Source organism: Candidatus Polarisedimenticolia bacterium (genome assembly GCA_036001465.1).
GTDB lineage: Bacteria > Acidobacteriota > Polarisedimenticolia > Gp22-AA2 > Gp22-AA2 > Gp22-AA3.
The window spans coordinates 1-57,671 of the sequence record DASYUH010000046.1; the positions used below are offsets into that span (position 1 = coordinate 1).

A 57,671-nucleotide genomic window follows, 5' to 3' on the forward strand; every position below is an offset into this window, starting at 1 on the left:
CACCTCCTCAAGGACCGGTTCACGCTGGGGGGTGACGCGGCCGCGGTTGCAGGCCCGGTCGGGCGAACGGCGAAGGCCGCCACCGACGCCCAGTTGCACGCCCAGATCCTGTCGTGGTCCCGCTCACGAGGCGTCTTCCTCCCGTGACGGCGCACGAGCTCCTGCTGGGCCACTCCGTTCCCACGCCGGCCTCCGCGGCGCCGTTCGTGAAAGTCGCGTCGAAATATTCCCGTCCCCAGAGCGGGTAGGGGAGCTTGACGCCATCCCGGGTCCCTGCCGGTACAGAGCCTTGAGTTTCGGTGTTGGTCGGGGCCCTGCCGTGGATAAAACGCAGCGCAGCCTCCACAACCTCGTCCCGATGATCGCGGATCCCTGCGATCGTCGGCGCGCTTTACTACGACAACGGCCAGTCGGACGACAGGCGCGCGCTCTTCTACTATGGAAACGGCGACCGGGGCGTCTCGCTCCGCCCGCAACAGCAGCTCGCGGACGACGCCGCACCTATCGTCCTGGGTCTGCGGTCGCGCTCTGCGGGCTCTTCCGGTTGGCGGCGCTCGGACACGCGCCCTCCGGCAGGGGGATGGTGCGTTCTAGATGTGCCTGCAGGCACGCGTCCACCACCTTGGCAGCGGCCACCCGTGGCCAGCATGTTGGGGCGTCCCGCCAGGTGATCGGGCGCGCGAGCAGCCTGCCAGCCTGGGGGCTGCGATCGGCGACCCCGCGGCCCCCCCGCACCCCTACGATGGCTGGCTAATTGATGTTAAAATTCCCCATACAGCCTGAGGTGGTGATTGGTGTCTGATCGCGAGGCCGCTCGGCGGCAAGTGGACGGCGTCGTCCGTCACTTCCGAATCTGGATCGCACGCAGTTGAATTAACGGAGGTCTTCAAATGAGACGCATCCTCGCTGCCACCGGGCTCTTGATTCTGATGGTGCCGCCAGCTCTCGCGAACGTATGCACCTGCACCGGCACCTGCACCATCGCTTCTGGGACGAACTGGTCAGGCGCCGCTTCCTGCACTGACGCCAGCGGCCCTGATCAGACCACGGATGCTATTGTCGTCGCTTCTGGTGGCTCTCTGAGCTGGGACCAGACGGGCACCAGGACCTACGACTATCTTTGGATCCAGCCCGGCGGCACGGCGACGGTCACTGTTTCCCCGGTTGTCATGCAGTTCGACGGACCGCCTTTGAATATTTTTGTGCGCGAAGCCTTCTTTGTCGTGGGGAACGTCGGCGATGCCCGCGGCACTTTCGTCTCCAACGGCAAAGACCTGACAATCTCCTGGATTGGCACGGGCGCCGGGATTGCGATGCTCCTGGGCCCCTCGATGTTCGGCGGAGAGGACGACACGGGAACGAATTACACCAGCGTAACGCTGCGTGGTGTCGAGCGTGCTTCTACCGCAGTCCTTGACTATACCCGTGGCGCGACGGCCCCGACGCCGGACACCGACATGGTCGACTGCGCCGATGGAGTAGTGGCCCCGACCGGCGGCGCTGTCGGTGACACCATCGTCTTTACAACTGGCAAATCGCAGGATTTCTGGTATGAGGTGACGTGCTATCCAGATCAATGCACCGGCGCCGGCGCTCCATTTGCTTGCTGTACCGGCGCCGGTGCGACGACAGAATGCTCGGCAACCGCCTGTGGCGGCGGTCCTTGCGATTACCAGATCACGCGCAACTCGACTGGTTCGACTCCTGGCGGCGTCGCCTCCTCCGCCAGCTGGTCGTCTCTGACCATGATCCCGGGCAACGGCGGCCCCTTTCGCCACGCGACCCCGGTTGATAGCGACGCCGATGGCGCCGCCAATGGCGATGGCACTCTTCCGGCAATCGGCGACCAATTCGTCGTATTCAAGCCGATTCTGATACAGGGAGGCACGAATCCAATCACCAATGGCATTCTGTTTCACTTTCACGGGGCCGGAGTCGATCTCCGCTACATCGAAATCAACAAAGGCTCTGGTCAGGATGCTGAAAACTGTGCTGGCGGCTCCGGCTCAACCGTCCTTTGGGATACCTGTGCCAGGATAGACTCGAGAGAAGGTGCAATGGAGTTCGTCAATGTCCACAACTTCGCCTCCCGGCAGGGGATGTGGGAGGTGAGTCAAACGGACTGCAACACCGACGCCCGCCCCAACGTTCCGCGTACGTACAGGCACTTCTACATCCACGATGTCGACGCGCAGGTTGGAACCACCTGTCCAGGTGAAGACGAGAACCTAATGGGCTCCGGCATCAACTACTTCATGGACGACCCTGCCGGAACGCAGGATGGGATCACCATGGATGGTTTCCACCTGGCCCGCTGGGGCGCTGGGGCGGCGTTGGGAATCGTTCCCTCCGGTGCCGTCCTGCGCAATATTCTGTGGCGGAATGTGATCATCCACCAGGCTCCTGGCATCGCGGGCTATGGTGCAGTCCATGTTGGCCTGGGCTTCGGGAAGGGAGGCGTCGTTGTAGAAGGCGCTGCCCTATGGGATATCGGCGCGGACGGTCGTGAGGGGCGTGCCATCGATTCCAATTTCACCAGTTCTTCCTCGTGGGCGGTTCGCAATGGTTTCATGGTCAACATCGACAGCAATCTCACAGGCGGTTCGACGCCAGGCGGTGCTGTTGTCTCTGGCGACAGGACTCAGGATACTGGCGGCGCCCTGGTCAGCGACAGTTATATCTCCAGAATCGTCGGTGGGGCGATGTATGGTGGGCGGAGTCTGTTCAATTTCATCAAGGACGTGAACATGGAGGATGACGCTACCGCGCCATGCGATTCTTCTGACCAGCGTGGGGCGCTCCATGCGCCGGTCGAGGCGACAGGAAATGTCGTCACCCGGTCTCATCCACTTTCTTGTACTGCAAACGCCGTCCAGATAAAGTTTCTTAGTGCGTCCGCGTTCACAACTCAGACACGCCGGATTGACAGCAATCTGCTCTATAACATGGACACTGACGGCGTCACGCGCTTGTCCTGCCTCCTGCTTCAAGCTGAGGACGTTCCCGTGAACCGAGATGTGGATTTCTATAACAATGTCTGCGATCTGAATGACTATGACGGCGGTCCGGACACTTTTGGGCTCCTGGCGATAGGCACAGTGAGCAGTCGAACAAGGGCCTATTGCAACATATTTCGAGGAGTCTCACAGACGAGTTCGACTGGCTTCACTGGACTGACGGTCAGGGACCAAGGCTGCAACCGCTTCGATCGGACGAAACGCAATCGCTGGGGCCGCGCCCTCGGCTCACTTCGCGTTGGCATACAATCGTTCAGATGGTTCCATCCGGCGGTCATCCCGCTAATGGACGCCGACGCTTTCACGAACTATGACTGGCGTGCGTGGAGTGGCGGTTAGTGAGACCTGTTTCCGGGACCGCCATACCTTCAGCGAGAGGGTGCTCCAGACGCTCTCGAGGCGGCACTGCGGTCACATTTGCCCCATGAGCGGTGCTTCCTGGCGAAGGGGCTAGGCGTGCGTTCCCGGCGCCTCGTGCCCGGTCCGCTCGACGTACTCGACGTAGGATCCCGGATACAGGTGCGGCTGCGGCCCCATCCCGCTCTCTCCGCCGAGCTCGAGCACGCGGGTCCCCAGGCCGCGCAGGAAGGTGCGGTCGTGCGACACGAAGATCATCGTCCCCGCGAAGGATTCGAGGGAGTCGACCAGCATCTCCTTGGTCGCGAGGTCCAGGTGATTGGTGGGCTCGTCGAGGACGAGGAAATTCGGGGGGTCGAAGAGCAGGCGAGCCATCGCCAGGCGTGACCGCTCGCCGCCGGAGAGGGCCCTGATCTTCTTGTCGACGTCGTCTCCCGAGAACTGAAATGCTCCCGCCAGAGAGCGGAGCATCCCGGCCCCCTCGAGCGGGAAATCGGCCTGCAGCTGCTCGAAGACCGTGAGATCCGTGTTGAGGACGTCGAGCGACTGCTGGGCGAAGTAGCCCATCTTGAGGGCGGCGCCGAGCCGGACGTTGCCCGCATCGGGGGACAGCACGCCCGCAATGATCTTCAGCAGGGTCGTCTTGCCGGCGCCGTTCCGGCCCATGACCGCCCACCGCTCGCCGCGCCGGATCGTCAGGTTCATCCCCTCGTAGAGGACACGCCGGCCGAAGGCCTTGTGGAGGTTCTCGATCACCAGAACCTGGTCGCCCGAACGGGGCGGGTCGCGAAAATCGAAGCTCACGACCGTGCGCTGCTTGGGGAGGGTGACCTTCTCGATCTTGTCGAGGGCCTTGATGCGGCTCTGCACCTGCGCGGCCTTGGCGGCGTGCGTCCTGAACCGGTCGATGAATCGCTGCTCCTTGGCGAGCATCGCCTGCTGGCGCGTGTAGGCCGCCTCGCGGTTCGCCTCGCGCAGCCGGCGCTCGCGATCGTAGAAGTCATAGTTGCCGGAGTAGACCGTGATCTCGCCGCCGTCGATCTCCGCGATCTTCGAGACGACGCGGTTCAGGAAGTCGCGGTCGTGCGAGGTCATGAGCAGGGCGCCCGGGTAGCCCTTCAGATACGACTCGAGCCAGATGATCGACTCGATGTCGAGGTGATTGGTCGGCTCGTCCATCAGGAGCACGCCGGGCCGGCCGAGCAGCACGCGCGCCATCGCCACACGCATCTTCCAGCCGCCCGACAGCGCGCCGACGTCGCCGTCGATCCGCTCGTCGTCGAACCCGAGCCCGTGCAGGACCTCCCGCGCCTGGCTCTCGAGCGCGTAGCCCCCCAGGTGCGTGTACTCCTCCTGCACCTCGCCGTAGCGAGCCAGGATCGTGTCCAGTTCGCCGGCCCGGGCCGGGTCGGCCAGGGCGTGCTGGAGCGACTCCAGCTCGTGATGCAGGTCGCCGACACGGCCGCTGCCGGCGATGGCCTCGTCCAGCACCGAGCGCCCCGCCATCTCCTCCACATCCTGGCGGAAGTAGCCGATGGTCAGCCGCTTCGGGACCGCCACCTCGCCGTCGTCCGGCGACTCTTCCCCCACGATCATCCGGAAGACGGTGGTCTTCCCCGCACCGTTCGGGCCGACGAGCCCGACCTTCTCCCCGGCGTTGATCTGGAAGGAGGCCTCGACGAAGAGGATCTGCTTCCCGTACTGCTTGCCGACGTCGGCGAAGGAGATCATGTCGATTGCGCGCCGATGCGGACCCTGAAAGTGTGCGCCACAGGGCCATTCTCTTCACTCCCGGCGCGGATGTAAACCTGTCCGGACCGGTCCCCGCGTCCTCGGCCGGCCTGGTGTGCTGTCCGCATGCCGCGCCCGCCGCGCCCTCGATACCGCGCCGTCTCGTCGTGGAGGGAACTTCGGGCGGCGCTCCGTGTCCAATCACCGTAGATTGAACGAGGGGAATCCGCGAACTCGTCGGAGGTGTCGTGATGAAACAGACTGTCGGTCCATTCCCATTGTGCCTCGTCCTTGCCTTCCTCTTCGCGGCCCCCCCGATGGCGCGCGCCGAACAGCCCGCCCCCACCGGCGGCGAGCTGCGCGTCGTGACGCCGGGCGGGCCGGTCGAGCAGTGCCCCCTGAAGCACACGGACGTCGTCGCGGAGATCACCGGCAGCGTGGCGCAGGTCGAGGTGGTCCAGACCTTCCAGAATCCCTACGACAGGAAGATCGAGGCGGTGTATGTCTTCCCGCTGCCCGACCGCGCCGCGGTCCACGACATGGAGATCCTCGTCGGAGACCGGACGATCAAGAGCCTGATCAAGAAGCGGAAGGAGGCCCGCGCCGCGTACGAGGCGGCCCGCCAGGCCGGTCACATCGCCGCCCTGCTGGATCAGGAGCGACCGAATATCTTCACCCAGTCGGTGGCGAACATCCTTCCCGGCGGCGAGGTGGTGGTGACGATCCGCTATTTCGAGACCGTCCCCTACGCCTCGGGCGACTACGAATTCTCCTTCCCGATGGTCGTCGGCCCGCGCTTCATTCCGGGCGCTCCCGTGAAGGCCGGGGAGCACGGCCGCTTGCCCGATACGACGGAGGTGCCGGACGCGTCGCGCATCACGCCTCCCGGGCTCCGTCCCGAGACGCGCACCGGGCACGACATCTCCCTCGAAGTGCGGCTGGACGCCGGCGCCACGGTGCGCGGGCTCATGTCCCCCTCGCACCGGATCCGCGTCGAGAGCGATGGCCGCGGCGGCGACATCATCCGGCTCAAAGAGGAGGACTCGATCCCGAACCGGGACTTCGTCCTGCGCTACCGCGTCGATGGCGACGCCGCGAACCTGATCGTCCTGTCCCACCGCGGGGAGGGGGACGGCTATTTCCTGATGATCATCCAGCCCCAAGCGAAGCCGCCCGCCACCGACATCGCCCCGAAGGAGATGATCTTCGTGGTCGACTGCTCCGGCTCGATGAGCGGCGACCCGATCGACAAGGTCAAGGAGGCGATGCGCTATGCCCTGCAGGGGCTGGATCCTCGCGACACGTTCCAGATCGTGCGCTTTTCGAACGGGGCGGAGACCTTCGAGCCCTCCCCCGTCCTGGCGACCCCCGGCAACATCGGGCGCGCTCTGCGGTACGTCACCCACCTGTCGGGTCAGGGCGGCACGATCATGCTGGAGGGGGTGAGGACCGCCCTGGCGTACCCGGAGGATCCGCATCGCCTGCGCATCATCTCCTTCATGACCGACGGGTACATCGGCAACGAGGAGGCGATCCTGGCGTACACGTCAATGCACCTGGGCGGCGCGCGGCTCTTCTCCTTCGGAGTCGGCACCAGCGTCAACCGGTATCTGCTCGACAAGATGGCGGATTTCGGACGGGGAGCGGTCGAGTATGTCCTGCCGGGGGACGATTCCGGCAAGGCGATCCGGCGCTTCTACGACCGGATCCGCAGCCCGTACCTCACCGACGTCCAGATCGACTGGGGGGGGCTCGGCGTGACCGACATGTATCCGCGCGAGATCCCGGACCTGTTCCTCGGCCAGCCCGTCACCGTGTATGGCCGCTACGGTCTGGCGGGGAAGGCGGACGTGACCCTGCACGCCCGGCTGGGGGGCAGACCGTTCGAGAAACGCTTCACCGTCTCGCTCCCCGCCCGGCAGGACGAGGGGGAGGCGATCGGCACGCTCTGGGCGCGCGCCCGCATCGAGGATCTCTCCGACCGGCTCATCGTCGGCCCGCAGCCGGCGCTCGTCGAGGAGATCACCCGCGTCGCCCTGGCCCACCGACTGGTCTCGAAGTACACCTCGTTCGTCGCCGTCGAGGACCGGGTCGACACCGGTCCCGGAAAACCGGCGCTGGTCGAGGTGCCGGTCTGCACGCCGGCGGGTGTCAGCTACGACATGACCTACGGCGCCCCGGCGGGAGTCGAGATGATGGAGCGCGTCCGGGTCGCCGCGCAATCGCAAGCCACGACGACCCAGTTCTCCTCCGCATTCATCGATTCGCTGCCGATCCTGGGCCGGGACTATCAGGAGGTCTTGATTCTGGGCCCCGGTGTCGACGGGGACGGGAAACCAACCATCCACGGCTCCCGCGATGTCGACGTGGTCACTCTGGTGGACGGAGTCTCGGCCGGCGACCCGCTCACAGGCGAGCGCGGCCAGGAGTTGAACCTGAACTCGATCCAGGAGATCGAAGTGAAGACCGCCGGCGCGACAGCCGCGTACGGGCGAGCACTTGGCGGGTCGGTCGCGGTCGATGCCGCCGCGCCGATCCCGGGTGTCATCACCACCATCGCGGCACGGAGCTCCGCATACCGGGCCGCGGAGGTCATCGAGCTCTTGGTCACCATCGAAAACCGAACTGGGAAGGCGGTCCAGGTGCCGGCCGCGCTCTCGGTCGCCGACGGGACGGCGCGCTTCCGGGTTCTCGACCCGCAGGGGAGCGCCGCCGCCGATCCGATTCAAAATCGGGGGCCGGCGCGCATGATGACCCTGCAGCCTGGCGCCAGCGCCACCCTCAACGTCCTGCTGAACGGCGCTCGCGGCTACCGGCTCGCGCGGCCCGGCGAGTACCGAGTGACGCTGCTCGGTGCCGGCCTCGGGCTCGGCGACTCGAACACTCTGATTATGAGAATCAGGCCATGAGCGGCCCGGCGAACGGGGCTCGGCGACCGGGTGGCTCGAGCGAGGTCGCTTACAGGTCGGCGAAGACCGGCGCGTGATCCGAGGGGATCCGATCGTCCTTCTTCTTCCGGTAATCGCGATCGATCTCGACGGCTTGCAGGCGCTCGGCGATGTCCCGGGTCGCCAGGAGAAGGTCGAGCCGAAGCCCCTGGTTGCGCGGGAAAGCCCCGGCGCGGTAGTCCCACCACGAGAATGAGCGCGCCTCGGGATGGAGCCGGCGGAACAGGTCGAGCAGGCCCCCCTCGACGATCGCCGCGAAGCGGGCGCGCTCCTCGGCGGTGTGGAAGATCGTGCCCCGCAGCAGGTCCTCGTTCCAGCTGTCGATCGGGGCCGGGCAGATGTTGAAGTCGCCGCACAGGACCGCGGGACGGTCCTGCCGGTGCAGCCCGCGCAGGTGCGTCGCGAGCGCCTCGAACCACGCGAGCTTGCGCGGGTAGTCCGGATGACCGACGTCCTTGCCGTTGGGGCAGTAGATGGTCGTGAACGACAGCCCCTCCGCATCGGCGGTGATCAGCCGCGCGCCGGACTCGTCCTGCCCGGGCAGTCCTTTCTGCGTGACCGTGACCTGGCGGCGGCTCAGGATCGCCACGCCGTTCCACGCCTTCTGGGCGTGAACGACCGCCCGATACCCCTCGGCCTCGAGGAGGGCGTGGGGAAACTGGTCCTCCGTGAGCTTGAGCTCCTGGAGCCCCACCAGGTCGGGACGGCGCTCGCGCAGCCAGAGCAGCAGGAACTCGAGCCGCGCCCGGAGGCCGTTGACGTTCCACGTCGCGATTCGCACGCCTTCTCCCCGAGCCGGCATGCTATCAGAGAGCACCTCGCGGAAGGGTTGGGTGCGGGCAGCGAGCGGGAATGTCAGCCTGAGGTTCCTGGTGCCGTCGGGTCGACCGCCGCCGGTTGTCCCGGCGCGGCGTCGGGGCGCTCGCGATAGACGATCCAGAGGGCCGACGGCAGGATGGTCAGGCTCGCCAGCATCGACAGCACAAACGCGCTCGCGGAGACGATGCCGAACTGCCGCATGGGGGGCAGTCCCGAGAGGCCCAGCGCCAGGAAGCCGCCCGCGTTGATGAGGGTCGCGAACAGGATGGCGCGGCCCGCCACGAACAGGGCGTGACGCAGCGCCTCCTCGGTCGTGGCTCCGCGGCCTAGCTCCTGAAAATGATAGAAGAAGTGGATCTGGTCGTTCTCCGATGCTCCGAGGACGGTCGAGGCGATCAGGATCGTCGCCACGTTCAGCGGGATGCCGACCAGGCGCATCACGAGGAACATCACCAGGATCGCGAACAGGGACGGGATCATCGCCAGGAGCCGCGCGGCCCCGCTGCGGAACACCACCAGGAAGGCGACGAAGATGATCACGACCGTCAGCGCGAAGCTCTCGGTCAGCGTCGGGACGAGGTACTCGCCGATCTTCGCCTGCAAAAGCCCTGTGCCGACCACGCGCAGCCGGCATTCGCGCAGCGCCTGGTGCCGCGCCAACGCCGTGTCCCAGGCGCCGCGCACGAACGATTTCAGATCGTCCACGCCCGCGAAGTCCGTCGCGCGGTAGACCATCGCCAGCCGGGCCTGCGCCAGCGTCCCCACGTCCACGTAGGAGCGCGCCCCCGGCTCCTGCAGGAGCAGCCGGTCGAGCTCCCCGGCGAGACTGGACCAGGCGGCCGGATCGTCGGGGAGGCGATCCCCTTCTCCGCCCACGTACCTCTGGAAGCGCAGGATCGTGGTCGGGCCGGTCACGGAGCCGATGCGTCGGTCGGCTTCCAGGGCGCGCGCGAACCCCTCGACACCGCGGAGCACCTCCGGACGCAGCAGCGCCCCCTCGGGGCCGGTGATCCACGCCTGGACGGGGGACAGGCCGGAGATCGACTGCTCGAAGCGGCGCATGTCCTTGTAGAGCGGCAGGTCCTTGCGGATGTAGTCGAGGGCGTCGGTCTCGATGCGCAGGGGCTCCATCACACCCGGGATTCCCGCCAGGGCGCCGGCGCCGGCGGCCATCAGCAGGCCGGCCGCCACGACCGTCACCCAGCGCACGCGGTAGGACAAGCGCGGCAGTCCCTCGACGAGGCCCACGAGCAGACGTCCGGCTCCGGTCCTGCGGCGCAGGACCGGCACGGAGAGGGCCGCCTGCAGGGCCGGGAACAGGGTGAACACCACACCCCAGGTCAGGAGCAGCCCCGCCGCGACCCACAGCCCCATCTCCCGGATCGGGCGTATCCCGGAGACCGCGAGCGCCGCGAAGCCGATCGCGGCCGCGACGATCGAGGCGGTCGTGGCCACGAACTTGTTCGCCAGGGCGAACACGCGGTGCGCCTCGATGTCGGTCCCTTCGGGGCATTCGGCGAAGCGCGATTGCAGGTAGACGAGGGCCGCCGTGCAGGTGACGAGGATCGTGAGCGGCACCAGGGACGACACGATCGTGAAGGTGAACCCCAGCACCCTGCCGGCCGCGACGGTGAGCGCCACGCTTGCCGCCAGGGTCAGGAGGAACGCGGCAAGCGTCCGCAGGGAGCGGAACAGGACCAGCGTGATCGTGACGACGAACAGCCCGAAGAGCGGGAAGGACCGGCGGCTGGCGCGCACCGTTTCGATCTCGAGGTAGGCGTCGACGTACGGGCCGCCCACCCTGGGGATCCGGGCTCCGGCTTCCGGTCCGTTCTCGAAGGGGTTGAGCGCGGCGTCGAGGGCGGCGAGGATCGCATCGCGCCCCCCCGCGTCCCCCACCTGAAGATCGAGCGCCAGCCCCAGAAAGCCGCTCCCCACGAGCCCCTGCTTGCGGAACAGGTCGGTCCCGGTGGCGAAGCGGCGGAAATCCTCCTCCCAGCCGGGCGAGGCTCGGGCGCCCGGGTGCGTCCGGTCATAGAGGGCCAGGGCCGAGAAGGTCTGGACTCGCGGCACCATCCCCATGCTGCGCTCGATCGCCTCGAAGCGGGCCAGCGCCCCGGGGTCGAACGGATCGGCCGACTCGACCAGGAGCACGACCTGCTCCCCCTCGGGGAAGAGCCGCTGGAACTCCTGGTTGTCCCGGAAATCGGCGTCCCCCTGGACGACGAGGCGGGCGATGGAGTTGTCGGTCTCGATCCGGAAAGCCAGCGCGATGGCCAGCGGGACCACGAGCGCGTACACGACCAGGATGAACCGACGCCGCGCGATGATGCGCCGGAACAGGGCCTGGAGCGCCGGAGAGACCGTGCCGTCCATGGGTCGCACAGCCTACCGCACCGCCGCCTGCCTGTCACCCGCGGCGCGCCAGGCTGCCCGGGGCCATTTGACTCCGTCCGGGGGAAGGAAATGGGAACCCTTCACGAAAGTCGCGCGTATGCTTTACTAATCATGCTCTATCACACACGGGGGCTCGGTGGCGCCCAGGAAGGGTGAGTTCATGCTGCTCAGAAGTGGCACACCCTCGCCCACCCGTGTGCTTGCGAACGGCGGCGGGTCGGCGCACTGCAAAGCGACCGTGACGCTGTCCGTTATCGCCCCGGAGCGGCTGGACCCGTTCAACGGGTTCTTCCGAAACCATGGGCCTCGACCGGTGCCCCCGGACGGCCTGCTGGATCTCCCCGTTGCCCGGCGCTGGTTCTCCCTGCTTTCCTGGGGGGACGAGGAGGGGCTCTACACCTACCAGATGCCCCTCGAGGGGCGCACGGGCACGCGGGCCCGGGTCCTGGGGCGCTCGCGGATCATGCTCTCCTGCTACGACTACCTGGGCCTCGCGGGCCATCCGGCGGTCGAGGAGGCCGCCATCGCCGCGGTCCGGACCTACGGGACGGGGACGGGGGGCGTACGCATGCTCACCGGTACGACCGTCCTGCACCGCGACCTCGAGAGCGAAATCGCCGCGTTCAAGGATGTGGGGGCGGCCCTTGCATTCGGGTCGGGGTACCTCGCGAACCTCGCGGTCGTGGCCGCTCTCTTCGGTCCGCGGGACCGCGTGTTGCTCGACGCCCGCGCACACAGGAGCCTGCACGACGCGTGCGTCCTGGCCCGCGTGCCGGTGACGACCTTCCCCCACAACGACGTCGCTGCCCTTGAGCGCGAGCTGCGGCGTGAGCCAGCCCGACACCGCACCCTGATCGTGGTGGATGGCCTCTACTCCATGGACGGCGACCTGTGCCCGCTGCCCGAGCTGGTGGAGCTGAAGCGCCGGTACGGCGCCTTTCTCCTGGTGGATGAGGCGCACGCGATGGGGGTGCTCGGCGCCACGGGGCGAGGTGTCCACGAGCACTTCGGCATCGCGGCCAGCGCGGTCGACATCTGGACCGGCTCGCTTTCGAAAGCCGTGCCGTCGAATGGCGGGTTCGTCGCCGGCCGACGCGACCTGATCGTGTACCTGCAGCATGCCGCGGCGCCGTTCTGGTTCTCGGCGGCGCTCGGTCCCGCGGCCGCGGGGGCCGCGCTCGAGGCGCTGCGCGTGGCGCGGCGGGAACCGGAACGGCTCGAGGCCCAGCGGCGCAACGCCGAAGCGTTGCGCCTCGGGCTCCGCGCGCGCGGCTATGACACGGGGAATTCCGCGAGCGCCATCGTGCCGGTGCTGGTCGGCGAGGAGGTCGCGGCCTGGCGGCTCGCGCGGCGGCTGTTCGACGAAGGGGTCCTCGTCTCCGCCGTGGTTCATCCGGCCGTGCCGCGGGGTGCCGCTCGACTGCGGCTGTGCGCCACCGCGGCCCAATCGGCCGCGGATCTCGACGAAGCGCTCGAGGCATTCGACCGGGCCGGCCGCCCGGCCGACCCCAGGTGAGCGTGGCCACGGCACGTCCGCGGCGCTCCACCGCCGGCGAGACGGGACGCTACGTCGTCCATGCGTACACCGATATCGGCGACGTGGATCCGCGCGAATGGGATTCCCTGCTGGCGCCGGACGACGTTCAGGCGACGCAGCGCTTCATCGGCGCCTGCCAAAATTCGCGGGTGGCGGACGCGGCCTATCGGCACATCACGGTGCACGACGACGAGCGGTTGCACGCGATCGCGAGCTGCTGTCGTATGGAAGTGGCGCTCGATCTGCTCTCCACCGGCGTCGTGCGCGGCGCAATCCAGGGGATGCGGCGGTGGCGTCGCGACTTCCTCCGCGTCCCGGTGGCGTTCTGCGGGTTGCCGGTGTCGTTTGGGCAGTCGTGCCTGCGGCTCCGCCCCGGGGCCGACGCGCCGGCGATCACGCGCTTGGTCGCGCGGGAGCTGGAGAGCTGGGCGCAGGGTACCGGCACGGCCGTGCTGTGCTTCAAGGAATTCTCGCCGCGGGAACAACCGGTCGTGGAGCCGCTGACGGAGCACGGTTACTTCCGGGCGCCCAGCATCCCGTCCTGCAGCCTCGCCATCGCGTGGCGCACCTTCGAGGAGTACGTCGGCGCGATGCGGGCGGGGTACCGACGGCAGATCCTGACGAGCCTTCGGGCGCGCGAGCAGCTGGGGCTCACGGTGCGCCTGGTCCCGGCCTGGGGAGAGCAGGCCGCGCGCATCTTTCCCCTGTACGAACAGGTCATGGACCGGGCGCCGTTCCAGCTCGAGCGGCTGAACCTGGCGTTCTTCCAGCACCTCGCGGCCGATCTCGGCGACCAGACCACGGCCATTCTCGTCGAGCGCGACGGCGCGCTCCTCGCTGCCGCAGTCCTGCTCCATGCCCCGGGCGCTCTCACCTTCCTGCTCGCGGGTATCGACTACGCCCACCACCCCCAGTCCCAGGCCTACCTCACGCTGATCGCCGAAATCGTCGCCGAGGCGATTCGTCACGGGGCAACGCGGCTCGAGCTGGGACAGACGAGCTATGACCTGAAGCAGCGCCTGGGCGCCGAGGTGAGCGCGCGCTGGCTCTACATCAAGTGCCTGAATCCGGCCGCGCACCTCACCCTCCGGATCGCGTCCAGGGCGTTGTTCCCGACGGTCTCGCCTCCGCCGCGGCGGGTCTTCAGAACCGCTGGCGGCCGATGACTTGAATCGTCGCGGTTCGTGTGGACCGCGCTATTCAAGAAACAGCTCGCGCAGGTGGGGGTTCAGGAATCGTTCCCCCGGGTCGAGCTCCTCCCGAATGTGCAGGAAGTCGTCCCAGTGGGGATACACGCGGCGCAGATAGGCGGGTCCCGCATTGTGCTTCTTGCCCCAGTGCGGCCGACCGGCGTGATTCTGAAAGATCGCCTCGGCGCCGTCGAAATACTCCCGGTAGCTGTTGGGATGAAAGACATTGATGGAGAGTGTGGCGGAATCACGTTTGAAAAAGGGGGACAGGAAAAAATCATCCTCCCGCACGTACCGGTATTCGATGGGGAAGCTCACCGGCAGCCTCCGGCGGATGATGAACTCGCGCAGCTCGCGCACGCAGTCGGGGCCGCGGTCGGCAGGCACCGCGTACTCCATCTCGTGGAAGCGCACCAGGCGCGGAGAGGGGAAGATGCGATGGGGCGGGCCCAGATACTCCGCCTCGTCCAGGGTGCGGGCGCACAAGGCGTTGATGGCCGGTGTCCAGGCCGGGCGCAGGCGCGAGCCCTGGCAGGTCAGCCAGAAAGCCAGGTTCTCCAGGAGCAGGTTGGTGAGGAAGGGGCGGAACCGGTTCGGAGGATTCTCCTCCGCCGGGACCCGATCGAGGGTCTTGGTGAGGGCCAGGTCCGAATAGGGAAACCAGAAGAACTCGAAGTGGCGATGTCGGGCGGCGGAGGCGGCGACGCGGGCCAGGCACTCGTCGAGCGGAACCCGACGTCGCACCTCGGACAGTCGGTACACCGGACAGACCTTCAGGCGGACCTGGGACAGGATGCCGAGGCTTCCCAGCGAAACGGCCGCGGCCCGGAAGAGCCGCTCACCATGCCGGCGGCTCAAGGTCACGCTGTCGCCCGCCCCTGTGACCAGGGTCAGCTCGAGAACCTGGCTGGAGATGCAGCCCAGCCGCGCCCCGGTGCCGTGCGTCCCGGTGGCCAGGACCCCGCCCAGGGACTGGGTATCGATGTCCCCCTGGTTTTCGATGGCAAGGCCCTGGCGGGCGAGCAGCGGTCCCAGCTCGCGCAGCCGGGTCCCCGCCCAGACCGTCGCCTCCTTCGGCTCGCGGTCCAGTGACACCAGGCCGTTGAGCCGGTCGAGCCGGATGGTCTGGTGGTCGGTCGCGCAAAGCGCGGTGAACGAATGGCCGGCTCCCAGCACCCGAATGGGCATGGTCGAGCGGCGGACGCAGGCCACGAGCTCTTCCTGGCTGCCCGGGCGGTCGATCCGCGCCGGCCGCCAGCGCACATCGCCGGCCCAGTTACGCAGACGGGCAGCCATCCGGGCCCGAACATCGCGGGTCTGACCGCATGGTGTCGGCCGACTTCAGGGGGCGACGCCCTGGCGGCGACGTCTGGATCGCGCGGTCGGCCATCGGGACAACGTTTCTACTGCGTTGTGATCGCGTCGCAGCCGAAGACGCCGATATTTCCAGTCGTCCTCCCCTTCAGGCACGCCCTCGTGTCGGCCGGATCGATGCCGGTGCCGGCCAGCTCATAATGGAGAACGAGATCCGGCCGGTGATCCTTGTTGACATCCTGCAGGTGGCCGGTGACGTGCTGTTCGGCGCAATTGCGCTCGCCGGGAGCGTCGGCGTCGCCGAAGCAGACCGTCGACACGTCGACCGAGGCCGCGTCGAAGGTGTCCGTCGTCAGGACGGCCACGGTCACCTGGTTGCGATTCATGTTCACGATGTTGAGCGAATCCTTGGGCTCGATGTCGATCGCGATCGGCAGAAAGACGTCGATCGTCGTTTCCGCCTGATTGTTGGTGATGGGCGAGTCGGTCGAGGCGGACGTGACGATCGCCCGTTCGGTGAGCAACCCCGCCGACGTCAGGGTCGCGGTCATCGTCAGATTGGCCGTGCCGTTGAACGGGACGGTCCCCAGCTCGCACTTCGCCTCCGTGCTGGCGGTCGTGCAGGCTTGCGTGCCGATCTCGTACGGCGCCGCGACCGTCCAGCTGGAGCCATCGACCTGGGCCGATCCGGCGCTCGGAATGAACGTCTGGATCGCCAGCGCCTTTCGAGGAATTCCCGGGCCCACGTTGCCGACCGGGCTCGTGCACGTCATGGGCTGGCCGACGAGCACGACCTCGCCGCCCGATCCGGTGCAGGAGGTGCTGATGAAGAGATCCGCGCTATCCTCGTTCGTCGTCGGGACATCGGCGACGTTCAAGCGAAGGTCATAATCGTCCCCACCTGCCACCCCCTGGGGACCTAGAAATCCAGAGGCAAAGGTGTGCTTCCCCGTCGGCATCTCGTCGTTGCGGCCTTCCTCGAAAAGGTTGACCACGTAGCAGTACACGTAGACGAGCGGGTCCAGGTAATGAGAGCCGAAATAGTCGTCGAGGCAGTCCTGCTCCTGGCCCTTCGAGAGGAACCGGTAGTCGTGATCGTCCCGGAGATAGAAATCGAGCGTGGCTCCTGTGAAGGTCATCTCGCCATCGCCAAAGCTGCCGTCATCGTCGTAGTGGGCCATGTCGCCGTCGGCGAAATCCGACATGCGAAGCCAGGCGTCGGGCGCCCGGTTGACGTTCATCCACATGAAGGACAGCTCGCCGTCGCTTCCAGGAAGGGTGTCATTCTCATCGTGCAAATCCATCAGGTTCAGGGTAAGGGCCCGGTGCCGCAGGATGGAGGGAGGCTCCGAGACCCAGCCTGCATAGATCCGCCGCGCGTACACGGCCTCGGGCGGCGTGCCGCTGCCTTCCAGGTTGATGGTCACGCGCATCATCGTTCCTGAATCGAACCGCGGATCGCCCACGCAGGCCTTCTCGGCCGGCATCGGCTGCAGATCCGGCGCGATCGAGACGGTGTTTCGCGGGCCAACCTCGACCCGGGTGCTGAAGGCGCTGTGCGGCGGCCGTGGCGGCAGGCAGACATCGAAAGTGAACAGAGTGTCGATCGGCGTGGTCTTGTACGATTCGTCTTCCGGCGGCACCGGGTATCCACACGTGTCTCCGAAGGGACCGGTCGTGATCCCCAGGCCGCAATTCAGCTGCTGCACGCCGTATCCGCCCCGTCCGTGGATGTAGACATCGGTCAGAGTGACAGGCACCGGCGTGCTGCCCGTACCGTCCAGCGGCGCCGCCACGTCCCGCATGATGGCCACGGCGCGGGGAGGGTGGATTTCCGTGTGATACAGATCGCCTTCCTCGTGTCCGCAGTCGTAGACCCAGTGTCCCTCGACCCAGGCGCGGTCGCCGTCGGAGGGCCAGATCCATTTTGGAAAGGTCGGGTTCGCGCCATCCCCCTTCTTGTTCCCCGGCTTGATGCCGGTTTCCCACTCGATGGAAAGCGAATCCGGATCATGGTCGGGGTCGTCTGGATCGTCCGACGACCTCGGGCTCAACAGATAATCCTGCTCGGGATCCAGGCGAATCACGAAATCCAGATCGTGAGAATCGTGATTGGAAAAGCTGTCCGGCGCGGCCACATGCGTGTCGCGCACCACGCCCGTCGCGGATCGGAATCGGTGGTTGTTCCCAGGCTCGAAACGCGCCTCGGGATCGACCCAGACCCATCCTTCGTCCAGGAAGATGTCGACGATGTTGTTGAGGTTGGCGCCGCCGAAGATGATGTCGACCGCGCTGGCATGTTGGGTGCAGGCCTCCGACGCACCCGGATTCAGCTCGGCAGGGGAGGGGGCGCCAAACGCCGCAAGAACCGCGATCGCGCTGCTGGCCATCGCGGCAGATGCGAACCTGAGAAGACGACCGTGCCGCTGCTGAGGACGCATCGGGATCCCTCCTGTCGAGTGTCGATTGGTGAAGTCACGCTCGCGCCCATACGATGGCAACCGTGGCTGAACATGCCAGCCCGTCTCAACTGCCTGTCACGAAGGTCGGTTGGGGGGCAGTATAGTACACAGCCTGAGGTCAGGATCCCGGGACTCTCACCATTCCAAAGCGGGGGAGGCGCCACGTGCCGTGACGAGGTATGGCATCCTTGGATCATGCACACGGTTCGCTCCCGACGCCGCTGGCTGCTCGCGGCCGCGGCGGCCGCGCTGGCGCTGGGCCTCGGAGCGCTCGCGGTCCGGCCCTTTTTGGAGCGAGCCGCTCGCACGCGGATCGAGGCGGAGGCCGCGCGGCGAGGCCTCGTCGCCCGGATCGACGCCGTGCGGATCGGCCTCTGGCCCCCGATCCGGCTGACCGGGGTCGCTCTCGAGAAGGCAGGCAGGTGGCGCCTCGGCGCCGACTCGGTCGAGGCCTGGTGGCCCGGTCGGACGCGGCTCATCGTGACACACGCGATTCTCGACGGGCCGGCCGGGCTGACGGTTGCGGCGGAATCGACGACGTGGGACATCGTCGGCTTCGCCCGCGACGACTTGCGCGTCACGCTGGGGCAGCCCCAGGCCGGGCTGGTCCTGACCCGGACCGCCGACCCCGAAGAGAGCACGTGGGCGCTCGAGGCGCGGGACCTGCCGATGGGCCGCCTCCTCGACGTGCGGCGGCTCAACCGGCCGCTGCTCGACGGAGGGACGATTCGCGGCTCGATGACTCTCAGGACATCGGGCGGGGTCGCCCGCTTCGATCTGAAAATGGCCGCGCGCTCCGCACGCCTTCCGGCGCTCGCGGGGGACGGATCGGAGCGCCAGGCGCTCGGCGAGCCGACGGAGCTGGACATGCAGGTGGCCGGCTCCTGGAGACGGGCGGATGGCGCCCTGGAGATCCCCCGCTGGAGCGCCACGATCGACGGGGCCGCGCTCTCCGGCACGCTCGTCGTTCGCGAACTCGACACCGACCCGAGCGTGGACCTGTCGCTCGACGTGGAGCGCGTGGACTTCGCGCGCCTGTTGCGCACCTCGGGTCTCGAGGCCCCGGGGAAACTCGGCCCGCCGTCGGCGGCCGGGCACGGCGACGACCTGGGCTCCGCCTCGCTCGCCGCCCGCGCGCAGGGGCGGATCTCCGATCCGGCTTCCTTCGTGGTGACACAGCGGCTCGACTTCACGCCGCCGCGGCGCCTCCCGTCCGCCATCGAGAGGCTTCGCGGAGGCTTCGTCCACGAGGTAGGCCTGGGCTCGGGCGCCAGCCGGGCGATCGACGTTTCGCCGGCGTCCCCCGACTTCATCCCGCTCTCCGAGGTGCCGCCGCTCTTTCTGCGCACGCTCCTTCTGGGAGAGGATGCAGGCTTCTACGGCCATCCCGGCATCGATCTCAGGGAGGTGCCCGCGGCGCTCCTGACCGACTGGGTCAGGGGGGGCGCCGCGCGCGGCGCGTCGACGATCACGCAGCAGCTCGCCAAGAATCTGTTCCTGTCCAACGAGAAGCGCCTCGGACGGAAGCTCCAGGAGCTGTCCCTCACGCTCCTTCTCGAGTCGGCCCTCGGCAAGAACCGGATCCTGGAGATCTACCTGAACGTCATCGAGTGGGGCCCGGGTCTCTTCGGACTCCGGCCCGCAGCCCGCACCTACTTCGGCCGGGAGCCTCAAGAGTTGACGCCGGCCCAGATGGCGTTCCTGGTTTCGCTGATCCCCGCGCCCGTGAAGTACCAGAGCTCCTTTGCGCACGGCACGCCCGGGCCCGGCCTGCGGCAGCTCGTGGACGCCCTGCTCGCGAAGCTGCGTTCCGTGGAGGCCCTGACCGAGGAGGAATACCGCCAGGCCCTGGACGAGGAGATCGTGGTCCAGGGTCGGACTCCCGCGGCCGCTGACGACAGCGGCGGTCTACCAGGCGTGCCGGATTAGGTCGCGCCGACCACCGTCGCCAGGATCTCCACGCCGCCCCGGTCAGCGCACCCGCCGGAACGGGAGGAACAGTCGAATTTCCTTGTCCTTCGGCTTCGGCGGCCCGGTGGCGCCGCCGAGCTCCTTGAGGGAGTAAGGAACGTTGACGAAGGCCGCGTTCGTGGAGGGATTGCCGGCCGCGTCGACCGCCCGGTACGTCACCATGTAGACCCGGCCATCCCCCGTCTCCGATCGCTCCGCACGAACCTTGAAGTCGAAGTCCGGGGTTCCCGGTGAAGCCTCCTGGATGTCCATGAGGGTGCTGCCGTCGACAGAGCCGGGGGCGTCGTCCGGCTCGTCGCTGAGAACGGAGATCAGGGTGGCGCCGGCGGAGCCGCAGGCGTCGGACACCCCCACCGTGGCGTGGATCGGGACCATCCGGTGAGTGGGCGGCCAGAGGGTGGACGGCGACAGCGTGAGGGTGAGATGCGGGGGAGTTGTGTCGGCCACCTTGATGAGCGCTTCGGCGGTCCCGGTCGCGCCCGAGAAATCGGTCGCCCGGAGCGTGAGGAGGTGGTCCCCCAGGGAGAGCGTCCCGGAGAGGGACTCTCCGCTCCCCAGGAGGACCTGGGCCGGCCCTCCGTAATGCTCGAACCACTCGAAGCGTTGGATATCGTCCCGGGTCCCTGGAGTGGAATCGGGATCGGACGAGGCCGAACCGCTCAGGTTCACCACCGCCCCGGCCGGTGAGGTGCATTCCACCTGCGCCGGCGCCGTGATCCGCGCCTCCGGCGGCCGGTTGTCCGGAGCGCCCGCGTAGAGAAAGACCCGACCCGTCCCCCGGCCGTCGCTTGGGGCGCCCACAAGGAGATCTCCGGTCCGGTCACCGTTCACGTCCCCCGCCGAACCGACCGCGTTGCCGAGCAAATCGAAAGGGGCGTCCCCCTCGGCGAACCATGAAGGATCGACCTCGAGCCCTGCGGCCGAGCCCCGGAAGACATAAGCCCGACCCACCGACTCCTCGTTGAAGGCCCGGTCGTAGTCGGGCTCGCCGATGATCACGTCGCCGTAGCCATCACCGTTCAAGTCCCCGGCCCCCGCCACCGCGGTTCCCAGGTGGGCAAGCAGATGGTCGCCGGTCCGGGTCCAGGCGGGCGAGCCGCCAGGCCCTGAGGGGGATCCGAGGTAGACCCGGGCGATCCCCTGCTCGCCTCCGAAGCCGTTGAAGCCCCCCATGAGAATGTCATCGTAGCCGTCGCCGTTCACGTCGCCGGCGCCGGAGACGCTGGCGCCGAGAAACGCGAACCGGTTGACCAGGCCCGATTCCCACGCCGGAGCGGCGGCGAGCCCCAAGGATGACCCGAGGTAGACCAGAACCTTGCCGGCGTTGGGCCGGTCGATCGGCTCGGGGTAATCGTATCCGGGCTCACCGATGATCACGTCGCCGTAGCCATCACCGTTCACGTCCCCCGCCGCAGCCACCGCATAGCCGAACGCGGCCCCGGGCTGGTCCCCCTCGGAGGTCCATGCCGGGGACGCCCCGGGCCCCGAGGCGGAGCCGAGATACAACTCGGCTCTCCCGGGAACACCGCCGCCCACCCAACCCTGTGGCGCCCCGACGAGGAGATCCGAGAAACCGTCGCTGTTCACATCGCCGGCCCCGGCGACCGCGACCCCGAATCCCGTCGACACCTCCGTCACCGGCGAGATCCAGTCCGGAGCCAGGGAGAGGCCGACGGTCGAGCCGAAATAGACAAGGGCCCGGCCGACTCCCGAAACCACCACGTCCCCGAACCCGTCGCCATTCAGATCGCCGGCTCCTGCCACCGCCACGGCGAAGCCGTAGCCCGGCTCGCTCCCCTCCACCATCCACGACGGGACGTCTCCGATCCCCTCCGCGGAGCCGGTAAAGAGGTACGCTCGGCCGAAGCGGAAGTCCCCGTTGTCGTGCCTGGGCGCTGCCACGATCACGTCGCCGTACCCGTCTCCGTTGACGTCTCCCGCCGCGGCCACGCTCCCGCCGAAGCCATCACCCGCGGTCTCCCCCGCAAGGGATCCGGCGGGAGCGATCAGCATCGAGTCGACCTGGATCGGGTAGACGGCGCCGGTGTCGTCGATCCGAAGCTGGATCACGCCGTCCCCCGGGACGAACTCCGTCGGGATGTCCCTCCCCATGGCGTCGGTGCTCCGCAGCCGGGAGGACTCCAGCACCGCCCGGCCGAAGACATCGTGGAACAGGACCGAGGTGCCGTCCTCGCCCGCTGCGGCGCTCAGTCCGCCGGCGAGGGTCATCTCGAGCGTCACCGGACCGCGCCGGGTCCCGGCTTCCGGAGCGCGCTCGAGCCGGAGTCCCTGCTCGATGCCCGCATTACCGGCCCGGTACCACTCCATCAGCCCGGGTCGGCTGATTTCCAGCCCATCCCCGTGGACGCCGGGTCTTCCCGGCCGGACGACCGCGAGCCGCCCGACTTGCCCGAAACCGGTCAGGCCAATTCCCACCTTCCATGGGACGCCGGAGCGAGACGGGGCCGAAATCTCCACGCCCCGCTCATCGCCGCGCACCAGGAGCCCTGTGTCGGTGCGGGCCCAGAATCCCCTCTCCTGCAGCCGCCGGAACCGTCGGTCCGCGCCGGGGGTCGCGTTGGCCGTACCGTGCCCTCCCTCAGAGTTCCCTTCGGGGATCGAACCGGCGGAGAGGGTGGCTCCCGGGAAGGGGAGACGTTCCCTGCCGGAGGAACCTCCCCCCGGGGACTTCTCCCGGGCGGAAACGCTCAAGACAAGGGTCAGGAAGGTTGCGAGGGGCAGTCCGAGGCGGCGCACAGCACTTTCTCCCTGGCGACCGATCGGCTTTCCGGGGCCGTCGATCAGCGGACCGGGGACCGGAACGATACGATGAACCCTATCCTTCCGCAATGACCGCTTTGGTAATTCGACGAAGTCGACCCCCCTGTAAAACGGAAGCCCTGAAATGGTGCGCGCGGCGCATGGCCCCGGGGGAAAGGCCCGGCGAGGCGGCCAGGCGTAAGCTCTTCATCAAGCAAGGAATCCGGGTGGGAGACCGGGCGAATCCCTGTCCTCGGGCAGCCCGGGGGTATAGAATTCCATGGACCACAATCTGACAGCCGTGCCGTGTTCTGCTCGGAGCCCCCGCCCATGAAATATCGGATCGCGATATCCGGATCGTATGGAGGCATGAACCTCGGCGACGAGGCGATCCTCGAGGCCATCCTGAAGGAGATTCAGGCGTCCGGGCTGGAGGTGGAGATCGTCGTGTTCTCGAAGAACCCGGCGGACACCGAGCAACGGCACAAGGTTCATCCCGTCGCGATTCGCGAGATCCACAAGGATGAGGTCCTGGACGAGCTGAAGAAGCTCGACCTCCTCATCCTGGGGGGCGGGGGGCTCCTCTTCGACGGTCGTGTCGAAGAGTATCTGCGGGATGTCAACTGGACCAAGGACCTGGGCATCCCGGTCATGGTGTATGCGATCAGCGTGGGGCCGCTCCAGACGCCGGAATCGAAGAAGCTGGTCGTGGAAACGCTGAACCGGGTGGACGTCATCACCGTGCGCGAGGGGGAAGCGAAGAGGACGCTGCATGACCTGGGGGTGAACCAGGACATCGAGGTGACCGCGGATCCGGCCCTGCTCTTGAAGCCGCAGCCGTTCACCAAGGAGATGCTCAAGAAGGAAGGGGTGGATCCGGACGTGCCCCTGGTCGGGTTTTCCGTTCGCGAGCCCGGCCCGGCCGCGCCGCAGCTGGACGTCGAGCAGTACCACGCCATTCTTGCCAACGCCGCCGACTTCATGGTCGAGCGGTTCGACGCGCAGATTCTATTCGTCCCCATGGAACGCGGTGAGAGCCGCGATCCCCAGCATTCTCACGCGGTCATCTCGAAGATGGCCAACGCCCAGCGGGCGAGCGTCCTGAAGGGGGACTACACGTCGGCGCAGGTCCTGGGGCTGGTGGGGCACATGTCCTTCAGCGTCGGCATGCGTCTTCACTTCCTGATTTTCTCCGGGATCCAGAAGATCCCGTTCGTCCCGCTTCCTTATGCGTCGAAGGTCTCGGGCTTTCTCGCCGATGTCGACATGCCGATGCCGTCGATCGGCCAGCTGAACGTGGGGAAGCTCTGTGCGTTCCTGGATCGATCCTGGGATACGCGCAAGAAGATCGTCAAGAATCTCGAGGAGAAAATCCCTCCACTCCAGGAACGAGCCAGGCGAACCAATCAGATCCTCTGCGAGCTCCTCAAGTCGCTGCGCCCCAGGCAGGGCGAGTCGTAACGCGGCGATGCCCGCCCTCCGGCGACCGGAGCACGCGACCCTGATCGACCTGCCGCCCCGCCGCGCCCAGGTGGCGGCGCGGACGGACGTCCTGGTGGTCGGCGGGGGTCCGTCGGGTCTCGGCGCCGCGCTCGGCGCGGCGGCGGCCGGTGCCCGGGTGATCCTGGCCGAACGGTACGGGTTCCTGGGTGGGAACGCGACGGCCGCGCTGGTCATGCCGCTGATGTCCTTTCACACGCAACATCACCGTCCCGAAAAGGAAGGCTCGGTCGCCCTGTTCCCGACCGATCACGGGCGGGGGAATCCGTTGATCGCGGGGGCGTTGCAGGTGCTGCTGGAGCGCATGGTCAGCGCGGGAGGGGCGATCGAGCCCTCGCTGAAGACGGGATACACCGTCCCCTTCGATCCCGAGACGTTCAAACGGGTCGCCTTGGAGCTCCTGGACGAAGCGGGAGTCGATTTCCTGTTCCATGCGTTCGCGAGCGATGCCCTCGTCGAGCATCACACGATCCGGGGTGTCGTGTTCGAGACCAAGTCGGGCCCGGTGGTCATCCATGCGAGGGTCGTGATCGATGCGACGGGGGACGGCGACGTGGCGGCCCGGGCCGGCGCACCTTTCGAAGTCGGCCGTGAGTCGGATCGGCTGGTCCAACCCATGACCCTCATGTTCCGGATCGCTGAATTCGATCGGTCGGCGTTCGCGGGTTACGTCAAGGAACACCCCGACCAATGGCGCGGGGTGCATGGGCTGTGGGACCTCGTCCGGAAGGCGACGGCGGCGGGGGACCTCGCGCTTCCCAGGGACAACGTGCTGTTCTTCGCGACGCCCCACGAACGGGAAGTGAGCATGAACAGCACCCGGATCACCCGCGTGCTCGGTGTCGATGTGTGGGACCTTTCCTACGCGGAATGGGAGACGCGCCGGCAGATGAGTCAGATCGCCGCCTTCCTGCGCCGCTACGTGCCGGGCTTCGACCAGTCCTACGTGACCCAGAGCGGGATGCATGTCGGTGTGCGGGAAACACGAAGGATTTCGGGGGAGTACCAGCTCAACGAGAAAGACATCCTGGAGGCCCGCAAGTTCCCCGACGCGATCGCGCGCAGCGCCTATCCGATCGATATCCATGATCCCGAGGGGACGGGGACGGTCCTCAAGCGTCTGCCCCCCGGAGATTGGTACGAGATTCCGCTGCGGTGTCTTCTGCCTCAAGGAGTGGACGGCCTGGTCGTGGCGGGCCGGTGCATTTCAGGGACCCATGAGGCGCATTCTTCCTATCGTGTCATGCCGGTCGCCATGGCGCTCGGGCAGGCCGCCGGTGTGTGCGCGGCCCAGGCGGTCAAGACGGGGTCGTTGCCGCGCGTGGTGCCTCCTGACACTGTGCGGGCCGAGCTCATTCGTCAGGGGGCGAGCCTCAGCGGTTAGAAACACGAGGCCCTTCGCAGCGAGGATGGATCTTGTCCCCCCAAGGGGACGCGATCTGCGCCTTCTCGGGCGGGTCCGTTCCCCTCGACCCTCCCACAAATGCTCCGGACACAGAGCTTATGGCCGTCGGCGGGTAATTGGCATCGTGCTTGCTCATTAGACCTGCGGGCCCGATTGAGATGCATCGAAAGGAGGTATCGATGAATCGCCATTGGGGACGCTTGTTCGTGGTACTGCCAATCACCGCCATGCTGGCCCTGGGCTGCGCACGAACGGCCCAGCCATCCGAAAACCCCCGAACGGCGGGTGACGCGATCCAGGACGCCACGATCACCGCATCCGTGAAGATCGCGCTCGCGCTCAAGCCCGGCGTCGCGGCGACGGAGATCAACGTCGACACGGACCGGGGTGTTGTGACGCTGAGAGGTGAAGTCGGCACCGAGGCGGAGCGCCAGCTCGCCGTGATGGTCGCCAGGGATGTCGGCAGCGTCACGGAAGTCGTGAACGACATCAGGGTTCGCGGCTGATCCGACCGATTCTTCCGCCACTTCAAGAACCGTGGGTCCATCGAGCGGCGAAGCGTGTGAGCGCCGCAAGGAGGAAAGGATGATCACGATTCGCAGGCACTCTGTCGTACGAGCGGTTCTGTTCGTCAGCGCATGCGTCCTCGCCGGCTCCCTGTCGATCTCCCCGAGCCTGGCGCGACCCGACTTCGGCGTCCGGGGCGGCGCCTACACCGACGCCGAGGAGCCGTTCCTCGGAGCCGAGGCGCTGTTCGGCATCGGGCCCACGCAGCACTGGTTCGGCAATCCCAACGTCGAGCACGCCTTTCTGGATGCGGGAGACGTGACCGCCGTCAGCTTCGACTTTCACTACGACTTTCCCACCGGCGAGCCCTACACGATCTGGGCAGGTGCCGGCCCGACGATGATCCTCAGGGACAGGAATGCGCCCGGCCGCGACGACACGGACGCGGGGATGAACCTGGTGGTCGGTGTGGGAGCGACGAAGGGTGAAGTCCGTCCGTACGGCCAGATGAAGGTCGTCATCGCCGACGACAACGAGGCGGTGCTGGGAGCGGGCATCCGGTTCTGATCCGGCGATCCGATCGCGCACGCCGGGCTTCGCGCCCGGCGTGCGCCTTCTCGTATCAGACCAGGGGAGTCACGGCCTCGACGTCCTCTTCGCCCGTCCTGATGCGATAGACCTTCTGCACCGGGAGCACGAAGATCTTGCCGTCGCCGACCTCGCCGGTCCGGCCCGACCTCATGATCGCCTGCACCGTTCTCTCCACGAACGGCTCCGAGACGCCGATGTCCAGGCGGATCTTGTCGACAAGGTCCATCTTCACGGTCATCCCGCGGTAGGTCTCCACGCTCTCGAGCTCCCCCCCGTGACCGCGGGCCGGTGTGATCGTCAGCCCCCGGACCTCCTCCTTGTACAGGGCCTCCAGAACGTCGTTCAGCTTCTCGGGGCGCACGATCGCGACGATCAGTTTCATGGCGGACCCTCCTGCGCGAGGGAGACCGCCGGCGCGCGGTCGGTCATGACCAGGATCGCGCCCTCGCCGCTCGTATAGGCCTCCTCCCCGTGCTGGGGCACGTCCATGCCCACGCCTTCCTCCCTCCTGCCGGCGCGCATCCTCGCCATGAGTCCGACCACTTTCAAGAGAATGTACGTGCCGGCCGCGCTGTAGATCGCCGTCGCGAGCACGGCCGCCGCCTGCCGCGCGAGCTGCGCGGGTTGTCCCGACAGGAGCCCGTCCGTTCCACCCCACACGCGCGCAGCGAAGACGCCCGTGAGCAACGCCCCGAAGGCACCGCCGACGCCGTGGGCCGAGAGGACGTCGAGCGAATCATCGAGCCGCGTCCTGGAGCGCCATTGGATGGCGTAATAGCTCGGAATCGCGGCGATGGCTCCAATCCCGACCGCGCTCATGGGAGAGACGAACCCGGCGCCCGGAGTGATCGCCACGAGACCGACCACGATGCCGGTCGCGGCGCCCACCGCGGTCGCCTTGCCGGTCCGCGCCAGGTCGAGGAGCATCCACACGACGAGCGTGCCCATGGGCGCGACCAGGGTGTTCACGAAGGCGAGGGCGGCCGAGACGTTCGCGCCGAGGGCGCTCCCACCGTTGAAGCCGAACCAGCCGAACCAGAGCAGCGACGCTCCCAGGAGCACGAACGGCACGCTGTGGGGCAGGAGCGCCTGGCGCCCATAATCCTTGCGCGGTCCCAGAAGGACGGCCGCCAGCAGCGCCCCCACGCCGGCGTTGACGTGCACCACGGTCCCGCCGGCGAAGTCGAGCGCCCCCAGCCGCGCCAGCCAGCCGCCTCCCCAGACCCAGTGAGCGACCGGCGCGTAGACGATCAGGGCCCACAGCGTGATGAACGCGAGATACGGGCCGAAGCGCATCCGCTCGACGATGGCCCCCGAGATCAGCGCCGCGGTGATGATCGCGAACGTTCCCTGGTACGCCATGAAGAGGAGGTGGGGGATCGACCCCTTCGGCTCGAGGCCCACGCCGTTAAGGAACAGATGGGCGCCGCCGCCGATCCAGTCATTCCCCGGGGCGAAGGCCAGGCTGTAGCCGGCGACGACCCAGGCGATGCCCACCGCGCCGAGGGAGGCGAGGCTCATCATCATCGTGTTCAACGCGTTCTTCGAGCGCACCAGCCCTCCGTAGAAGAAGGCGAGAGCCGGCGTCATCAGAAGCACGAGCGCCGTCGCGACCAGCATCCATGCCGTGTCGGCTGCGTTGAGGAGAGTTGCTGCCGGTGGATCTTGCATGCGGGGCCTCCTGGAACCTTCAAGCCCAGATATTAGGTCCGGTGAGGGCTGTTCCGTCAACCTCGGACTCGACACGGCGTGCGGGGCACGACCCGGCCTCGCTCCGCTCAGGGTTTTGCCGGAGGCCTTCCCGGGAACAGTTCCCATGGAAAACCGGACGTCCACCTGATGGCCGGGAGGCCGCGGCCCCCGTAAATTGGTCGCGGCAAAAGGAGGCTCTATGGACTGCACGACTCGGGAGGTGGACATGAGTCACGGATTGAAGGCCTGTCGCGGGTTCGTCACTCTCGCCCTGCTGGCGGCCGGTCTTCTGGGCGCCCCGTCGACGGTCGCCGCCCAGACCGCCAGCCAGGCGAAGGCGGCGCAGGCGACCGTGCCCGGGGCGACCGTGCTGGGGATCACCCTGCCCGGAACGACGACGGTGCTCGCCGGCACCGGCGCCCTGCCGCCCGGGTCGGCCGGCGCGCTGGAGGCGTCGTCGGTCGCGGGCACCGTTCCGTCCCTGATGTCCGGGGACTCGCTGCACGCGACGGTCATCGGCCTCCCGGGCGAGGCATCTTCGGAGGCGTCGCTGGCGAGTCTGGGCCTGTCCGTGGGCGGGAACACCATCTCGGCCGATTTCATCATGGCTCGGGCGCGCGCGGTGACCGGCGCCGGCGGATCCGGCAGCTCGGACATCGACGGCCTGTCGATCAACGGAGTCAGGATCCCGGTGACCGGCGCCCCGAACCAGACCCTCCCGATCGTCGGGGGCACGGTCGTCCTCAACGAGCAGCAGACGGGCGCGGGCGGTGCGGTGGTCAACGCGCTGCACGTGATCGTCACCGGCGTCGCCGACGTGGTCGTCGCGTCCGCGATCGCCGCGACCCCTTGAGGAAACCATGAAACACCATCAGCTTCCCATCCTCCTCGCAGCGCTCCTCGTTGTGATCGCCATCCCCGCGGGCGCCTGGACCACGAACGAGGTCCCGTGTGATTTCCTGACCGGCGGAGGGTACATCATTCACAACGGTGCCCACGCGAACTTCGGAGTAGCGGGCGGGGTGAAGAACGGCGCCTTCTGGGGCCATCTCGAGTACAACGACCACGGCACGACCCCGCCGATGAAGGTCCACGGGACGGGTGTCACCGGATATTTTTACGTCGATGCGAACACCCGTTACATCCAGGGCACCTGCACGATCAACGGAGTCGCCGGGTACACCTACGAGATCAAGGTGACCGACAACGGCGAGCCGGGACGGGGCCACGACCTCTTCTCCATCGGCCTGAGCACGGGGTACAGGGCAGGGGCGTGGTCGGGCGACGGGCCGATCGCGGGTGGCAACATCCAGCTGCACAAGGGGAACGGCTCGACCACGCCGCCGCCGGGCTTCACCTGCCAGGACACGAGCAACCCCGCTCCAACGCCGACGCCGACTCCCACACCCACGCCGACACCCACACCGACGCCCACACCGACGCCCACGCCGACTCCCACACCCACACCAACGCCGCCTCCATCATCGACGACACGCATCGAGGAGGACGATCCCTCCGTTGTCTACACCGGAATGTGGGGCTCCATATCCCGCGATGATTTGAGCGGCGGCTCCATCAAGGAGTCGTTGGATCCGGCAGGCACCGCCACGCTGGTTTTTTCAGGAACGGGTGTGAGCTGGATCAGCTATACGGCCCCGTTCAATGGGATCGCTCAGGTGTACCTCGATGGGACCCTGAGCGCGACGGTCGATACGTACGCCCCGACCGAGCACGCGCAGGCCGTTGTGTACTCCGTCGGCGGCCTGCCGGCGGGTCCTCACACGCTGACCATCAAGGTCACGTTCACGTGGAACCCGTCCGGCTGCTGCGCCTGGATCGTCGTGGACGCCTTCGATGTGAGTTCGTGAGCCCGGACGGGAAGCTATCGAGGCCCCCCTGCGGTGCTCTCGAGGGCCACAGGGGGGAGTTGAACCCGTCACGCCGCCTGAAGCTTCACGCCGCTCCGTTCGAGCATCGAGCGCAGCTCCTGCTTGTTGACGGCGTTGGCGTAGGCTTCCTCCGGCTCGACCTGGCCCTTCTTCACGAGCTCGAGCAGCGAGTCGCTCAGGGTGATCATCCCGGAGCCCCGTCCGGTCTGCATGACGGAGGGGATTTGGAACGTCTTCCCCTCGCGGATCAGGTTGCTGACGGCGGGGGATACCAGAAGGATTTCCAGGGCGGCGACGCGGCCGCCCCCCTTCCTGCGGCACAAGGTCTGGGCGATGACTCCCTTCAGCGACTCCGAGAGCATGGCGCGGATCTGGTTCTGCCGGTCGGCGGGGAACTGATCGATGATCCGGTCGACGGTGGAGGCGGCCGTGTTGGTGTGCAGCGTCCCGAAGACCAGGTGACCCGTCTCGGCGGTCTCGATGGCGATGGCGACCGTCTCGAGGTCGCGCATCTCCCCGACGAGGACGATGTCGGGATCCTCCCGCAGCGCCGCGCGCAACGCCGTCTTGAACCCGCAGGTATGCGTCCCGACCTCGCGCTGGTTGATGAGCGCCTTGCGCACGGGATGGACGAACTCGATCGGGTCTTCGATGGTGATGATGTGCACGGGCTGGTCGCGGTTGATCGAGTCGATCATCGCCGCCAGCGTGGTCGATTTCCCCGAGCCGGTGGGGCCGGTGACGACCACCAGCCCCTTGTGCAGATTGCACAGGTCGAGAATCTGCGGGGGGAGGCCGAGCTCCTGGGCGGACTGGATGTCGGTCGGAATGACCCGGAACACGCCCCCCATGCCGCGCCGGTCCTGGAAGAGGTTGCAGCGGAACCGCGCCACGCCGGGGATCTCATGGGAAAAGTCGACGTCGTGCGATCGCTCGAACTCGGCGCGCTTCTCGGCGGGGGTGATCGAGAGGAGCAGCTCGGCCACCTGCTCGGCGGTGAACGGCACGATGTCCCCGACCGGGACGATCTCCCCGTGCTTCCGGAACAGCGGCGTATTCCCCGAGGTGAGGTGAAGGTCGGAGCAGTGCTCCCGGACCATCTGGACGAACAGGGATTCGATCGTCAGCGTCGCCTTGCGGCCTTCGATGACCGGTCCCCGGGCGGGGGAGGGAGCGGCCGTGATCGGCAACGGGCCGGCCTCCAGCCTCAGCGCTTCGCCGTCGCGGGTGAACTTCACCGTCACCGTGCCCGCGGGGGCCGGGTAGCAGAATTCATGCTCGCCGTCCTGCTCGACGTCCCCGGCGAGGTTCGGCGGCACGATCTCCTTGAGGAGATCGCGGATCTGCGCCACCGTGACCGGCTGCGGGCTGACCGGACGGTGCTCCTTCCCGACGACCAGGACGAGCCGCTCTCCCGAGGCCATGATCAGCCGGTCGGCCGAGGACTGGAACATCGCCTGGACGAGCCTGTCGATGCGGGCCATGTCTCTGCTCCTAGCCCTCGTTGACGCGGGCGATGTGCCGCTTGTTCACCAGGTACACCTGCCCCGCGTGCCGCACCGCCAGGCACCGATCCTCGCGGTTCAGAAAATCGAGCAGCCGGCTGCGCGTCTCCGGCATGTCGTACTCGACCGTGCCGCGGATCGCGGCGCCGCTCTCCAGAATCACCTCGACCTCCGCATGCCGGGGTGACGGGAGAGGGGGGCCGTCGGCCCCCGGTCGCTCCGCCCCGGGCTCTTCCGCGGCGGGCACCGTGATCACGACGACGGCGTCTCGCCGCAGAAGGCGCAGCTTCCCCTTGCGATCGAGGGCCGGGAGAAACGTGTCCGGGCCGTTCAGCAGATCGCTCGGACGCTCGTCGCCGGCGTGAAGCCTCGTTCGCCCGGCAAGAAACAACCTCAGCACGGCAGGCTTCTCCCCGGCGATCGTCACGTGCGCGGTCAGCTCCTTCTTGGCGACTCGGTACTCGTGCGTCAACGGGACGACCTCACACGGCGGACGCCCGCCCTCGGGGTGCACGGGCCCATGCCCAACACTAGTGTCGCAACCGATCAAGTCAAGGTCGATTACGAAGGTGTACCCGGAGGCCGGGGCGGGGCACCGGTCGGGCGTGTCGTCTATACTAAGGTGACACACGGCGGGCCGGGTTCGACCGGGCTCCGCTCATGAGGAGGTTCCCATGCGGCCAAGCCGCCAGCTGGTCGTCCTTGGCATGTTCGCTCTCGCCCTGGTCCCGACGGTCCGGGCCGCAGGCAAGAAGGACAAACCCTCGCCCGAGCCGTTCGGGCGATTCACCGTGAACCAGGTGGAACGGCGGCTCGCCCAGCCGGATGTTCACCTGTACGATGGCAATCCCCCCGACGTGTACGCCGAGAACCATGTGCCGGGCGCCGTGCACCTGAACACCGACGACATCAAAGAGGGGGTCTTGCCGGCGGACAAGAACTCCACCCTCATCTTCTATTGCATGAACGAACTCTGAACGCAATGCCATCACTCGGCCCGGAGGGCCGCCGAGCTCGGCTACCGCGAGACCTTCATCATGCCGTCAGGAATCCAGGGTTGGGTCAAGGCAGGCAAGCCGATCGTCAAGGGGGACAAGGCACGCTGATCGACTCGCAACCTCGTGGTCGAAGACCCCAACAGCCCTGAAATCAGCCGGTTAGCTCCTTGGTGCGGCGGCGATCCACTCTCGTGGGGCCTCCGCCCTCCACATCCCCCGAGGTCCGTCCTGCTGTCTCCCGACTGAAATTCCGGGAACGAAGTGCCGGCGTCGGTCGTATGATCCCACCGGGCAATCCAAATGGTCACTACCTTCGTCCAGGATCTCCGCGTCGGGCTGCGCGTTCTCCTCCGGGAGAAGGGCTTCTGCGCCATGGCCATCGCCGTCCTGGCGCTCGGCATCTGCGGCGTCACCACCACGTTCAGCGTGGTGAACGGGGTGATGCTGCGCGGGTTCTCGTTTCCGAACTCCGCCCGGCTGGTCAGCGTCAACTTCATCGATCCGACCAGCAAGAACTTCTTCGGCCAGAACGGTCAGATCTCGGCCATGGACTTCGAAGAGGTGCGCCCGCAGGCGAAGTCGTACGAGCTCATGTCCGCCTACATCAACGGCTCGACCGTCAACGCGACGATCGACGGGACTCCCCGGCGCTACACGGGCGCCTACGTGACACCCGACTTCCTCAGGATTCTCGGCGTGGCACCCAGTATCGGGCGCGACCTGAGGGCGGAGGACAATGCCCCCGGCGCCGAGAAGGTCGCCATCATCGGTTACGGCCTCTGGCAGCGCGACTTCGGCGGGACGCAGGACATCGTGGGCAAGGGGCTCCGCATCAACGGGACGCCGGCGACGATCGTCGGCGTGATGCCCAAGGGCTTCGCGTTCCCGATCAACGAGGAGCTGTGGATCCCGCTCTACAGCGAGTTCCCGGTGCGCGAGCGCAACAACCCGCGCAACGTCAACCCCGGGGTGGTGGCGCTGCTCAAGCCGGGCGTTTCGCTGGACCAGGCCAACGCCGAGGCGACGACGCTCGCGAGGCGCCTCGCGGAGGCCTATCCGGAGACCAACAAGCAGTTCAACACGGGCAAGGTCGAGCCGCTGCTCAAGACGTACACGCCGCTGCCCCTGCGCGGCACGCTCCTCACGATGCTGGCATTCTGCGTGGGCCTGCTTTTGATCGGGTGCGTCAACGTGATGAACATGCAGTTCGCCCGGGCGACCCTGCGGGCGAGGGAGCTGGCCATCCGCTCGTCGCTCGGCGCCAGCCGGACCCGCCTGATCTTCCAGATGCTGACCGAGAGCCTGCTGGTCACGGTCGTCGGCACCGCGGTCGGCGTGGGCCTGGCGTATTACTGCACCGACCTGCTGAACGCGACGGTCCGCAACTTCGACAACCCGCCGCCGTCGTGGATCACCTTCGACATCGACGGCCCGGTGCTGGGCTTCAGCATCGTCGCGATGCTCGCGGCCGCGATCGTGTCGGGGCTCCTGCCCGCCTGGATGGCCTCGCGCGCCAACGTGGTCTCGGTGCTGAAGGAGGGCGGCCGGGGTGGCACGAGCCGCGGGACCCGGGTGGTCATGCGCGGCCTGGTGGTCCTTCAGGTTGTAGTGACCTGCGTCCTTCTGATCGGGTCACTGCTTCAAATGCAGTCGATCCTCAAGCAGCAGACGATCGACTACGGCTACGACACGGAAGGGCTCATGTCGGCCCGCATGGGGCTGATGGACGGTGCTTATCCGACGCAGGAGCTGCGCAAGACCTTCTTCGACCGCCTCGTGCGCGAGCTGCAGGCCCACTCGGAGTTCGAGGCGGTGGCGCTCACCAACAAGTTCCGGATGGTCTTCTCGGGGAGCGGGCCGATCGAGATCGAGGGGAAGGAGTACAAGGAGAAGAAGGACCGCCCCAACGCCAACTTCGAGCAGGTCACGTCCGGCTACTTCGAGGTCCTCGGCCAGACGCTGATCGAGGGGCGCCGGTTCCAGGACGACGATCTCGACGACAAGCTGCCCGTGGCCGTCGTGAACGCGGCGTTCGCGCACAAGCACTTCGGCAACGAGAGCCCGCTGGGCCGGCGCTTCCGCGCCCTGGACGGCAACACGCTGCAGCCCGGCCCGTGGCGCACCATCGTCGGCGTCGTCAGGACCGTGCGGATGATGCCGCCCTTCAATATTCCGAACGTCGACGAGACGGGCTTCTACGTGCCGTTCTATTCGCAGCCGAGCGGCCCGGCGCAGCCGGGGCCGGCCGCCGCCCAATTCGCCACCGTCCTCGTCAGGCCGCGCGGCGGCCTGCGCGCCGACACGCTGGCCAACGCGCTGCGCCGCGAGGTCGCCAAGGTGGACCCGGACCTGCCGCTTTACTACGTCGACACGCCCAAGCGGCAGATCGCGGGCTTCGTGAGCCAGGGCCGCGTCGTCGCCATCATGTTCTCGATCTTCGGGGCGGTCGCCATGGTGATCGCCGGGGTGGGGATCTACGGCGTCATGTCGTTCTCGGTGAACCAGCGCACCCAGGAGCTGGGTGTTCGCATGGCCCTGGGCGCCGACAGCCGGCGCATCCTTCGCATGGTGCTGCGCCAGGGTTCGGTCCTGACAGGGGTCGGCCTGGCGCTCGGGCTGCTGATCACGCTGGGGCTGGCCGGGGCCGCGGGAGAGGGCATCCAGAGCGTCCTGTTCGGCGTCAGCCCGCTCGACCCGCTCATCTATGCCGCCGTGGCCGCGATGATAGCGGCCGTTTCGCTCGCGGCCTCGTTCGTCCCCGCCCGGCGCGCCACGCGCGTGGACCCGATGATCGCGCTGCGCGCCGAGTAGCTCTCGACCCGTCCCTCAGCGACCGTCCGCTTCACGCATCTCCGAGGTGGAGCCGCGAGGCCGCGGGCTCGTCCACGATCCAGGTCGCGTTCCGTGCGAGCTGGGCCGGGCAGGCAAGAAGGCCCCAGGGGCCGGCGCAGGCTCGCGCGACCGCACGCGCCTTGCCCTCCCCAGCCGCCAGCACGAGACGGGTCCGGGCGGCTCCGATGACCGGGGGCGTCACGGTGATGCGCCACTCCGGAGGCACCGGCGCCCGCACCGCCAGCACTCTTCGCCGGTCTTCGCGCACGGCGGGATCCTGGGGAAAGAGCGAGGCCGTGTGTCCGTCCGCCCCGATTCCCAGCACCAGGACGTCGAGCCGGGGCGGAAGGAGCCGCTCGTAGTCCGCCGCGGCACCGGCGACATCGGGTCGCTCCCCTTCCATCCGGTGGATCGCGGCGGGGGGCGCAGGGAGACGATCCAGGAGCGACTCCTTGACCAGTCGGAAATTGCTTTCAGCCTGATCGGGCGGAACGGCCCGTTCGTCCGCGAAATAGATCTCCACCATGCCCCAGGGCAGCCCGGGGATTCGCGCCAGCGCCTCGTAAACCGGACGGGGCCCCGTCCCGCCCGACAGGGCGAGGCCGATCCGCTCCCGTTCCAGGGCCGCCGCGTGGAGACTCCGGGCAACATGGTCCGCCGCGGTCCCGGCGAACTCCTCCGGCGCCACCACGATCGGATTGCAGGGAAGTCCGGGATCGCGGCTCAAATCTGTCGCCATGCCCGCCCGCTTCCCTCGATCAGCCGATCGGCGGCCGGTGGACCCCACGAGCCCGACGGGTAAATGAGGTCCTTCGTGAGCGGCATGGACTCCCACCGCTCGTGAATGGGATCCACGATCGCCCAGGCCTGGTCGATCCAGTCGGCCCGGGCGAAGAGCGTCTGATCGCCCTGCATCACCTCGCGCAGCAGCCAGGCATAGGCCCGCGGCGCATCCTCGAGCTCGAATGCCGTGGAGTAGAGAAAATTCATCCGGACCGGGCACATGGTGAGATCGGGCCCGGGCCGTTTCGCGGCGAAGACCTGGATGATGCCCTCCTGTGGCGCCAGCCGGAAGACCAGCAGGTTGCCCTGGAGCCGCGCGGGGTCGACCGGGAACATGAGGTGAGGCGTGGGCTTGAACTGGATGCAGATCTCGGTCAGCTTCCGTTCCATCCGCTTCCCGGTGCGGAGAAAAAAGGGGACTCCCTCCCAGCGCCAGTTGTCGAGAAACACACGGGCCCCGACGTAGGTCGGCGTCGGGGAGTCCCGCCCGATGCCTTGTTCCTGCCGGTAGCCCGGCACCGGCTCGGCACGAATCGCACCCGGCCCGTACTGTCCGCGAACGGCGTCCCGGTCGGGGTCCACCGGCCGCATCGAGCGCAGGACCTTCAGTGTCTCGTCCCGCAGGGAGGCCCCGTCGTAGTGGACCGGTGGCTCCATCGCCGTCATGCAGAGGAGCTGAAGCAGGTGGTTCTGCAGCATGTCCCGCACGACCCCGGCCTTCTCATAGAACGCCGCACGGGTCCCGATGCCGATCTCCTCCGCCACGGTGATCTGCACGTGATCGATGTAGTTGCGGTTCCAGATGGGCTCGAAGCTCGGATTGGCGAAGCGGAACACCAGCATGTTCTGCACCGTCTCCTTGCCGAGGAAGTGATCGATCCGGTAGATCGACTCTTCGGGAAAGACCGCGCGCAGGCGCCGATCGAGCTCGCGGGCCGAGGTCCGATCGGCGCCGAACGGCTTCTCGACGACGAGGCGGCGCCAGCCATCGCCCCGGTGCAGGCCGCATTGCGCCAGCTGCTCGACGATGGGACCGAAGTACTCGGACTGCGCGGCGAGGTGGAAGAACACGTTGTCGGGCGTGCCGTGTTCGGCCCGGACCTCGGCGATGCGCTGTGCGAGCCGATCGAAGGATGCCGGGTCGGCGAAGTCTCCAGACGTGAAGTGCAGGAGGCGGGCAAAGGCGGCCCAGACGGCGGGGTCCGGCGGGCCGGGACCGAAGGCCTCCCGCATCCGGGTTCTGAACTCCTCGTCGCTCCAGGCTCTTCGGGAGAATCCGATCACGGCGAACGGATCGGGCAGCAGGTGCTCGCGAAAGAGCTGATACAGGGATGGAATCAGCTCGCGCCGCGACAGATCGCCGCCGGCGCCGAAGATCACCGCGATGCTCGGCTCGGGCGGCGTGCCGGAATCGATGCCGGCGCACTGGACCTCGAGCGGGCGGTGCGACGCTTCAGGCACGCTTCACCGCGTGACCTCCAAACTGCTTCCTGAGGGCCGCGATCACCCGGGCGGAGAACCCGCCGATGTCGCGGCTGGAGAAGCGGGCGTAGACCGAGTCGGTGATCGCGGGAATCGGGATCGCCCTTCCGACGGCATACTCGATGGTCCAGCGCCCGGTTCCCGAGTCCTCCAGAACGGGGGCGATGTGCTCCAGCCGGGCTCCATCCTCCGCAAAGGCCTTGTCCATGAGTTCGAGCAGCCAGGAGCGCACGACGGACCCGTGCTGCCAGAGAGCCGCGACCTTGCGGAGGTCGATGCCGAACTCGGATCGCTCCAGGCACTCGAAGCCTTCGCCCAGCGCCTGGAGCATGCCGTATTCGATCGCGTTATGAATCATCTTGACGAAGTGACCCGCGCCGACCGGCCCGACGTGCGCGAACCCTCCGGGCTGGGTGAGGGCTGTCAGGACGGGAGCCAGCCGGGACACGGCCGCCGGCGGGCCGCCCGCCATGATGCAATAACCCTCGGCGAGCCCCCACACTCCACCGCTGACCCCCGCGTCGATGAAGTCGATCCCGCGTCTCGAGCACTGTGCGGCGGCGGCGATGGAGCCCAGATAATGCGAGTTGCCGCCGTCGATGATGAGATCTCCGGCGGAGAGGAGGCCGGTGAGCGTTTCGATGGTCTGGACGGTGGGCGTCCCGTGCGGGAGCATGATCCACACCGCCCGCGGCGCCGGGAGCGCCTTGACCAGGTCCGCGGGCGAACCGGCGACCACCGCGCCGATCGTCCGGGCTTCCTCGAGATGCGCGGGGTCGGCGTCGTACGCCACAACAGCATGGCCGGCGTCGATGAGCCGCCTGGCCATGTGGCCGCCCATGCGGCCGAGGCCGATCAGGCCGAGTTGCATGAGGTCAATCCTCCCTGTTCAACGGTTCCTAGCGTCTCACACGACCTGCTTCTTCGACAAATGACTTCCATCGCGCGAGGGCATCAACCCGCTCCCGGGGGATGCAACCGGAGGCGCGTAGCGACCCAACGCGGGGCGTTTCACCTGGAGAGCCGCGCCGGAGAATCTGCGGTCGCGGGTGAGGCCGCCGACGTAGAATCTGCGCGCGCATCACTCGTTTCCGGGAGAAGGGGAGTCGCATGCCTGGCAACAGATACGACGCCGTCGTCATCGGCGGCGGTCACAACGGACTGGTCGCCGCGGCCTACCTCGCCAAGTACGGCAGGAAGGTCGTCGTCCTGGAGGCGAGGCACAAGACCGGCGGCGCGGCGGACACGTCGCAGCCGTGGCCCGAGGCCCCCGAGTTCAAGGTCACGACGCTGTCGTACACGATGAGCCTGATGCCGCCCTACATCGTCAACGATCTCGGGCTGAGGAAGCACGGCTACAAGATCAACCCGCTCGGGATGGGATACCTGCCGCACCCCGACGGCCGCTCGATCATCGACAGCGGCACCAACCCGGCGACCTACACCTCGTACGGCCAGTTCTCCAAGAAAGACGGCGAGCGGATCGGCCCTTACTACGAGTGGATCGGGCGCATTGCCTCGATCATGCACCCGATGCTCGACCACACGCCGCCGCATCTCGGCTCGCTCAAGCTCAAGGACATCAAGGACGTGGCGAAGCTGGCCTGGTCCCTCAAGAAGCGTGGCGCGATCGACGAGCGGACGGTCGCCGACATCACGCGCCTGTTCACCATGAGCTGCGCCGACCTGCTCGACCGCTGGTTCGAGAGCCCCGTCGTCAAGGGGATGCTGTCGATCAACGGCATCATCGGGACCTGGGCCGGGCCGTTCGCCACCGGCACCGCCTATGTGCTGATGCACCACTCGACCGGCCAGGAGACCGAGGGGCAGGTGGCCTCGTGGGGGATGCCGGAAGGGGGGATGGGAGCCGTGGCCGACGCGATCCGGCGCGCCGCGGAGGGGTTCGGCGCCGAGGTCCGGGTCAACGCTCCCGTGGAGAAGGTCCTGATCCAGGGGGGCCGTGTCACCGGGGTGGTGATCCAGGGGGGCGAGGAGATCACGGCCCCGCTCGCGGTCACCACCTGCCACCCGCAGATCACGTTTCTTCGACAGATCGAGAAGAAGGAGCTGCCGTCCGAATTTGTCTCCGACATCGAGAACTGGCGGTCGCGCTCGGGGACCGTGAAGATCAATCTGGCGCTGGCGGAGCTTCCGGAGTTCACCGCCAATCCCGGCTTCAATCCGGACGTGCATGGCGGCGCGATCTCCATCCTCGACGACATCGACTATCTCGAGCGCGCCTTCCAGGACGCGCGCGCCGGCAGGCCGGCGGCGCGGCCGTTCTCGGACTGCGAGATCCCGACGGTATTCGACACGACCCTGGCGCCCCCGGGGCGCCACATCATGTCGATGTTCACCCAGTGGGTGCCGGAGACCTGGAGCCGCGAGCCGCACCGCGCCGAGCTCGAGGCCTACGCCGACCGGCTGATCGACCGCTTCAACCGGGTGGCGCCGAACTTCAAGGGATCGATCCTGCACCGGCAGATCATCGGCCCGTACGACATGGAGCACGAGTACCACATCCTCGGCGGCAACATTTTCCACGGCGAGCTGACCGTCGATCAGCTCTTCCACCTGCGCCCCGCCGTCGGCTACGCCGACTATCGCACTCCGATCCGCGGTCTGTACCAGGCGTCGTCGGCCACCCACGCGGGCGGCGGCGTCAACGGCCTGCCCGCCCACCACGCCGTGCGCGAGATGCTCAAGGATGGCGCGTTCAGGTCCTGACGCCGGCCGCGCGGCGTCGAGGGGCCGGAGCCGGTGTGGCAGGTGATCGCGGTTCTACACACTCCGCGACATCCGGGAGGTCCGACGGAATCCGCGCGGGCTGGCGCCGAATTCGGCGCGGAAGGCGTGATTGAAGTTCGAGACATCGCCGAAGCCGGAATCGAAGGCGGCGTCGACGACTCGCACGGGCTCGGCCGCCAGCCGCGTCGCGGCCTCCCGCAGGCGCATGCGCAGGACATAGCGGTGAGGCGTCACGCCGGTCAGCCGCTGGAAGGTGCGCAGGAAGTGGTACGGGCTCAGGCGCGCCTCACGCGCCAGCGCCGCGAGCGACAGGCCGTCGCCGGGATCGCGCTCGATCCGGCGCACGGCCCGGGTCACCCGCGCTGTCGCCGCGGGGGAGACGTCGCGCGTCGAGGGAGTGAAGCCGGCGGCGAGCTGCACCGTCCGCGCGGCCATCTCGACACTCAGCTCCTCCCACGAGACGTTCACCATTCCGGTCAGGCCGGCCTGGGCCCGCGCCACGAGCGGCGACATCGGGCGCAGGGGGGGCAGCCGCAGGGCGCGGAACCCCGGCCGCACGCCGCAGGCCCGCGGCGCAAGGGACCCGCCGGCGGCATCCATCGCGAGACTCTCGAAGTAGTCCGGGTCGTAGTGGAACGACAGGCAGCGGTCCCCCGGGCCGTGCTCGTGAGCGCACTCGAAGGACTGACCGGCGTTCCCCAGCATGAGCGATCCGGGGGTCATCAGCTCGCGACCCCCCGCCGAGCGGTACTGGAACGTGCCGGCGGTCACCAGGGCGATGGCGACACTCGCGCGCCGCTCCTCGAACGGTCGATCAGGGGGGCCGAACGTGCAGATCACGTCCCCCACCCCCCAGCCCTCTCCCTGGGCGAGCCACCGTGTCGTGGTGCGGCCGGGACACCCCTCGAGCATCCGTCGAGCCAGCGCCTTCTCCAGATCGACCGCAATTTTCGCCAAGATCCGCGCCTCCCCGCTGGCGTATAAGCCTTACAGCATACCGGATTCGAGAGGAGGAGCCGAGATGTACGACCACGTTTCGCTGAAGGTGAAGGACGGTGCCAGAAGCCGCAGGTTCTTCCAGCGGGCCCTCGCCCCCCTGGGGTACAAGGTGATCGACGAGTCCGACGGGGGCGCGGGGTTCGGGGCGGAGGACAAATCGGCGCTCTGGATCGCGCAGGGCCAGCCGCACGAGCCCGCGCTGCACCTGGCGTTCGCCTCCGCCGATCGGGCGGGGGTCGACGCCTTCCACAAGGCGGCGCTGGACGCGGGGGGGCGGGACAACGGGCGTCCCGGGATCCGCGAGAGCTACGGGCCGAGCTACTACGCGGCGTTCGTCCTGGACCCCGACGGCAACAACATCGAGGCGGTCTGCCAGAAGACCGAAGGTTCGAAGAAGGGGCGCTGAGCCGTTCTGCGGAGGGGGCGCGCGGAGGTCGACGCGCGCCTCCTTCCGTCGATTCCGCTCCGAACATCGCTGTAGCACGCCGCCCGGATCTGCGTATATTCCCCCCGCATCCGCACAGATCAGGAGGCCGGGGGGGAAATGCGAGCGACGAAGCGAGGGGCGGGGATGGCCATCGCGCTGCTCGCCTGGATGCCCCTGCCGGTCCTACCCCAGACGACCTCGACGGAGATCGACCTCAGCCTGAGGCACGGCCCCGGTCCTTCCGACGTGACGCTCGAGTGGACCGGGGGACTGCCGACCTTCGAGATCTTCAGGTCGGCCGATCCGAAGGCGGTCTGCGATGCCGGCGGCTCGCTGGGGGTCACCGACGAGCGCACGTGGTTCGACCTTGCGCCCCCGGGGACCGTCTTCTACCGGGTGCACAGCGCCGCGGCGGTCGAGCCGCCCGAGACGTGCAATGGGGCGGACGACGACTGCAACGGCATCTCCGATGACGGCGCCCTCGGTTGCAACGCCGCCCTGTGCGAGAGCTGCGTGGGGGGCGCGTGCCGGAGCCGGTGCGGCGCCTGCGAGGACTGCGTCAACGGGACCTGCCAGACACGCTGCGGTTCCTGCCAGGCGTGTCTCAACGGAACATGCGCTCCTTGCGACGCGGCCCCATGCCAGACCTGCGTGGGCGGCGTCTGCCAGGGGACCTGCGACGAGACCCAGTGTCTCGTCTGCGGGCCAGGCGGCACCTGCGTCAGCTCCTGCGCCGCCTGCGAGACCTGTCTCGGCGGGCTGTGCTTGGACTCCTGCGATCGCGACCAGTGTCTGAGCTGCCAGTCGGGAGTGTGCAAGCCGTTCTGCGATCCGGTGTGCCAGACCTGCACGCCGCAGGGCTGCCGGGACACCTGCGGCGCTTGCCAGCGCTGCGCGGGGGGCGCCTGTCACAGCCTGTGCAGCCCGGACGCCTGCGAGGAGTGCGTGGACGGCATGTGCCGCAGCCGGTGCGCCGCGGGCGAAACCTGCGTGGGTGGAGTCTGCGGGGGAGCCGGGGCGTCGTTCAGCCCGGCCGGCTACTGAAAATCAGGCCGGCGGCCTTCGTCACCGAGTGTCCGTGACGGAGGCCGCCGGCCTCATTCAGACAAGAACCTGATCACAACCAGGGCGTTGCGGGGGCGGCCCGGGGCCCGACGGCCCCGGTGCCGCTCCCGCCCCGCCTTCAGTGCACCATGATGATGGCTGCTTCGCGCTCGGACTTCGAGTCCCGCAGCATCAGCAACAGTCCGGTCTGCGACGGCGACGCCACATCGCCGCCGGGAATGGCGTCGATGGTGAGCGTGCTGCTGCCGCCGGCCGGAACGCCGGCCGCGGGAACGCCCGATCCGACGAAGCGCGGGGTTCCGAGCGTCAGCGTCTTGCCCTCGATGGCGTCGGTCAGGGCGCCCGTGAAGTAGTTGTCGAAGGCGTAGAACGAGGCGTCGAACTGCGTTCCCGGGGTGAGCCCGAGGTTCGCGAGAGGCGCCGTCAGGATGGCGTTCCCCGAGTCGAGGTCGGCGTCGGTGAAGAAGAAGATCGACGTGGCCCCCGTGGCGATGTTGAACACGGCCGTGACGTTCTGCCCGGAGGAGGCGAAGGTGCCGTTCTCGCGGTTGAACACGACGAAGTCCGGGTTCCCGTCACGGTTGTTGTCGATGTACACGTCGAACTCGGCCGGGTAGTTCGGATGCGCCCGCGTTCCGAAGGTGTTGATCGCGAACTGCACGCCGAAAGCCCCCCCGCCGATCCCGACGAGACGCGCCCCGACCGCTCTCAGATCGACGATCTCGAAGTTCTCCCCGGGATTGGGCAGGAACGGATTGGGAATCTTGCCGCTCGTCCCCAGCAATGAGAAGACGTCGAGGCGCCCGTCGACGACGCCCGTTGCGTTGCTCAGCCCGAGGGTCCCCGTGCCGCCGACGAGCGTGACATCGTGGGCCGCGGGCGTCACGCCCGCCGAGCGGTGCGGCAGGATGTGCCAGGCCAGGTGGGCGCCGTCGGTCGCATCGGCGATGTCGATGTAGCCGTCGAACTCGACCCCCTGCAGCCTGAAGCCGTCGCCGCCCCGGCTGCCGCCGTTGAGCGTCCAGACGGGCAGCTTGGTGGGATCGACGCTCAGCTTCACCTTGAAGGTGGCGCTGCCGTTCCCCGGCACGACGATGCTCGCAGGGGCGCTCAGGGTCACCGCACCGCCCGCCGCGTCGTCCGCGTAACGGAACGAGGGCGTGATCGAGTACGTGCGCGCGGTGCCAGCGTAATTGCGCACCCGCACCGTCTTGTTGAGATCCTTGGACGAGCTGGCCTGCAGGTAGCCGAACGACAGGCTGCCGCCGGTTCCGCCGTCGTCCCAGGCCGCCGTCGTGCTGTCGGCCGCCCGGTTCACGCGCACCTCGCCGCCGCCGATCCGGGTGATCGGCGCCAGGACGCCGGGCTGGGTGGCCGGGTTGATCAGGACGTTCCGCTCGGCGGTGTTCATCAGCACCGACTTGATCTCGAGCGGGGTGCGCGTCGGGTACTTCTGGAGCAGGAGGGCCGCCGATCCCGCAACCATCGGAGAAGCCCCGGAGGTCCCGCCGAAGACCGATGCGCCCGTTCCCGAGCCGGCCTCGCACGAGACGGAGGCGCCGGGCGCCCCGATGTCCGGCTTGATCGCCTGCTGGCTGACGTTGGGACCGCGCGACGAGGAGCTCACCATGCTCCCCGCGAGCGAAAAGGTGTTCGCGGGTGACACGGTGACGACGACCGGCGCGGTGATGTTCGCCTTGATCAGGTTGGACGTGGCCTGCGTGATCACCAGCGTCGGCACGAACGTGTCCCCTCCGCCGAAGGAGAAGGAGACCGCGTCTCCCGCCGCGACGAGGCCGATCAGCACGCCGACGGCACCCGCTTTCGCGGCCCGGTCGACCTTGAGGCTGATGTTGCACGCCCCGCGATCGATCAGCGCGACCTTGCCGGCCGGATCGGCGAGATAGGGATCTCCGCCAACGGGCACGGGGGCCGGCGACCCGACGGGGCAGCCACGGCCGACGAAGGCCACGGGCACGCTCGTGAAGCCGGCGCCAATCGGGGCCCAGTCCACGGTCGCGGTGTTCGGATAGGTCCCGGCGATGTTCGCCGGCGAATTGATCACCAGCGGGAAGACGGTGGCGCTCGGGACCTGGGTCTGCGCCGTGCCGATCACCTCGGGGGCCGACCCCGGGGAGCCGGTGATGTACGGCCGGTCGGCGCTGTTGCCCGCCGAGCAGGCCACCACGACTCCGGCGCGCACCACGTTGGCCGCCGCCTCGGACGTGTCGTCCTCCGCCTGTCCGTAGGGGGAGCCGATCGACATGTTCAGCACGTCCACGGCGTCGGACATATCGCCATCGCCATCAGGATCGAGGGCAAAATCCATCCCCATGAGCATGGCAAGACCGCTGCAGGAGGTCGACACGCTGCTGCAGACCTTCACGGCGTACAGGCTGGCCCCCGGAGCAACCCCCTTGTGGGATCCACCATTGTTGCCGCCGATGATGTCGGCGACGTGGCTGCCGTGGCTGCCGGCGCAGGGGGCGGGGATGGCCGCTGGCCCGCAGTCGATCGGGTCGGGGTCGCCGACGAGGCAGGCCCTGGGCGTGCCGTCGGGGTTCAGGCCGCAGCGAGCGGGGTCCGGCGTGGGCCACACTTCGCCCACGAAGTCGGTCCCGCCGATGACCTTCGCCGTCGGGAACAGACCGTCCGTCGTGGTGTTGCGCGGATCGGAGGTCGTCGTGCCGTAGGCATCGGTGTAGGCCGCCGCCGTCCCGGGGCCGCCGAAGAAGGCGTGCGTGTAGTCGATCCCCGAATCCAGGACCGCGACCCGGACGCCCGTTCCGTCGACCCCCGCGGCCTGGACCGCCGCCGCGCCGATGTACGGCACCGTCTCGCTGAGATCGAGCTGGAAGTTCAGAAGGGGGCGGATCGACCGGATGCCGGGCAGCTCCGCGATGGCCCGAAGCCTCGATGCGTCGACCGCGACGGCGATGGCGTTATCCGCCTTGCTGACGCGCCCCAGCTCGCGGCCGCCGAGGGCGCGGATCCGTCCCATCAGCGCATCCTGCTTCCCTTTCAGTTCACGCAGGTACGCTCTCTGCTCGGACGGGCTCAGCGCGCCTCCGACCTTCTTGAAGTTGCGGCCGTGCTTCACCGACAGCGGCGCATCCACAAGGCCAATAACGACTTCGACCTCTCCCTTGGACGCGTAAAGCAGGGGCTTGACCTGGTCCACGAGCACGTTGGGACCCACGGCCAGCCCGGAAGCGTCGACCAGCCCTTCGCTGGCGGACCCGACGGCCTGGGGCGTCTGCCCCAGCATCGCGGCGACCAGGAACAACAGGGCGGTCCCTACACGGACGAATCTCTTCATCTGCGGCCCTCCCTCTGAACGTGAATAGGCCAGGGCAAGAAACGCCCTGGGCATGGACTATTGAATGTGGACTCAGCAATACGGCTCCCTAAGTCTCCCCGTATTTCGCCTTTCGTCAAGGGAAAATCGTGCCAGCACGCAAAATTTCTCGGTGACCGCAGTCACAGTCCGGACGGCGGCCCCTCGCAGCGCACGCCCCCTCCGCCGTTCATGGCAGCGACCCGCCCCCTGTGCTATCCTTTCGCTTGCTTCGGCGCTCCGGAGGCCCATTCTTGAAAGCGCGCGTCTACGTCACCCTCAAGCGGGGAGTGCTGGATCCCCAGGGCAAGACGGTCTGCTCGTCGCTCCATCAGCTCGGCTATCGCGAAGTGACCGACGTCCGCGTCGGGAAGTGCATGGAGGTCACCCTGGGCGGCCTGCCCCGCCGCGAAGCCGAACAACGCCTCAAGTCGATGTGCGAGAAGCTCCTCGCGAACACGGTCATCGAGGACTATCGCTTCGAGATCTATGAGGAGTAGCGAGGGGAACCGGTGAAGTTCGGGATCGTCGTCTTCCCCGGCTCCAATTGCGACCACGATGTCTATCACGTGGCCAAGCACGTCCTGGGCCACGAGGCGGCGTTCCTGTGGCACAAGGACGCCGCCTTCAGCGGCATCGACTGCGTGGTCCTGCCCGGCGGGTTCGCGCACGGCGACTACCTGCGCACCGGGGCGATCGCCCGCTTCTCGCCGATCATGAAGCCGATCGAGGCGTTCGCGGCGCGGGGCGGCCTGGTCTTCGGCATCTGCAACGGCTTCCAGGTCCTGACCGAGGCCGGCCTGCTCCCGGGGGCGCTGATGCGGAACGCCGGGCTGAAGTACATCTGCCGGGACGTTTTCCTCCGGACGGAACGCCAGGACACGCCCTACACGGCGCGCATCCGACAGGGGACCGTCCTGAGGATCCCCATCGGCCACGGCGAAGGGTGCTACTACGCGCCGGAAGAGGCCCTGAAGGAGCTCGAGGAGAAACGGCAGGTGGTGTTCCGCTACTGCGACGCCAGCGGTGAAGTGTCCGCCGCGTCGAACCCGAACGGGTCGCTGCGCGGCATCGCCGGCATCTGCAACGCGCGCGGCAACGTCCTCGGGTTGATGCCGCATCCCGACCGCTGCGCCGAAGAGGTCCTGGGGAACGCCCAGGGGCGCCGGATTTTCGATTCGATCGTGGCCGCCTGGGAGCAGGCGCGCCGGCAGCGGATCTAGGAGTGTGTCCGAGCGTTCGGCCGGGCTCGATCACCCGATCGAGGAGGCGTGAGTGCTGAAGAAGCTGAAGAAGATCCTGGCGGGGGGGCCCCGGGTCGACTACTCGGGCGTGGGGAGGAACGATCCCTGCCCCTGCGAGAGCGGCGAGAAGTTCAAGAACTGCTGCATCGACAAGGTCGAGAAGAAGGCGCGCGCCGAGCGCGACGCGAGCCTGTTCGGGAATCGGAAGGGATGACCAAGGGATGAACGAGGAGCCCCGGGTCACGCGCGATCTCGCCGTGGCGCACGGCATGACGCCCGAGGAATACGACCGGGCGTCCGGAGCGCTGGGCCGCACGCCGTCCTACACCGAGCTCGGCATCTTCTCGGTCATGTGGTCGGAGCACTGCTCGTACAAGAGCAGCCGGGTCCATCTGAAGCGGCTTCCGACCGAAGGGCCCCGCCTGATCCAGGGTCCGGGCGAGAACGCCGGGATCGTGGAGATCGGCGAGGGGATCGCCGCCGTCTTCAAGATGGAGAGCCACAACCACCCGTCGTACGTCGAGCCGTACCAGGGGGCGGCGACCGGCGTGGGGGGCATCCTGCGCGACATCTTCACCATGGGGGCGCGGCCGATCGCATCGCTCAACTCGCTGCGCTTCGGCGCCCTCGACCACCCGCGCACGCGCTACCTGGTCTCGGGGGTGGTCTCCGGCATCGCCGGATACGGCAACAGCATCGGCGTGCCGACGGTCGGAGGGGAGATCTACTTCCATCCGTCGTACAACGGCAACATCCTGGTGAACGTCTTCAGCCTGGGGATCATCAGGCGCGACAAGATCCACAGGGGGATCGCGTCGGGGCCGGGCAACCCGGTGATCTACGTCGGCTCGAAGACGGGGCGCGACGGGATTCACGGCGCGTCGCTTCTGGCCTCGTCCGAGTTCGACACGACCTCCGAGTCGAAGCGCCCCACCGTGCAGGTGGGGGACCCGTTCACAGAAAAGCTCCTGCTCGAGGCCTGCCTCGAGGTGATGAAGGCGCCGGGCCTGGTCGTCGGCATCCAGGACATGGGAGCGGCCGGGCTGACCTGCTCGACCGTGGAGATGGCGGCGCGCGCGGGCACCGGCATGGAGATCGACCTCGACAAGGTCCCCCTGCGCGAGGAGGGGATGACGCCGTACGAGATCATGCTGTCGGAGTCGCAGGAGAGGATGCTCCTGGTGGCCACGGGCCAGACTGAAGCGAAGGTGCGCGAGGTGTTCCACAAGTGGGACCTGGACGCCTCGGTCGTCGGCCGGGTCACGGAGACCGGGCGGGTGCGGATCCACTTCAAGGGACGGACGGTGGCCGACGTGCCGGCGGACGCCCTGGTCGAGGACGCGCCCCGCTACCGGCGGCCGAGCGCCCGCCCGGCCTGGCAGGACGGGCTGGCGGATCTGGCTCTCGGCTCGATCAAGGACCTGTCCGAAGGCACGCAGGCGCTCCAGACCCTGTCCACCTCGCTGAACCTGTGCAGCCGCGAGGAGGTGTACTCGGAGTACGACCACATGGTCCGCAGCAACACGGTGGTGCGGCCGGGATCGGACGCCGCGGTCATCCGGCTGAAGGGGACGAGGTACGCCCTGGCCCTGACGGTCGACTGCAACGCGCGCTACTGCCACCTCGACCCGGCCGCGGGGGCGCGGCTGGCGGTGGCGGAGGCGGCGCGCAACCTGGCCTGCGCCGGCGCGGTCCCCATCGGTACGACCGATTGCCTGAACTTCGGCAATCCGGAGCGGCCGGAGGTGATGTGGCAGTTCGAGCAGGCGATCGACGGCATCGCCGACGCCTGCCGGGCCTTCGACGCGCCGATCGTCGGGGGGAACGTGTCGTTCTACAACGAGACCGAGGGGAAAGGGATCCATCCGACTCCGACGATCGCCATGGTCGGCTTCCTGGTCGACGTGAAGGGGGCGATCACCCAGTGGTTCAAGAAGGAGGGGGACCTCGTCCTGCTCCTCGGCGGAGCGGAAGGGACCCTGGGCGGAAGCGAATACCTGGCGCTCCTGCACGGCATCGAGGCGGGCCGTCCGCATCCGGTCGACCTCGGGAAGGAGAGGGCCCTGCACGATCTCGTTCGGACGGCGCGTGACGCGGGGCTGGTGGCCTCCGCCCACGACTGTTCGGAAGGCGGTCTGGCCGTGGCGCTGCTCGAATCGTGCATCACCGGACCGAACGGGGCCGTGGGGGCCACGATCTCGCTGGAGGGGAAGGGCCGCCTGGACGAGATCCTGTTCGGCGAGGCCCCCACCCGCATCGTCGTCACGACACCCCCCGATTGCCGGGCCCGCCTGGAGCATGCGGCCGCCGCGGCCGGAGTGCCGGTCCAATCGATCGGCCGCGTCGGCGGACAGCGCCTGACGATCGCCGCCTCCGGCTCCCCGGTCGTCGACCTCGAAACGGTCCCCGCCCGCGCCGCCTGGCGCGAGGCCCTGGCCATTCACCTCCAGGGCTGACCGGAGAGATGCCTGTCACCCTCGGACTGTCGGGATTCGGCCGCATCGGCCGCAACCTGTTCCGCCTTCTATACATGAGCGACGACATCCGGATCGGCGCCGTGTCCGACATCGCCGACCCCGAGGCCCTCGTCTATCTCCTGAGGTACGACACGATCCTGGGACGCTTCCCGGACCTGGTCACCTGGAAGAACGGCCGCCTGTACACCCGGGGGAGGGAGATCCCGATGCTCTCGGGGAAGGACGCCGGGTCCGCGCGCTGGGGGGACCTGGGCGTGGACTACGTCGTCGAGGCGACCGGGCGCGACCGCTCGCGCGCCGAGATCGAGGCCCACCTTGCGGCCGGCGCCCGCCGCGTGATCCTGTGCGTGCCGCCGCACGAGCGGCCCGACATCTCGGTTGTCTATGGCGTCAACCACGACCGTCTCCGCCCGGAGCACCGCATCGTGAGCAACGCCTCCTGCACGGCGCACTGCGCCGCGCCCCTCTTGCTGATGCTGCACGACGCCTGGGGGGTCGACCGGGCCCACCTGACCGTGGTGCACGCCTACACCAGCACCCAGCGCCTGGCGGACGTCCCGGCGGAGGACCTGCGGCTGTCGCGCGCCGCCGCGGAGAACATCGTGCCGTCCGAGACCAACGCCGCCGCCGTTCTCGAAGAGGTCCTGCCGCAGCTGGCCGGGCGGCTCCACGCGTCCGCCCTGCGCGTCCCTCTGCCGGACGGATCGCTGGTGGACATGACGCTCTGGACGGGGCGCGCGGTCACGCGCGAAGGGGTCAACGAGGCGGTGCGGACCGCCGCGGCCGGTTCCTACAAGGGGATCGTGGAGTTCAGCGAGGACCCGATCGTGTCGAGCGACGTGCAGGGGAGCCCGCATTCCTCGATCTTCGACTCGCTGGCCACGATGGTCCTGGGGGACCACCTCGTCAAGGTGATCGCCTGGTTCAACAACGGCTGGGGCTACTCGCACCGGGTCCTCGACCTGGTCCGCCGCCTGCGGGAGATCGACGCGGGGAAGCGCTCATGACGATCCGGATCGGCATCAACGGCTTCGGCCGGATCGGCCGCACGATCTTCCGGATCGTCGACGATCGTCAGGACATGCAGATCGTGGCGATCAACGACCTGTTCGCGCCCAAGGCCCTCGCCTACCTGCTGCACTACGACACGGTGATGGGGACGTTCGAGAAGCCGATCGCCTTCGAGAAGGACGCCCTGATCGTCGCGGGGCGTCGCATCCCGCTGACGGCCGAGCGGGATCCAGCCCGCGTGCCCTGGGGGGCCGCCGGCGCGGACATCGTGATCGAGGCGACCGGTGTTCTGCGGGAGCGGGCCCGTCTCGATCTGCACCTCAAGGCCGGCGCCAAGAAGGTCATCCTGACCGTGCCGCCCAAGGACGACGTGGACGCCATCGTCGTGCTGGGAGTGAACGACCACGTCCTGACTCCCGCGCACCACATCGTCTCCAACGCCTCCTGCACGACCAATTGCCTGGCGCCCGTGGCCAAGGTCCTGGACGAACGGTTCGGCATCGAGCACGGGTTCATGACCACGGTGCACGCCTACACCAACGATCAGCGACTCGCCGACGTGGCGCACAAGGACTTCCGCCGGGCGCGCGCCGCGGCCCGCAACCTGATCCCGACTTCCACGGGGGCGGCGCGCGCGGTGGGGAAGGTGCTCCCCCAGCTGAAGGGGAAGCTGGACGGGCTGGCGATCCGGGTCCCCGTGCCGGACGGGTCGGTCGTCGATCTCATTGTCAGGCTCGGACGCGAGGCGACGGCCGACGAGGTGAACGGCGCCGTCCGCGAGGCGGCGCGAGGTGCGCTCGGGCGCGTCCTCGAATACTGCGAGGAGCCGATCGTCTCCTCGGACATCATCGGCAACCCCCACAGCTCGATCTTCGACGCCCTGTCGACCTCCCGGATCGGCCCCAGGGAGATGCGTGTGCTGGCGTGGTACGACAACGAGTGGGGCTACTCGCACCGCGTGGTGGACCTGGCGGCGCGGCTGGCGGAGATGATCCCAGGATGAATGGTGCCGGCGCGGGTGGCTTGCTCCAGGCGTTCCGGCCGACTTTCACGGTCTCCGGGGACGGGGACGTCGAGCTCCTCCGGCCTGCGGATCTGAGGGGGGAGGCGACCGATCGGCTGGTGCGCGCGGCCGTGTTCGGGAGCGAGGCCGAGTCGGCCGCGGCCCGCTGGCTCATCCGGGAGCTGGCGCGGATCCAGGGGATCCTGCCGGCCTCGATCCAGACGCTGTACGAGGCGATGGGCCGCGGCGAGACGGACGGTTTCACGACGCCGGCCCTGAACCTGCGCGGCATGGCGTACGACATGGCACGGGCGGCCTTGCGTTCGCTGCTCGACCTGGAGGCCGGCCCCGTGGTGTTCGAGCTGGCCCGCTCCGAGATGCGCTACGCCGCCCAGACGCCCCAGGAATACGCCACGGTGATCCTGGCGGCCGCCCTGCGCGAAGGGTTTCGGGGCCCCCTGTTCATCCAGGGGGACCATTTCCAGGTCAACGCGAAGAGGTTCCAGGCCGGCGGGGCCGCGCGCGAGGACGAGGTCGGCGCCCTGCGCGACCTGATCGCGGACGCGATCGCCGCGGGGTTCTACAACATCGACATCGATGCCTCGACGGTCGTGGCGCTCGATCGCGGCCCGATCCCGGAGCAGCAGCGCGACAACTACGAGACCCAGGCCGAGCTGACCGCCTGGGTGCGAAAGCGGCAGCCGCCCGGGGTCGTCGTCTCGGTGGGTGGGGAGATTGGAGAGGTCGGCGGAAAGAACTCGACGCCCGAGGAGCTTCGGGCCTTCATGGATGGTCTCGGGACCGAGCTGTCGCGGCGCGACGGGACGCTCCCCGGAATCAGCAAGGTCTCGATCCAGACCGGCACGACGCACGGCGGCGTGCCGCTCCCGGACGGATCGGTCGCGAAGGTGGCGATCGATTTCGCCTGCCTGCGCGCCCTGTCCGACATCGCCCGGCGCGAGTACGGAATGGCGGGGGCGGTCCAGCACGGCGCCAGCACCCTCCCCGCGGAGGCGTTCGGGGAGTTCCCGAAGCATGGTGCGGCGGAGGTGCACCTGGCGACGGAGTTCCAGAACATCGCGCTCGATCATCCGGAGTTCCCCCGGGACCTGAAGGGGGAGATGTACGCCTGGGTCGAAGCCCACTGCGCGGCGGAACGGAAGGCGGGGATGACCGACGAGCAGTTTCGCTACAAGACACGCAAGAACGCCTGGGGACCGTTCAAGGCCGAGACCTGGGGCCTGCCCGAGACGGTGCGGGCGGCGCTGCGGGAGACGCTGCAGGCCAAGTTCGGGACGCTGTATCAGAAACTGGGGGTCGCGGGCCGAGGCGCCTCCGCCGCCCGGCTCGTCCGGCCGGCGGAGGTCCGCACGCCGCCGCCCGCCCCGCTTCTGGTGGATTGAACCGATCGGCCCGGGCCGATCCGATTCCACGAGGAGGAGGCGCGCCGCATGCATGTCGGGGTCCTGACCGGCGGGGGGGATGTTCCGGGCCTCAACGCCGCCATCAAGTCGATCTACCGGGCCGCGAAGGACCGGGGGTGGATCCGCCACGGTGGCGACGACGCCGACGTGACCGGCATCCTGCGCGGCTGGATGGGGGCGGTGCAGATGGGCGACGCCGCGTCCGGCTCCGTCCTGCCCCTGACCGACGAAAAGGTCCGGACGGTCGATCGCTTCGGCGGGACCTTTCTCCACACGTCGCGCACCCGCCCCGACCGGATGGGCCTGAAGGACCTCCCCCCGGGCCTCGCCGCCCGGCGCGCCGGACTTCCGAGGGTCGAGGGCCGGGACGATCTCTTCGACGTCACCGACGAGGTGATCGGGAATCTCCGGCGCGCCGGTATCGAGTGGCTGGTCGCGATCGGCGGGGACGACACCCTGGGGTACGCCCACACGCTGGGCGCGCGCGGCTTTCCGGTCGTCGGAATCCCGAAGACGATGGACAACGACGTACGCGGGACGGAATACGCCATCGGCTACAAGACCGCGCTGACGCGCGCGGACCAGTTCATCAACCGCCAGCGGACCCACCTCGGATCGAACGAGACGATCGGCGTGTTCCGCATCTTCGGCCGGAACGCCGGCTTCACGGCCCTCGGGACCGCCATGGCGATCTCCGATCTCCGCTGCGCCATCCCGGAGCACGCGTTCGACCTCGAGGCCCTCTGCCGCCTGGTGCAGAGGGACTACGAGCAGAACGAGAACCACTACGCACTGGTGCTGATTTCGGAAGGGGCGATCTGGCAGGGGGGGCGGCTCGACGAGCTCGGTCCGCCGGACGCGTACGGCCACCGCAAGAAAGCCAACGTCGGCGAGGCCCTGGCCGACGCGATCACACGGCGGACGGGGCTCCCGACCCGTCACCAGGAGCTGACCTACGACCTGCGAAGCGGCAGCCCCGACGCCATCGACAAGATCGTCGCGAACACCTTCGGCACGTTGTCCGTCGACCTCATCGCGCGGGGGATGAGCGGCCGGATGATCTGCCTCAAGGACGGCCTCTACTCCCACACCGATCTGCCCGACCCGGCCCTGGGCGCGCGCACCGTCGACGTGGCCGCGCACTACGACACGGCCCGGTTCCGTCCCAACTTCTCCGGCCTCCTCGGCCGGCCGGTCTTCCCTTAGGCCGAATACCCGGGCCGGCTCAGAGGCCCCATACCCGGACACACTCCTAGGTTTTCCCGGCCTTTCGCCGGAGCGATCCGTAGCCGACGCCCTCGCCCGCCTCGCGGCTCTCGGGGTAGCCGAGCTCGCGCCAGCCGGGGGCCACCATGATGCCGAACGCGTCGGCCATGCCGTGGAAGCCGCCGAGGATCCATCTGACCTTGGGATAGCCGCTCTGGGTCAGGAGGTTCGCCGCCATCTCGGCGCGGGGGCCGGACCGGCAGCCGATCAGGATGAGCGTGTGCTCCGGCACCGCGGCGCGCACCACGTCCAGGAAATCGGGATTCGCCTCGAAGCGTTGCAGGAGCGGATTGGGGGCCCCTACGGGGACGTTGATCGCCCCCTCCGGGTGCCCCTCGGCGAACTCCTCCTCGGTGCGCACGTCGAGGTAGACGGCGTCCTTCTCGTTCCGGAGCGCCTCCCTGGCCTGCTTGACGTCGATTCGTTCGGGTGCCATCGGTCCTCTCCATGTGAATGGCCGTGTGCGGCCGATCCATTCTAGCCCGAAGCGGGATGCGCGTCCCGCCCGCGGGGGCCGGGAGGCCCCGGAACGAGCGCACGTGCCCTGCCGAAGACGGCATGCCACATCGGCCGCGTCAGGAGCCCGGTCTGGGTGTTCCGGCGGCTGGGATGGAAGGACGCGAGGAGGATCGTTCCGTCCGGGAGTCGCGTCTCGGCGCCGTGGGCGAAGCGCGGCCGCTCGGGCGCCCGCAGCCGGTCCCGCCACCCGGACGCACCAAGGTATCCGTCGAAGGCGACCCGGCCGAGCGTGACGACCACCCGGACCTCCTGCAACAGGCGAATCTCGGCCTCGAGGTACGGACTGCAGTTCCGCAGCTCCTGGGGCGTCGGCTTGTTGCCGGGAGGGGCGCAGCGCGCGGCGGCGCTGACGTAGCAGTCGAGGAGCCGCAATCCATCGTGTCGCGACAACGATTCAGGCCGGCTGGCGAACCCGAAACGGTGCAGGGCCTCGTAGAGCCAGTCGCCGCTCGAGTCGCCGGTGAAGACGCGACCGGTGCGGTTGCCGCCATGCGCCGCGGGGGCCAGTCCGACGACGAGGAGCCGCGCCGCCCGGTCCCCGAAGCCGGGGACCGGCCGTCCCCAGTAGGTCCAGGAGCGGAATTCGCGCTTCCTGTCCCGGGCCACGCGTCGGCAGTAGTCGCGCAGTCGCGGGCAGAGCTCGCAGGCGACCACCGACCGCCTCACGGCGTCGAGGCTACTCAAGGTGGGCATCGGACTTGCATTATCCCCTGCAGGAGGAGGCGAACATGAGGAAACTCCTGCCGCTTTGGGTCCTGATCATCGGGATTGGGCTCGCCACGCCGGCCTTGGCCGGTCACCGTGGCCACTCCAGGGGACAGCGGATCGTCCGGGGCGGATATCACTCGCGGCCCGTGTACTACCGACCGCGCCTGGCCTACGACGCCAGCCTCTATTTCAGCCTCGGCCGCCCGGCGTTTGGCGTCGGGCTGTACACCCCGCCTCCGGTCTACTACTTCGGGCCCCCGTCCGTCTATTGCGACATGGGATGCTATCGGCCTGTCTGGGTACCCGGTCACTACATCCGCGACCGGGGGGCCCGGATCTGGATCGCAGGCTACTGGGTCCGCTGAGCGTCCGGGAACATCACGCGGCGGCGATGGGGGGCGGAGCGGCCGGCAGGCGCGCGAACTTGTACCCCTCATAGACCGCGAAGCCGTAGAACAGCACGTCCATCGGGCTGAACGTCTCCACGATCCAGCTGACCGCGACAGCGGGGGTCAGGCCGGCCAGAATGGTCATCAGCGACAGGTCCTGATCCCGGCTGACAAAGACGCACACCACCAGCAGGTTCCCGGCGACGCAGCCGACGAGAGACAGAACGGCGCCGAGGACCTGAAACGACGGGGCGGAACCCTTCCCGAACCGGCGCACGGCGAAGCCGACCAGGAACCCGATGCCGACCGCCATCCAGCCGATCTTCAATCCGGTGAGGACGGTCACGAGCGCCCATGCCGCGGCCCCCGCCGCGGCGGCCAGAAGGCCGGCGAGAAGGGCCATCGGAAGGCTGTCCCCCTCGGGAGTCAGGGGAGTGAAAGTCTGCGGTTGCTCGCTCACGAGACCCTCCTTTTCAGCACCACCAGGGTGGTGTCGTCCTGGCGCGGCGACGCGGCGGAATGCTGCTCGACAGCGGTCGTGGCCCGCCGCACGATCTCCTCGGGCTTCTCGCCGCGGCTTTCCCTGACGATTCCGATGAGGCGCTCTTCGCCGAACTCCTCGTCGGCGGCGCTCCGTCCCTCGGTCGCGCCGTCCGAGAAACAGAGGACGAGGTCGCCGGGGGCCAGATCCAGGGTCCGCGCCGTGTAGGCGGCGCCGGCGAAGAGGCCGAGAGGCGGCCCGGTGGCGATCAGCCGATCGATCGCCTCGCCGGCGCCGAGGCGGCAGGGGGGGTTCTGGCCGGCGTTGACGTACATGAGCGTGTGCGCCGCCGGATCGAGGACGCCGAAGAAGAACGTCACGAAGCGGTTGGCAGGCAGGCGCCGGCACAGGATCTGATTGAGGCGGGAGATGGTGTCGTCCAGAGGCAGATCCATCTCGCACAGGGCATGGAGGCCGGCCTGGAACATGCACATCAGGAGAGCGGCCGGCAGCCCCTTGCCGGCGACGTCCCCCAACGCCACGGCGTAGCGCCCGCCGGGCAGCTCGATGTAGTCGAAGTAGTCCCCCCCGACCGCGCGGCACGGCACGCTGCTGCCGAACACTTCGTAGCCGGGGATCGGCGGGCCCTGGGACGGCAGCAGGTGGTCCTGGATCTCCGCCGCCTTCTGCAGCTCCTGCTCCATCCTCTCGGCGGCGACCACCTGCTCGAACAGCCTGGCATTCTCGATCTTCACCGCCGCGACGTTCGCCAGGAACGACATCAGGCGCAGGTTCTCCTCCCGGAACAGCCCGGCCCGGTGGCGGTTGTCCAGGTAGATGAGGCCGATCACGTCGCGATTGTTCCAGAGCGGGACGCACATCACCG

Annotated in this window: 44 protein-coding genes and 1 pseudogene (1 of these 45 running past the window's edge); 26 read left to right on the forward strand and 19 right to left on the reverse strand. The window is 68.2% G+C overall.

What is annotated here, in order from left to right:
* A pseudogene (locus tag VGV60_09485) lies at window positions 1-138 on the forward strand (YSC84-related protein).
* A gap of 752 nt (window positions 139-890) precedes the next feature.
* Window positions 891-3,356 carry a hypothetical protein gene (locus VGV60_09490; GenBank protein HEV8701487.1) on the forward strand — a complete coding sequence of 822 codons (2,466 nt, stop codon included), beginning with the start codon at window positions 891-893 and terminating at the stop codon, window positions 3,354-3,356.
* Between the two features lie 111 nt (window positions 3,357-3,467).
* Here the strand turns inward: VGV60_09490 and VGV60_09495 are convergent, their stop codons facing one another.
* Window positions 3,468-5,105 (reverse strand): ABC-F family ATP-binding cassette domain-containing protein, encoded by a 1,638-nt coding sequence (locus tag VGV60_09495; protein ID HEV8701488.1) that lies wholly within the window; start codon window positions 5,103-5,105, stop codon window positions 3,468-3,470.
* A 251-nt stretch (window positions 5,106-5,356) separates the two neighbouring features.
* Between VGV60_09495 and VGV60_09500 the strand changes: the two genes are divergently transcribed.
* Window positions 5,357-8,014 carry a VIT domain-containing protein gene (locus VGV60_09500; protein ID HEV8701489.1) on the forward strand — a complete coding sequence of 886 codons (2,658 nt, stop codon included), beginning with the start codon at window positions 5,357-5,359 and terminating at the stop codon, window positions 8,012-8,014.
* Window positions 8,015-8,063: 49 nt separating this feature from the next.
* Here the strand turns inward: VGV60_09500 and VGV60_09505 are convergent, their stop codons facing one another.
* Together VGV60_09505 and VGV60_09510 are read right to left on the reverse strand one after the other, a co-directional pair.
* Window positions 8,064-8,834: an exodeoxyribonuclease III gene (locus VGV60_09505; protein HEV8701490.1), complete on the reverse strand. Its 771-nt coding sequence runs from the start codon at window positions 8,832-8,834 to the stop codon at window positions 8,064-8,066.
* 74 nt (window positions 8,835-8,908) lie between these two features.
* Window positions 8,909-11,248: an MMPL family transporter gene (locus VGV60_09510; GenBank protein HEV8701491.1), complete on the reverse strand. Its 2,340-nt coding sequence runs from the start codon at window positions 11,246-11,248 to the stop codon at window positions 8,909-8,911.
* 181 nt (window positions 11,249-11,429) lie between these two features.
* Between VGV60_09510 and VGV60_09515 the strand changes: the two genes are divergently transcribed.
* Both VGV60_09515 and VGV60_09520 read left to right on the forward strand, forming a co-directional pair.
* The gene (locus VGV60_09515) at window positions 11,430-12,785 is read left to right on the forward strand and encodes a pyridoxal phosphate-dependent aminotransferase family protein (GenBank protein HEV8701492.1); all 1,356 of its coding nucleotides are present in this window, start codon (window positions 11,430-11,432) and stop codon (window positions 12,783-12,785) included.
* A gap of 2 nt (window positions 12,786-12,787) precedes the next feature.
* Window positions 12,788-13,972 carry a GNAT family N-acetyltransferase gene (locus VGV60_09520; protein HEV8701493.1) on the forward strand — a complete coding sequence of 395 codons (1,185 nt, stop codon included), beginning with the start codon at window positions 12,788-12,790 and terminating at the stop codon, window positions 13,970-13,972.
* 30 nt (window positions 13,973-14,002) lie between these two features.
* Here VGV60_09520 and VGV60_09525 read toward each other — a convergent pair whose 3' ends face one another.
* On the reverse strand, window positions 14,003-15,292 hold the full coding sequence (locus VGV60_09525) for a D-arabinono-1,4-lactone oxidase (GenBank protein HEV8701494.1): 1,290 nt from the start codon (window positions 15,290-15,292) through the stop codon (window positions 14,003-14,005).
* Window positions 15,293-15,399: 107 nt separating this feature from the next.
* Window positions 15,400-17,751: a hypothetical protein gene (locus VGV60_09530; GenBank protein HEV8701495.1), complete on the reverse strand. Its 2,352-nt coding sequence runs from the start codon at window positions 17,749-17,751 to the stop codon at window positions 15,400-15,402.
* A gap of 216 nt (window positions 17,752-17,967) precedes the next feature.
* On the opposite strand from VGV60_09530, the gene VGV60_09535 reads away from it, so the two are divergent.
* Entirely contained in the window at window positions 17,968-19,701 is a 1,734-nt protein-coding gene (locus VGV60_09535) for a transglycosylase domain-containing protein (protein HEV8701496.1), read from the forward strand.
* Between the two features lie 42 nt (window positions 19,702-19,743).
* On the opposite strand, the gene VGV60_09540 is transcribed toward VGV60_09535, so the two are convergent.
* Window positions 19,744-22,500, reverse strand: coding sequence for a hypothetical protein (locus VGV60_09540; protein ID HEV8701497.1), 2,757 nt, complete (start codon window positions 22,498-22,500; stop codon window positions 19,744-19,746).
* Between the two features lie 333 nt (window positions 22,501-22,833).
* Between VGV60_09540 and VGV60_09545 the strand changes: the two genes are divergently transcribed.
* The 4 genes from VGV60_09545 to VGV60_09560 all read left to right on the forward strand — a co-directional run bounded on the left by VGV60_09545 (window position 22,834) and on the right by VGV60_09560 (window position 26,482).
* The gene (locus VGV60_09545) at window positions 22,834-23,964 is read left to right on the forward strand and encodes a polysaccharide pyruvyl transferase family protein (protein ID HEV8701498.1); all 1,131 of its coding nucleotides are present in this window, start codon (window positions 22,834-22,836) and stop codon (window positions 23,962-23,964) included.
* A gap of 7 nt (window positions 23,965-23,971) precedes the next feature.
* On the forward strand, window positions 23,972-25,387 hold the full coding sequence (locus tag VGV60_09550) for an FAD-dependent oxidoreductase (protein HEV8701499.1): 1,416 nt from the start codon (window positions 23,972-23,974) through the stop codon (window positions 25,385-25,387).
* A 200-nt stretch (window positions 25,388-25,587) separates the two neighbouring features.
* On the forward strand, window positions 25,588-25,914 hold the full coding sequence (locus tag VGV60_09555; protein ID HEV8701500.1) for a BON domain-containing protein: 327 nt from the start codon (window positions 25,588-25,590) through the stop codon (window positions 25,912-25,914).
* 79 nt (window positions 25,915-25,993) lie between these two features.
* The gene (locus tag VGV60_09560) at window positions 25,994-26,482 is read left to right on the forward strand and encodes a hypothetical protein (protein HEV8701501.1); all 489 of its coding nucleotides are present in this window, start codon (window positions 25,994-25,996) and stop codon (window positions 26,480-26,482) included.
* A gap of 55 nt (window positions 26,483-26,537) precedes the next feature.
* Here the strand turns inward: VGV60_09560 and VGV60_09565 are convergent, their stop codons facing one another.
* Together VGV60_09565 and VGV60_09570 are read right to left on the reverse strand one after the other, a co-directional pair.
* Window positions 26,538-26,888, reverse strand: a complete 351-nt coding sequence (locus VGV60_09565) for a P-II family nitrogen regulator (protein ID HEV8701502.1) — start codon at window positions 26,886-26,888, stop codon at window positions 26,538-26,540.
* Window positions 26,885-28,177 carry an ammonium transporter gene (locus VGV60_09570; GenBank protein HEV8701503.1) on the reverse strand — a complete coding sequence of 431 codons (1,293 nt, stop codon included), beginning with the start codon at window positions 28,175-28,177 and terminating at the stop codon, window positions 26,885-26,887. Before VGV60_09570 ends, VGV60_09565 begins: the two co-directional genes overlap by 4 nt.
* A 247-nt stretch (window positions 28,178-28,424) precedes the next feature.
* Here VGV60_09570 and VGV60_09575 point away from each other — a divergent pair, with 247 nt between their 5' ends.
* Together VGV60_09575 and VGV60_09580 are read left to right on the forward strand one after the other, a co-directional pair.
* Window positions 28,425-29,051 (forward strand): choice-of-anchor P family protein, encoded by a 627-nt coding sequence (locus tag VGV60_09575; protein HEV8701504.1) that lies wholly within the window; start codon window positions 28,425-28,427, stop codon window positions 29,049-29,051.
* A gap of 7 nt (window positions 29,052-29,058) precedes the next feature.
* Window positions 29,059-30,066, forward strand: coding sequence for a post-COAP-1 domain-containing protein (locus VGV60_09580; GenBank protein ID HEV8701505.1), 1,008 nt, complete (start codon window positions 29,059-29,061; stop codon window positions 30,064-30,066).
* Between the two features lie 68 nt (window positions 30,067-30,134).
* On the opposite strand, the gene VGV60_09585 is transcribed toward VGV60_09580, so the two are convergent.
* Window positions 30,135-31,571, reverse strand: coding sequence for a type IV pilus twitching motility protein PilT (locus tag VGV60_09585; GenBank protein ID HEV8701506.1), 1,437 nt, complete (start codon window positions 31,569-31,571; stop codon window positions 30,135-30,137).
* Between the two features lie 10 nt (window positions 31,572-31,581).
* Complete coding sequence (locus VGV60_09590; GenBank protein ID HEV8701507.1) at window positions 31,582-32,064, reverse strand: hypothetical protein; 483 nt, start codon at window positions 32,062-32,064, stop codon at window positions 31,582-31,584.
* Between the two features lie 202 nt (window positions 32,065-32,266).
* On the opposite strand from VGV60_09590, the gene VGV60_09595 reads away from it, so the two are divergent.
* Both VGV60_09595 and VGV60_09600 read left to right on the forward strand, forming a co-directional pair.
* Window positions 32,267-32,569, forward strand: a complete 303-nt coding sequence (locus VGV60_09595) for a rhodanese-like domain-containing protein (GenBank protein ID HEV8701508.1) — start codon at window positions 32,267-32,269, stop codon at window positions 32,567-32,569.
* Window positions 32,570-32,890: 321 nt separating this feature from the next.
* Window positions 32,891-35,401, forward strand: a complete 2,511-nt coding sequence (locus tag VGV60_09600; GenBank protein HEV8701509.1) for an ABC transporter permease — start codon at window positions 32,891-32,893, stop codon at window positions 35,399-35,401.
* A 31-nt stretch (window positions 35,402-35,432) separates the two neighbouring features.
* Here VGV60_09600 and pgl read toward each other — a convergent pair whose 3' ends face one another.
* The 3 genes from pgl to gnd are packed head-to-tail and all read right to left on the reverse strand — an operon-like array spanning window position 35,433 to window position 38,558.
* Window positions 35,433-36,161 carry a 6-phosphogluconolactonase gene (pgl, locus tag VGV60_09605; protein HEV8701510.1) on the reverse strand — a complete coding sequence of 243 codons (729 nt, stop codon included), beginning with the start codon at window positions 36,159-36,161 and terminating at the stop codon, window positions 35,433-35,435.
* The gene (gene zwf, locus VGV60_09610; protein HEV8701511.1) at window positions 36,146-37,666 is read right to left on the reverse strand and encodes a glucose-6-phosphate dehydrogenase; all 1,521 of its coding nucleotides are present in this window, start codon (window positions 37,664-37,666) and stop codon (window positions 36,146-36,148) included. The genes pgl and zwf overlap by 16 nt, the downstream gene beginning before the upstream one ends.
* Window positions 37,659-38,558, reverse strand: a complete 900-nt coding sequence (gene gnd / locus VGV60_09615; protein HEV8701512.1) for a decarboxylating 6-phosphogluconate dehydrogenase — start codon at window positions 38,556-38,558, stop codon at window positions 37,659-37,661. The genes zwf and gnd overlap by 8 nt, the downstream gene beginning before the upstream one ends.
* A gap of 239 nt (window positions 38,559-38,797) precedes the next feature.
* On the opposite strand from gnd, the gene VGV60_09620 reads away from it, so the two are divergent.
* A complete protein-coding gene (locus VGV60_09620; GenBank protein HEV8701513.1) occupies window positions 38,798-40,414 on the forward strand; it encodes an NAD(P)/FAD-dependent oxidoreductase in 1,617 nt (538 codons plus the stop codon).
* Between the two features lie 54 nt (window positions 40,415-40,468).
* On the opposite strand, the gene VGV60_09625 is transcribed toward VGV60_09620, so the two are convergent.
* On the reverse strand, window positions 40,469-41,392 hold the full coding sequence (locus VGV60_09625; protein HEV8701514.1) for an AraC family transcriptional regulator: 924 nt from the start codon (window positions 41,390-41,392) through the stop codon (window positions 40,469-40,471).
* A gap of 64 nt (window positions 41,393-41,456) precedes the next feature.
* Between VGV60_09625 and VGV60_09630 the strand changes: the two genes are divergently transcribed.
* Complete coding sequence (locus VGV60_09630; protein HEV8701515.1) at window positions 41,457-41,840, forward strand: VOC family protein; 384 nt, start codon at window positions 41,457-41,459, stop codon at window positions 41,838-41,840.
* 138 nt (window positions 41,841-41,978) lie between these two features.
* Window positions 41,979-42,905, forward strand: a complete 927-nt coding sequence (locus VGV60_09635) for a hypothetical protein (GenBank protein HEV8701516.1) — start codon at window positions 41,979-41,981, stop codon at window positions 42,903-42,905.
* 139 nt (window positions 42,906-43,044) lie between these two features.
* On the opposite strand, the gene VGV60_09640 is transcribed toward VGV60_09635, so the two are convergent.
* Entirely contained in the window at window positions 43,045-46,245 is a 3,201-nt protein-coding gene (locus VGV60_09640) for a S8 family serine peptidase (GenBank protein ID HEV8701517.1), read from the reverse strand.
* A gap of 272 nt (window positions 46,246-46,517) precedes the next feature.
* On the opposite strand from VGV60_09640, the gene purS reads away from it, so the two are divergent.
* The 8 genes from purS to VGV60_09680 are packed head-to-tail and all read left to right on the forward strand — an operon-like array spanning window position 46,518 to window position 54,628.
* Window positions 46,518-46,763: a phosphoribosylformylglycinamidine synthase subunit PurS gene (gene purS / locus VGV60_09645; protein ID HEV8701518.1), complete on the forward strand. Its 246-nt coding sequence runs from the start codon at window positions 46,518-46,520 to the stop codon at window positions 46,761-46,763.
* 12 nt (window positions 46,764-46,775) lie between these two features.
* Window positions 46,776-47,486, forward strand: a complete 711-nt coding sequence (gene purQ, locus VGV60_09650) for a phosphoribosylformylglycinamidine synthase subunit PurQ (GenBank protein HEV8701519.1) — start codon at window positions 46,776-46,778, stop codon at window positions 47,484-47,486.
* A gap of 52 nt (window positions 47,487-47,538) precedes the next feature.
* Entirely contained in the window at window positions 47,539-47,721 is a 183-nt protein-coding gene (locus VGV60_09655; protein ID HEV8701520.1) for an SEC-C metal-binding domain-containing protein, read from the forward strand.
* Window positions 47,722-47,728: 7 nt separating this feature from the next.
* A complete protein-coding gene (gene purL, locus VGV60_09660; protein HEV8701521.1) occupies window positions 47,729-49,963 on the forward strand; it encodes a phosphoribosylformylglycinamidine synthase subunit PurL in 2,235 nt (744 codons plus the stop codon).
* A gap of 8 nt (window positions 49,964-49,971) precedes the next feature.
* On the forward strand, window positions 49,972-50,991 hold the full coding sequence (locus tag VGV60_09665) for a glyceraldehyde 3-phosphate dehydrogenase NAD-binding domain-containing protein (GenBank protein ID HEV8701522.1): 1,020 nt from the start codon (window positions 49,972-49,974) through the stop codon (window positions 50,989-50,991).
* On the forward strand, window positions 50,988-51,998 hold the full coding sequence (gap, locus tag VGV60_09670) for a type I glyceraldehyde-3-phosphate dehydrogenase (protein HEV8701523.1): 1,011 nt from the start codon (window positions 50,988-50,990) through the stop codon (window positions 51,996-51,998). The genes VGV60_09665 and gap overlap by 4 nt, the downstream gene beginning before the upstream one ends.
* On the forward strand, window positions 51,995-53,401 hold the full coding sequence (locus VGV60_09675; protein HEV8701524.1) for a class II fructose-bisphosphate aldolase: 1,407 nt from the start codon (window positions 51,995-51,997) through the stop codon (window positions 53,399-53,401). Before gap ends, VGV60_09675 begins: the two co-directional genes overlap by 4 nt.
* Before the next feature lie 48 nt (window positions 53,402-53,449).
* Window positions 53,450-54,628 carry a 6-phosphofructokinase gene (locus tag VGV60_09680; protein ID HEV8701525.1) on the forward strand — a complete coding sequence of 393 codons (1,179 nt, stop codon included), beginning with the start codon at window positions 53,450-53,452 and terminating at the stop codon, window positions 54,626-54,628.
* Between the two features lie 46 nt (window positions 54,629-54,674).
* Here the strand turns inward: VGV60_09680 and VGV60_09685 are convergent, their stop codons facing one another.
* On the reverse strand, window positions 54,675-55,124 hold the full coding sequence (locus VGV60_09685) for a rhodanese-like domain-containing protein (GenBank protein ID HEV8701526.1): 450 nt from the start codon (window positions 55,122-55,124) through the stop codon (window positions 54,675-54,677).
* A gap of 41 nt (window positions 55,125-55,165) precedes the next feature.
* A complete protein-coding gene (locus VGV60_09690; GenBank protein HEV8701527.1) occupies window positions 55,166-55,900 on the reverse strand; it encodes a uracil-DNA glycosylase in 735 nt (244 codons plus the stop codon).
* 35 nt (window positions 55,901-55,935) lie between these two features.
* Here VGV60_09690 and VGV60_09695 point away from each other — a divergent pair, with 35 nt between their 5' ends.
* Window positions 55,936-56,280, forward strand: a complete 345-nt coding sequence (locus VGV60_09695; GenBank protein HEV8701528.1) for a hypothetical protein — start codon at window positions 55,936-55,938, stop codon at window positions 56,278-56,280.
* Window positions 56,281-56,293: 13 nt separating this feature from the next.
* Here the strand turns inward: VGV60_09695 and VGV60_09700 are convergent, their stop codons facing one another.
* Window positions 56,294-56,764 carry a hypothetical protein gene (locus VGV60_09700; GenBank protein ID HEV8701529.1) on the reverse strand — a complete coding sequence of 157 codons (471 nt, stop codon included), beginning with the start codon at window positions 56,762-56,764 and terminating at the stop codon, window positions 56,294-56,296.
* Window positions 56,761-57,671 carry the 3' portion of a SpoIIE family protein phosphatase gene (locus tag VGV60_09705; GenBank protein HEV8701530.1) on the reverse strand. It continues 766 nt past the right edge of the window, so only the last 911 of its 1,677 coding nucleotides appear in the window; the start codon falls outside the window, past its right edge — the gene reads right to left on this strand; it ends in the stop codon at window positions 56,761-56,763. Before VGV60_09705 ends, VGV60_09700 begins: the two co-directional genes overlap by 4 nt.

Bases quoted from the DNA above. Each gene is read 5' to 3' on its own strand.
- VGV60_09490 (HEV8701487.1), top strand. From the start codon at position 891: ATGAGACGCATCCTCGCTGCCACCGGGCTCTTGATTCTGATGGTGCCG.
- VGV60_09495 (HEV8701488.1), bottom strand. From the start codon at position 5,105: ATGATCTCCTTCGCCGACGTCGGCAAGCAGTACGGGAAGCAGATCCTC.
- VGV60_09500 (HEV8701489.1), top strand. From the start codon at position 5,357: ATGAAACAGACTGTCGGTCCATTCCCATTGTGCCTCGTCCTTGCCTTC.
- VGV60_09510 (HEV8701491.1), bottom strand. From the start codon at position 11,248: ATGGACGGCACGGTCTCTCCGGCGCTCCAGGCCCTGTTCCGGCGCATC.
- VGV60_09515 (HEV8701492.1), top strand. From the start codon at position 11,430: ATGCTGCTCAGAAGTGGCACACCCTCGCCCACCCGTGTGCTTGCGAAC.
- VGV60_09525 (HEV8701494.1), bottom strand. From the start codon at position 15,292: ATGGCTGCCCGTCTGCGTAACTGGGCCGGCGATGTGCGCTGGCGGCCG.
- VGV60_09530 (HEV8701495.1), bottom strand. From the start codon at position 17,751: ATGCGTCCTCAGCAGCGGCACGGTCGTCTTCTCAGGTTCGCATCTGCC.
- VGV60_09535 (HEV8701496.1), top strand. From the start codon at position 17,968: ATGCACACGGTTCGCTCCCGACGCCGCTGGCTGCTCGCGGCCGCGGCG.
- VGV60_09545 (HEV8701498.1), top strand. From the start codon at position 22,834: ATGAAATATCGGATCGCGATATCCGGATCGTATGGAGGCATGAACCTC.
- VGV60_09550 (HEV8701499.1), top strand. From the start codon at position 23,972: ATGCCCGCCCTCCGGCGACCGGAGCACGCGACCCTGATCGACCTGCCG.
- VGV60_09555 (HEV8701500.1), top strand. From the start codon at position 25,588: ATGAATCGCCATTGGGGACGCTTGTTCGTGGTACTGCCAATCACCGCC.
- VGV60_09560 (HEV8701501.1), top strand. From the start codon at position 25,994: ATGATCACGATTCGCAGGCACTCTGTCGTACGAGCGGTTCTGTTCGTC.
- VGV60_09565 (HEV8701502.1), bottom strand. From the start codon at position 26,888: ATGAAACTGATCGTCGCGATCGTGCGCCCCGAGAAGCTGAACGACGTT.
- VGV60_09570 (HEV8701503.1), bottom strand. From the start codon at position 28,177: ATGCAAGATCCACCGGCAGCAACTCTCCTCAACGCAGCCGACACGGCA.
- VGV60_09575 (HEV8701504.1), top strand. From the start codon at position 28,425: ATGAGTCACGGATTGAAGGCCTGTCGCGGGTTCGTCACTCTCGCCCTG.
- VGV60_09580 (HEV8701505.1), top strand. From the start codon at position 29,059: ATGAAACACCATCAGCTTCCCATCCTCCTCGCAGCGCTCCTCGTTGTG.
- VGV60_09585 (HEV8701506.1), bottom strand. From the start codon at position 31,571: ATGGCCCGCATCGACAGGCTCGTCCAGGCGATGTTCCAGTCCTCGGCC.
- VGV60_09595 (HEV8701508.1), top strand. From the start codon at position 32,267: ATGCGGCCAAGCCGCCAGCTGGTCGTCCTTGGCATGTTCGCTCTCGCC.
- VGV60_09600 (HEV8701509.1), top strand. From the start codon at position 32,891: ATGGTCACTACCTTCGTCCAGGATCTCCGCGTCGGGCTGCGCGTTCTC.
- pgl (HEV8701510.1), bottom strand. From the start codon at position 36,161: ATGGCGACAGATTTGAGCCGCGATCCCGGACTTCCCTGCAATCCGATC.
- gnd (HEV8701512.1), bottom strand. From the start codon at position 38,558: ATGCAACTCGGCCTGATCGGCCTCGGCCGCATGGGCGGCCACATGGCC.
- VGV60_09620 (HEV8701513.1), top strand. From the start codon at position 38,798: ATGCCTGGCAACAGATACGACGCCGTCGTCATCGGCGGCGGTCACAAC.
- VGV60_09630 (HEV8701515.1), top strand. From the start codon at position 41,457: ATGTACGACCACGTTTCGCTGAAGGTGAAGGACGGTGCCAGAAGCCGC.
- VGV60_09635 (HEV8701516.1), top strand. From the start codon at position 41,979: ATGCGAGCGACGAAGCGAGGGGCGGGGATGGCCATCGCGCTGCTCGCC.
- VGV60_09640 (HEV8701517.1), bottom strand. From the start codon at position 46,245: ATGAAGAGATTCGTCCGTGTAGGGACCGCCCTGTTGTTCCTGGTCGCC.
- purL (HEV8701521.1), top strand. From the start codon at position 47,729: ATGAACGAGGAGCCCCGGGTCACGCGCGATCTCGCCGTGGCGCACGGC.
- VGV60_09665 (HEV8701522.1), top strand. From the start codon at position 49,972: ATGCCTGTCACCCTCGGACTGTCGGGATTCGGCCGCATCGGCCGCAAC.
- gap (HEV8701523.1), top strand. From the start codon at position 50,988: ATGACGATCCGGATCGGCATCAACGGCTTCGGCCGGATCGGCCGCACG.
- VGV60_09675 (HEV8701524.1), top strand. From the start codon at position 51,995: ATGAATGGTGCCGGCGCGGGTGGCTTGCTCCAGGCGTTCCGGCCGACT.
- VGV60_09680 (HEV8701525.1), top strand. From the start codon at position 53,450: ATGCATGTCGGGGTCCTGACCGGCGGGGGGGATGTTCCGGGCCTCAAC.
- VGV60_09685 (HEV8701526.1), bottom strand. From the start codon at position 55,124: ATGGCACCCGAACGAATCGACGTCAAGCAGGCCAGGGAGGCGCTCCGG.
- VGV60_09690 (HEV8701527.1), bottom strand. From the start codon at position 55,900: ATGCCCACCTTGAGTAGCCTCGACGCCGTGAGGCGGTCGGTGGTCGCC.
- VGV60_09695 (HEV8701528.1), top strand. From the start codon at position 55,936: ATGAGGAAACTCCTGCCGCTTTGGGTCCTGATCATCGGGATTGGGCTC.